At 72.6% G+C, this 56,538-nt stretch carries 49 protein-coding genes and 1 pseudogene (1 of these 50 running past the window's edge); 29 read left to right on the top strand and 21 right to left on the bottom strand.

Going from position 1 to position 56,538, the window contains the following annotated elements:
* The 9 genes from ACGFRF_RS21650 to ACGFRF_RS21610 form a co-directional block, all read left to right on the top strand.
* Window positions 1-755, top strand: partial view of a fibronectin type III domain-containing protein gene (locus ACGFRF_RS21650; RefSeq protein ID WP_393742243.1) — the final stretch only. Its footprint begins 1,333 nt before the window's first position; the window shows 755 of its 2,088 coding nt (coding positions 1,334-2,088); the start codon falls outside the window, past its left edge; its stop codon occupies window positions 753-755.
* A gap of 55 nt (window positions 756-810) precedes the next feature.
* On the top strand, window positions 811-1,836 hold the full coding sequence (locus ACGFRF_RS21645) for a carbohydrate ABC transporter permease (protein ID WP_393742241.1): 1,026 nt from the start codon (window positions 811-813) through the stop codon (window positions 1,834-1,836).
* An 11-nt stretch (window positions 1,837-1,847) separates the two neighbouring features.
* Window positions 1,848-2,786, top strand: coding sequence for a carbohydrate ABC transporter permease (locus ACGFRF_RS21640; protein ID WP_393742239.1), 939 nt, complete (start codon window positions 1,848-1,850; stop codon window positions 2,784-2,786).
* 58 nt (window positions 2,787-2,844) lie between these two features.
* Window positions 2,845-5,259, top strand: coding sequence for a glycoside hydrolase N-terminal domain-containing protein (locus tag ACGFRF_RS21635; RefSeq protein WP_393742237.1), 2,415 nt, complete (start codon window positions 2,845-2,847; stop codon window positions 5,257-5,259).
* The gene (locus ACGFRF_RS21630) at window positions 5,253-6,290 is read left to right on the top strand and encodes an acetylxylan esterase (RefSeq protein WP_393742236.1); all 1,038 of its coding nucleotides are present in this window, start codon (window positions 5,253-5,255) and stop codon (window positions 6,288-6,290) included. The genes ACGFRF_RS21635 and ACGFRF_RS21630 overlap by 7 nt, the downstream gene beginning before the upstream one ends.
* Window positions 6,287-7,648 carry an ABC transporter substrate-binding protein gene (locus ACGFRF_RS21625; protein WP_393742234.1) on the top strand — a complete coding sequence of 454 codons (1,362 nt, stop codon included), beginning with the start codon at window positions 6,287-6,289 and terminating at the stop codon, window positions 7,646-7,648. Before ACGFRF_RS21630 ends, ACGFRF_RS21625 begins: the two co-directional genes overlap by 4 nt.
* 90 nt (window positions 7,649-7,738) lie before the next feature.
* The gene (locus tag ACGFRF_RS21620) at window positions 7,739-9,952 is read left to right on the top strand and encodes an alpha-galactosidase (protein ID WP_393742232.1); all 2,214 of its coding nucleotides are present in this window, start codon (window positions 7,739-7,741) and stop codon (window positions 9,950-9,952) included.
* Between the two features lie 397 nt (window positions 9,953-10,349).
* Window positions 10,350-11,108: a GNAT family N-acetyltransferase gene (locus tag ACGFRF_RS21615; RefSeq protein ID WP_393742230.1), complete on the top strand. Its 759-nt coding sequence runs from the start codon at window positions 10,350-10,352 to the stop codon at window positions 11,106-11,108.
* Window positions 11,109-11,522: 414 nt separating this feature from the next.
* Window positions 11,523-12,296 (top strand): polysaccharide deacetylase family protein, encoded by a 774-nt coding sequence (locus ACGFRF_RS21610; protein WP_393742228.1) that lies wholly within the window; start codon window positions 11,523-11,525, stop codon window positions 12,294-12,296.
* A 91-nt stretch (window positions 12,297-12,387) separates the two neighbouring features.
* On the opposite strand, the gene ACGFRF_RS21605 is transcribed toward ACGFRF_RS21610, so the two are convergent.
* On the bottom strand, window positions 12,388-13,083 hold the full coding sequence (locus tag ACGFRF_RS21605; protein ID WP_393742226.1) for a hypothetical protein: 696 nt from the start codon (window positions 13,081-13,083) through the stop codon (window positions 12,388-12,390).
* A 110-nt stretch (window positions 13,084-13,193) separates the two neighbouring features.
* On the opposite strand from ACGFRF_RS21605, the gene ACGFRF_RS21600 reads away from it, so the two are divergent.
* Window positions 13,194-14,195, top strand: coding sequence for an aminoglycoside phosphotransferase family protein (locus ACGFRF_RS21600; protein ID WP_393742224.1), 1,002 nt, complete (start codon window positions 13,194-13,196; stop codon window positions 14,193-14,195).
* Between the two features lie 45 nt (window positions 14,196-14,240).
* On the opposite strand, the gene ACGFRF_RS21595 is transcribed toward ACGFRF_RS21600, so the two are convergent.
* The 3 genes from ACGFRF_RS21595 to ACGFRF_RS21585 all read right to left on the bottom strand — a co-directional run bounded on the left by ACGFRF_RS21595 (window position 14,241) and on the right by ACGFRF_RS21585 (window position 16,221).
* Entirely contained in the window at window positions 14,241-15,131 is an 891-nt protein-coding gene (locus ACGFRF_RS21595; protein WP_393742222.1) for an SDR family oxidoreductase, read from the bottom strand.
* Between the two features lie 136 nt (window positions 15,132-15,267).
* Window positions 15,268-15,450, bottom strand: a complete 183-nt coding sequence (locus ACGFRF_RS21590) for a hypothetical protein (RefSeq protein WP_393742220.1) — start codon at window positions 15,448-15,450, stop codon at window positions 15,268-15,270.
* 156 nt (window positions 15,451-15,606) lie between these two features.
* A complete protein-coding gene (locus ACGFRF_RS21585; protein WP_393742218.1) occupies window positions 15,607-16,221 on the bottom strand; it encodes a TetR/AcrR family transcriptional regulator in 615 nt (204 codons plus the stop codon).
* Between the two features lie 219 nt (window positions 16,222-16,440).
* Here ACGFRF_RS21585 and ACGFRF_RS21580 point away from each other — a divergent pair, with 219 nt between their 5' ends.
* The 4 genes from ACGFRF_RS21580 (at window position 16,441) to ACGFRF_RS21565 (ending at window position 20,877) form a co-directional block, all read left to right on the top strand.
* Complete coding sequence (locus ACGFRF_RS21580; RefSeq protein WP_393742216.1) at window positions 16,441-17,919, top strand: APC family permease; 1,479 nt, start codon at window positions 16,441-16,443, stop codon at window positions 17,917-17,919.
* A 35-nt stretch (window positions 17,920-17,954) separates the two neighbouring features.
* Entirely contained in the window at window positions 17,955-19,526 is a 1,572-nt protein-coding gene (locus tag ACGFRF_RS21575) for an amidohydrolase (RefSeq protein ID WP_393742214.1), read from the top strand.
* Between the two features lie 87 nt (window positions 19,527-19,613).
* Window positions 19,614-20,342, top strand: coding sequence for a hypothetical protein (locus ACGFRF_RS21570; protein ID WP_393742212.1), 729 nt, complete (start codon window positions 19,614-19,616; stop codon window positions 20,340-20,342).
* A 145-nt stretch (window positions 20,343-20,487) separates the two neighbouring features.
* Window positions 20,488-20,877: a VOC family protein gene (locus ACGFRF_RS21565; protein ID WP_393742210.1), complete on the top strand. Its 390-nt coding sequence runs from the start codon at window positions 20,488-20,490 to the stop codon at window positions 20,875-20,877.
* Between the two features lie 70 nt (window positions 20,878-20,947).
* On the opposite strand, the gene ACGFRF_RS21560 is transcribed toward ACGFRF_RS21565, so the two are convergent.
* Together ACGFRF_RS21560 and bla are read right to left on the bottom strand one after the other, a co-directional pair.
* Window positions 20,948-22,531 carry a carbohydrate-binding protein gene (locus ACGFRF_RS21560; protein WP_393742208.1) on the bottom strand — a complete coding sequence of 528 codons (1,584 nt, stop codon included), beginning with the start codon at window positions 22,529-22,531 and terminating at the stop codon, window positions 20,948-20,950.
* 135 nt (window positions 22,532-22,666) lie between these two features.
* Complete coding sequence (gene bla, locus ACGFRF_RS21555) at window positions 22,667-23,569, bottom strand: class A beta-lactamase (protein ID WP_393742680.1); 903 nt, start codon at window positions 23,567-23,569, stop codon at window positions 22,667-22,669.
* 171 nt (window positions 23,570-23,740) lie between these two features.
* On the opposite strand from bla, the gene ACGFRF_RS21550 reads away from it, so the two are divergent.
* Window positions 23,741-24,712 (top strand): LysR family transcriptional regulator, encoded by a 972-nt coding sequence (locus tag ACGFRF_RS21550; protein WP_393742206.1) that lies wholly within the window; start codon window positions 23,741-23,743, stop codon window positions 24,710-24,712.
* Window positions 24,709-25,644 (top strand): serine hydrolase, encoded by a 936-nt coding sequence (locus ACGFRF_RS21545; RefSeq protein ID WP_393742204.1) that lies wholly within the window; start codon window positions 24,709-24,711, stop codon window positions 25,642-25,644. Before ACGFRF_RS21550 ends, ACGFRF_RS21545 begins: the two co-directional genes overlap by 4 nt.
* Window positions 25,645-25,724: 80 nt before the next feature.
* Here ACGFRF_RS21545 and ACGFRF_RS21540 read toward each other — a convergent pair.
* The 3 genes and pseudogenes from ACGFRF_RS21540 to ACGFRF_RS21530 all read right to left on the bottom strand — a co-directional run.
* Window positions 25,725-25,856: pseudogene (locus ACGFRF_RS21540) on the bottom strand (winged helix-turn-helix transcriptional regulator); the annotation flags it as partial.
* A 67-nt stretch (window positions 25,857-25,923) separates the two neighbouring features.
* Complete coding sequence (locus tag ACGFRF_RS21535; RefSeq protein WP_393742202.1) at window positions 25,924-26,586, bottom strand: response regulator; 663 nt, start codon at window positions 26,584-26,586, stop codon at window positions 25,924-25,926.
* Window positions 26,583-27,779 (bottom strand): sensor histidine kinase, encoded by a 1,197-nt coding sequence (locus tag ACGFRF_RS21530; protein ID WP_393742678.1) that lies wholly within the window; start codon window positions 27,777-27,779, stop codon window positions 26,583-26,585. The genes ACGFRF_RS21535 and ACGFRF_RS21530 overlap by 4 nt, the downstream gene beginning before the upstream one ends.
* 205 nt (window positions 27,780-27,984) lie before the next feature.
* Here ACGFRF_RS21530 and ACGFRF_RS21525 point away from each other — a divergent pair, with 205 nt between their 5' ends.
* A complete protein-coding gene (locus ACGFRF_RS21525; RefSeq protein WP_393742200.1) occupies window positions 27,985-28,551 on the top strand; it encodes a heme-binding protein in 567 nt (188 codons plus the stop codon).
* A gap of 106 nt (window positions 28,552-28,657) precedes the next feature.
* Here the strand turns inward: ACGFRF_RS21525 and katG are convergent, their stop codons facing one another.
* From katG to ACGFRF_RS21510, 3 genes are all read right to left on the bottom strand, one after another.
* Window positions 28,658-30,880, bottom strand: a complete 2,223-nt coding sequence (katG, locus tag ACGFRF_RS21520) for a catalase/peroxidase HPI (RefSeq protein ID WP_393742198.1) — start codon at window positions 30,878-30,880, stop codon at window positions 28,658-28,660.
* Window positions 30,881-30,913: 33 nt separating this feature from the next.
* Entirely contained in the window at window positions 30,914-31,351 is a 438-nt protein-coding gene (locus ACGFRF_RS21515; RefSeq protein ID WP_393742196.1) for a Fur family transcriptional regulator, read from the bottom strand.
* Window positions 31,352-31,700: 349 nt separating this feature from the next.
* Complete coding sequence (locus tag ACGFRF_RS21510; RefSeq protein ID WP_393742194.1) at window positions 31,701-31,850, bottom strand: hypothetical protein; 150 nt, start codon at window positions 31,848-31,850, stop codon at window positions 31,701-31,703.
* 261 nt (window positions 31,851-32,111) lie between these two features.
* On the opposite strand from ACGFRF_RS21510, the gene ACGFRF_RS21505 reads away from it, so the two are divergent.
* The 4 genes from ACGFRF_RS21505 to ACGFRF_RS21490 all read left to right on the top strand — a co-directional run bounded on the left by ACGFRF_RS21505 (window position 32,112) and on the right by ACGFRF_RS21490 (window position 35,395).
* Window positions 32,112-33,005, top strand: coding sequence for a hypothetical protein (locus tag ACGFRF_RS21505; protein ID WP_393742192.1), 894 nt, complete (start codon window positions 32,112-32,114; stop codon window positions 33,003-33,005).
* 436 nt (window positions 33,006-33,441) lie between these two features.
* A complete protein-coding gene (locus ACGFRF_RS21500) occupies window positions 33,442-34,611 on the top strand; it encodes an acyltransferase family protein (protein WP_393742190.1) in 1,170 nt (389 codons plus the stop codon).
* 18 nt (window positions 34,612-34,629) lie between these two features.
* A complete protein-coding gene (locus tag ACGFRF_RS21495) occupies window positions 34,630-34,854 on the top strand; it encodes a hypothetical protein (RefSeq protein ID WP_393742188.1) in 225 nt (74 codons plus the stop codon).
* Window positions 34,855-34,915: 61 nt separating this feature from the next.
* Window positions 34,916-35,395 (top strand): SRPBCC family protein, encoded by a 480-nt coding sequence (locus ACGFRF_RS21490; protein ID WP_393742186.1) that lies wholly within the window; start codon window positions 34,916-34,918, stop codon window positions 35,393-35,395.
* A gap of 269 nt (window positions 35,396-35,664) precedes the next feature.
* On the opposite strand, the gene ACGFRF_RS21485 is transcribed toward ACGFRF_RS21490, so the two are convergent.
* Window positions 35,665-36,189, bottom strand: coding sequence for a MarR family winged helix-turn-helix transcriptional regulator (locus ACGFRF_RS21485; protein ID WP_393742184.1), 525 nt, complete (start codon window positions 36,187-36,189; stop codon window positions 35,665-35,667).
* 283 nt (window positions 36,190-36,472) lie between these two features.
* Between ACGFRF_RS21485 and ACGFRF_RS21480 the strand changes: the two genes are divergently transcribed.
* From ACGFRF_RS21480 to ACGFRF_RS21460, 5 genes are read left to right on the top strand one after another with little or no spacing between them, the layout of a single operon-like run.
* A complete protein-coding gene (locus ACGFRF_RS21480; protein ID WP_393742182.1) occupies window positions 36,473-37,366 on the top strand; it encodes an STAS domain-containing protein in 894 nt (297 codons plus the stop codon).
* Window positions 37,363-37,743, top strand: coding sequence for an STAS domain-containing protein (locus ACGFRF_RS21475; protein WP_393742180.1), 381 nt, complete (start codon window positions 37,363-37,365; stop codon window positions 37,741-37,743). Before ACGFRF_RS21480 ends, ACGFRF_RS21475 begins: the two co-directional genes overlap by 4 nt.
* Window positions 37,743-38,189, top strand: coding sequence for an anti-sigma regulatory factor (locus ACGFRF_RS21470; RefSeq protein WP_393742676.1), 447 nt, complete (start codon window positions 37,743-37,745; stop codon window positions 38,187-38,189). Before ACGFRF_RS21475 ends, ACGFRF_RS21470 begins: the two co-directional genes overlap by 1 nt.
* Window positions 38,186-39,247: a SpoIIE family protein phosphatase gene (locus tag ACGFRF_RS21465; RefSeq protein ID WP_393742179.1), complete on the top strand. Its 1,062-nt coding sequence runs from the start codon at window positions 38,186-38,188 to the stop codon at window positions 39,245-39,247. Before ACGFRF_RS21470 ends, ACGFRF_RS21465 begins: the two co-directional genes overlap by 4 nt.
* On the top strand, window positions 39,231-40,907 hold the full coding sequence (locus ACGFRF_RS21460) for a PP2C family protein-serine/threonine phosphatase (protein ID WP_393742177.1): 1,677 nt from the start codon (window positions 39,231-39,233) through the stop codon (window positions 40,905-40,907). The genes ACGFRF_RS21465 and ACGFRF_RS21460 overlap by 17 nt, the downstream gene beginning before the upstream one ends.
* A 48-nt stretch (window positions 40,908-40,955) precedes the next feature.
* Here the strand turns inward: ACGFRF_RS21460 and ACGFRF_RS21455 are convergent, their stop codons facing one another.
* The 3 genes from ACGFRF_RS21455 to ACGFRF_RS21445 all read right to left on the bottom strand — a co-directional run bounded on the left by ACGFRF_RS21455 (window position 40,956) and on the right by ACGFRF_RS21445 (window position 45,371).
* Window positions 40,956-41,075 carry a chaplin family protein gene (locus tag ACGFRF_RS21455; RefSeq protein ID WP_393742175.1) on the bottom strand — a complete coding sequence of 40 codons (120 nt, stop codon included), beginning with the start codon at window positions 41,073-41,075 and terminating at the stop codon, window positions 40,956-40,958.
* A 134-nt stretch (window positions 41,076-41,209) separates the two neighbouring features.
* The gene (locus ACGFRF_RS21450) at window positions 41,210-43,489 is read right to left on the bottom strand and encodes a catalase (protein ID WP_393742173.1); all 2,280 of its coding nucleotides are present in this window, start codon (window positions 43,487-43,489) and stop codon (window positions 41,210-41,212) included.
* Between the two features lie 418 nt (window positions 43,490-43,907).
* Window positions 43,908-45,371 (bottom strand): aminotransferase class I/II-fold pyridoxal phosphate-dependent enzyme, encoded by a 1,464-nt coding sequence (locus ACGFRF_RS21445; RefSeq protein WP_393742171.1) that lies wholly within the window; start codon window positions 45,369-45,371, stop codon window positions 43,908-43,910.
* A 142-nt stretch (window positions 45,372-45,513) separates the two neighbouring features.
* On the opposite strand from ACGFRF_RS21445, the gene ACGFRF_RS21440 reads away from it, so the two are divergent.
* Window positions 45,514-46,722 (top strand): amidohydrolase, encoded by a 1,209-nt coding sequence (locus ACGFRF_RS21440; protein WP_393742169.1) that lies wholly within the window; start codon window positions 45,514-45,516, stop codon window positions 46,720-46,722.
* A 15-nt stretch (window positions 46,723-46,737) separates the two neighbouring features.
* On the opposite strand, the gene ACGFRF_RS21435 is transcribed toward ACGFRF_RS21440, so the two are convergent.
* Window positions 46,738-47,085, bottom strand: coding sequence for an ANTAR domain-containing protein (locus tag ACGFRF_RS21435; RefSeq protein ID WP_393742167.1), 348 nt, complete (start codon window positions 47,083-47,085; stop codon window positions 46,738-46,740).
* Window positions 47,086-47,346: 261 nt separating this feature from the next.
* On the opposite strand from ACGFRF_RS21435, the gene ACGFRF_RS21430 reads away from it, so the two are divergent.
* The gene (locus tag ACGFRF_RS21430) at window positions 47,347-48,168 is read left to right on the top strand and encodes a helix-turn-helix transcriptional regulator (RefSeq protein WP_393742165.1); all 822 of its coding nucleotides are present in this window, start codon (window positions 47,347-47,349) and stop codon (window positions 48,166-48,168) included.
* A gap of 54 nt (window positions 48,169-48,222) precedes the next feature.
* Here ACGFRF_RS21430 and ACGFRF_RS21425 read toward each other — a convergent pair whose 3' ends face one another.
* From ACGFRF_RS21425 to ACGFRF_RS21410, 4 genes are all read right to left on the bottom strand, one after another.
* Entirely contained in the window at window positions 48,223-50,763 is a 2,541-nt protein-coding gene (locus ACGFRF_RS21425) for a discoidin domain-containing protein (protein WP_393742163.1), read from the bottom strand.
* 144 nt (window positions 50,764-50,907) lie between these two features.
* On the bottom strand, window positions 50,908-51,717 hold the full coding sequence (locus ACGFRF_RS21420; RefSeq protein ID WP_393742161.1) for an inositol monophosphatase family protein: 810 nt from the start codon (window positions 51,715-51,717) through the stop codon (window positions 50,908-50,910).
* A 112-nt stretch (window positions 51,718-51,829) separates the two neighbouring features.
* On the bottom strand, window positions 51,830-53,635 hold the full coding sequence (locus ACGFRF_RS21415) for an RICIN domain-containing protein (RefSeq protein ID WP_393742160.1): 1,806 nt from the start codon (window positions 53,633-53,635) through the stop codon (window positions 51,830-51,832).
* A gap of 135 nt (window positions 53,636-53,770) precedes the next feature.
* Window positions 53,771-54,955 (bottom strand): FAD-dependent oxidoreductase, encoded by a 1,185-nt coding sequence (locus tag ACGFRF_RS21410; protein WP_393742159.1) that lies wholly within the window; start codon window positions 54,953-54,955, stop codon window positions 53,771-53,773.
* A 250-nt stretch (window positions 54,956-55,205) separates the two neighbouring features.
* Between ACGFRF_RS21410 and ACGFRF_RS21405 the strand changes: the two genes are divergently transcribed.
* A complete protein-coding gene (locus ACGFRF_RS21405; protein ID WP_393742158.1) occupies window positions 55,206-56,213 on the top strand; it encodes a Ppx/GppA family phosphatase in 1,008 nt (335 codons plus the stop codon).
* Window positions 56,214-56,538: the final 325 nt, after the last annotated feature.

The following is a 56,538-nucleotide window of genomic DNA, read 5'->3' as shown; positions in this document are numbered from 1 at the left end:
TGTGGAGCCACAAGAACCTCGGCTCGGTGGGCGGTTCCTTCACCGACAACCTGCCGCCGCACGGCTCGCGCCTGCTGCGCGTCACCCCGAGCAGCACCGGCAGCCACCCCGGTGTCCCGCTCGCCGTGCACGGCACCGCGTCCACCGCCGGCAGTGTCTCGCTCGGCTGGGACCCGGTCGACACCGGTACGCAGACCACCGGTTACGACGTCTACGCGAACGGTTCGAAGGCGGCCACCGTCACCGGCACCTCCGCCACCCTGAAGGGTCTCGGCGCCGGCACCGGCTACTCCTTCACCGTGGTCGCCCACGACGCCAGGGGCCGCACGTCAGCGCCCAGCAAGGCGGTCACGGTCACGACGCCGGCGGCCGGCGGACCGGTCTCGTACGAGGCCGAGGCTTCCGGCAACACCCTCGGCGGCAACGCCTCCGTCTCGGACTGCTCCGCCTGCTCCGGAGGCAAGAAGGCCGGCAATCTCGGCGGCGGCGGATCCGTGGCGATCAACCACGTCACGGCGCCCAGGGACGGCACGTACCTGATGAAGCTCGACTACACCGACGGCTCCTCCGGCCGCACGATCGTCGTCACCGCGGGCGACAGGTCCTTCCAGCTGCCGTTGCCCGGAAGCAACGACAACAACTGGGGACAACCGCAGTCGATCACCGTGCCCGTGCCGTTGAAGGCGGGCGAGAACACGATCACCTTCGGCAACCCCTCGGACTACGCCTCCGACGTGGACCGGATCACCCTCTGACCGTCCGTCCCGCTCCTCCCAGCGTTCCGCCCGCCTGACACCCAAGGAGAGTGCCGTGGTGGTCACATCACAGGGCAACCCCGCGACGCCGGTCGCACCGGAGTCCGCCGCGGTGGCCACCACGGCCACCGGCGCCGGCCGGACCCCCCTCGTCCGCAAGGTCCGCGCCGCTCGCCGGCCGGGACGCTCCGCCCCGACCAGGTCGGCGGCGGCCCGCCGCCGGGATCTGCCGGTCGCACTGCTGCTGATCCTGCCCGCCGTGGCCGGCTTCGCGGCCTTCTCCGCCTACCCGACGCTCCGCGGCGTCTACCTGAGCTTCACCGAGTTCCACGTCCTCAGCCCGCCGCACTGGGTGGGACTGGCCAACTTCCACGAGATGTTCGGTGACGAGGTCTTCTGGCACTCCCTGCTCGTCACCGTCTACTTCGTCGCCCTGTCCGTGTCCTTCGGCACCGTGATCTCCCTGGTGACGGCGGTGGTACTGCACCGGGTGGCGCGGTCGTCCGTCCTGCGCGGCGTGATCCTGCTGCCGTTCCTGATCTCCAACGTCATCGCCGCCCTGGTCTGGCAGTGGATGCTCGACCCGCAACTCGGCGTGGTGAACATCCTCCTCAGGCACCTGACCGGGCACTCGATCCTCTTCTTCGGCAGCGGTGGATGGGCGATCCCTTCCCTCGCCGCCATCAGCGTCTGGAAGTGGATGGGCTACTACGCCCTGCTGATCTTCGCCGGGCTGCAGACCATCCCGGCGACGATCTATGAGGCCGGCCGGGTCGACGGCGCCGGCGAGCTGCAGATGTTCCGCACGCTGACGGTGCCTCTGCTGCGTCCGATCCTCGTCATGGTGGTCGTCCTGACGGTGATCAACTCGTTCCAGGTGTTCGACATCGTGCAGGTCACCACCAGGGGCGGACCGGCCAACGCCTCGAACGTGCTGCAGATGTACATCTACGACAAGGCGTTCCGGCAGTTCGACTTCGGTTACGCCGCCACCATGTCGCTGGCCCTGCTCGCCCTGCTCATCACGGTCACCTTCACCCAGCTGCGGCTCGCCCGTGCCAACGAATCCGACCTGAACTGAAGGAGGCCGTCATGGCTGTCACCCTCGCCCCTGGCCGGACGGCCACCGCGCGCCGGCCGGGCCGCAAGGACTCCCGCGGGGTCTCCCCCGGCAAGATCGCGGCGTGGATCTACCTCGGCGTCGTCGTCGTGGTCACTCTCTTCCCCTTCTACTGGATCCTGCGCACCGCGCTGTCGAACAACTACAAGCTGGCGACCGACCCTTCCTCACCGCTTCCGGTGGGCTTCACCTGGGGCGCGTTCGAGCGGGCCCTGGGCCTTGCCTCCACCGCGCAGGCACAGGCCCAGGGCGGTTCCGGCGCCTCCCTCGACATCGCGCTGTACCTGCGGAACTCGCTGGTCTACGCGTCCGTGCAGACGGTGCTGATCGTCCTGTTCTCCGCGGCCGCCGCCTACGCGTTCTCCCGGCTGCACTGGCGAGGCCGCAACCTGGTGTTCAACATCCTCATCACCGCGCTCATGGTGCCCGGCGTGTTCACGCTGCTGCCCAACTTCGTCCTCGTCAAAGACCTGGGGCTGTCCAACACCTTCGGCGGGCTGATCCTGCCCGGCGCGCTCTTCCAGGCGTTCACCCTGTTCTTCCTGCGGCAGTTCATGCTGGGCCTCAGCAGCGAGGTCGAGGAGGCCGCCATCCTCGACGGCGCCGGACCGCTGCGGATCTTCCTCCGGATCATCCTGCCGATGTCGTCCGCGCCGATCGCCACCGTGTCACTGCTGATGTTCGTCAACGCCTGGAACGACTACTTCTGGCCGCTGCTGATCACCAACGACCAGCAGGTCCAGCCCCTCACCCTCGCGCTCGGTGTCTTCAAGCAGTCCTCGCCGCAGGCCGCTCCCGACTGGGCGGGTCTGATGGCCGCGGCACTCATCGCGGCGCTGCCGATGCTGCTGCTCTTCATCGCCTTCGGCAAACGCGTCGTCAACTCGATCGGCTTCTCCGGCCTCAAGTGACCGGCGCTCCCCCTCGACCGCCCCACCTCGATCGCCCCCTCGATTGGACGGCACAGCCATGCATCCCAGCGACCTGGTGCTGAAGTGGCCCGCGCCCGCGGCCCGTTGGACCGAGGCCGCCCCCGTCGGCAACGGCCGGCTCGGCGCGATGGTCTTCGGTGGCGCCCATCGGGCCCGTATCCAGATCAACGACTCCACCGTGTGGTCCGGCACCCCCGGCGGCCCGGCCGCCGCGCTCGCCGCGGTCCGCGCGGGCGGCGCCGGCCCGCAGCGGCTCGAGGAGGTCCGCGCCGCACTCCGCTCCGGCGACCAGGACCGGGCCGAGGCACTGCTGATGGCCTTCGAGGGGCCCTACAGCCAGGAGTACCTGCCCTACGCCGACCTCCACCTGACCGTGGCCGGCGGCGAGGACGCCTCCTACCGCGGCCGCACCCTCGATCTCGACACCGCCGTGGCCGAGGAGCACTTCGAACTCGGCCGCACCACGGTCCGCCGCCGGGTCTGGGCCGACGCCGTCACCGGAACCCTGTGCACGGCACTGGACGCGGACGGCGGCACCGTGGACCTGTCCGTCGGCTTGTCCACTCCGCTGCGCGAGGCCCACCGCTCGACCACGCCGGACGGCCTCACCCTGGGGATCGAGATACCGGTGGACGGGGCACCCGCCCACGAACCCGGTGTCGCCGAGCCCCTGCGGTACGCCGACGGCCCCCTCGACGGCTACGACCCCTTCGGTGCCCTCGCCCTCGCCCTGCACACCGACGGGGAGGTGACCGGGGCTCACGACGGGCTGCACGTCACCGGCGCCTCCCACGTGCTGCTCACCCTCGCCAGCTCCACCAGCGCCGGCCGGCACTGGCGCGGCGAGGACGCCGTGGACCGCGCCACCCATCTGGCCGACGCCCGCCACACCGCCGCGCGCGCCGCCGCCCAGGGCGCCGACCGCCTGCTCAAGACGCACGAGGCCGACGTGCGCGGCCTGCTCGGCGGCACCGCGCTGCGGATCGGGCCACGCCGCAGCGGCACCTATGACGTCGTCCGCGACATCCTCGGCGGGGACGACGAACTCCTGACCGCCACCGTGCTGTTCCAGTTCGGCCGGTACCTGCTGGCCACCGCCTCCCGCCCGCGCACCGGCCCCCCTGCCAACCTCCAGGGCATCTGGAACGCCGACCTGCGCCCCGCCTGGTCGTCGAACTACACCGTCAACATCAACACCCAGATGAACTACTGGGGAGCCGAAGCGGCCGGCCTGAGCGCCTGCCACGAGCCGCTGTTCGACCTGCTCGACCACCTCGCGACCCAAGGCCGCCACGTGGCAAGGGAGTTGTACGGGGCCCGCGGCTGGACGGCGCACCACAACACCGACATGTGGGGCTGGGCGCTGCCGGTCGGCATGGGACACGGCAACCCCTCATGGGCGATCTGGATGATGGGCGGCGCCTGGCTGTCCCAGCACCTGTGGGACCACTACGACTTCACCCGCGACCTCGGCTTCCTGCGCGAACGGGCGTGGCCGCTGCTCAGCGGCTGCGCCGAGTTCCTCCTCGACTGGCTGGTCGACGACGGCACCGGATTCCTGGACACCCTTCCGTCCACCTCCCCGGAGAACCTCTTCCTCGACGGCGGCACCCCGAGGTCCCTGACCCGCTCCTCGACGATGGACATGGCGCTGATCCGAACCACCTTCGAACGGACGCTCGAGACCGCCGAGAGGCTGGGCCTGGACACTCCCCTGACCGACGAGATACGCGTCGCACTGCCCCGCCTGCGCCCGCTGCGGGTCTCGGCCGGCGGCCGGCTCCAGGAGTGGGCCGAGGACCTGCCCGAGGCCGACCCCCGCCACCGTCACCTCTCGCACCTGATCGCCGTGCACCCCCTCGGCCTCGTCGATCCCGACACCACCCCGGAACTGGCCGCCGCGGCGGGCAAGGTGCTGGATCGACGCGGTCCTGGGGCGATGGGCTGGTCCTGGGCGTGGAAGATCGCTCTGCGGGCCCGGCTGCGCGACGCCGAGAGCGCGCGCCGGCTTCTGCTGGAGGCCGGCCGCCCGCTCGACGGCGACCCGACGGCCGACGCCCCGGTCGACGGCTCCCGCTGGGGCGGACTGCTGCCGAACCTCTTCTCCGCCCACCCGCCCTTCCAGATCGACGGCAACTACGGCTTCATGGCGGCCCTCACCGAGATGGTGCTGCAGAGCCACACCGGCACCCTCGACCTGCTGCCCGCGCTGCCCGCGCAGTGGCCGGACGGTCAGGCCACGGACCTGCGCTGTCGCGGCGGCCTCGCCGTCGACTTCACCTGGAGCGACGGCGCCCCGACCACGGTCACCGTGCGCAGGCTCGCCGGTGACGCGGGCGAGCCCGTGCGGATCCGTCACGGCGACCGCGAGACCGAGGTGTGTCTCCCGGTCGGCGGCCAGGTCACCCTCGACGCGGGCCTGCGGCCGGGAGGGGGGCCGGTGCCGTGCTGACCGAGCAGGACGTCCCCGAGCTGTTCGCCTACCGCAGCGCCTACCGGGAGCCGGCCGACTTCGACGCCTTCTGGAGGTCCACCCTCGCCGAGGCCCGTGCCGAGCGGGAGCCCTCGCTCGAGCTGACGGGCGTCGCCACCGGCCTGGAGACGGTCGACGTCTTCGACGCCGTCTTCCCCGGCTTCGGCGGCCACCCGGTCCGCGGCTGGCTGCGGGTGCCCCGGCAGCGGACCGGGCCGCTTGCCGCCGTCGTCCAGTTCCACGGCTACGGCAGCGGGCGCGGTGCTCCCATCGACGACCTGCTGTGGGCGTCCGCGGGCTACGCCCATCTGCTGGTGGACGCCCGCGGTCAGGGGGCCGCCTGGGCGGGCGGCGGCGCAACGCCCGACCCGGTCGGCAGCGGCCCCGCCCACCCCGGCTTCCTCACGCGCGGCATCGAGGACAAGGACACCTACGTCTACCGGCGGGTGTTCACGGACGCCGTCCGCGCCGTCGAAGCGCTGCGCGGCCGCACCGACCTCGTCGACCCGGCCCGGATCGCCGTCGTCGGCCCCAGCCAGGGCGGCGGGATCGCCCTCGCGGTCGCCGGGCTCGTCCCGGACCTGACGGCCGCGCACTTCCAGGCCCCCTTCCTGTGCGACATCCGGCAGGCCACCCGGCTCACCGACGCCGACCCCTACGCCGAGATCGTCGGCTATCTGGGGGCCCGGCGGGACCGGGTGGAGCAGACCTTCGCCACACTCAGCTACTTCGACGGGCTCGCCTTCGCCCGCCGCGCGACCGCCCCGGCCTGGTTCTCCGCCGGGCTGCGCGACGAGGTGTGCCCGCCGGTCACCGCGATCGCCGCGTACCACGCCTACGCCGGTCCCAAGCAGCTGCGGCTGTGGGAGTTCAACGGCCATGACGCCGGCGGTCCCGAGGACCTGGCCATCGCCCTCGGCGCGTTCGGCGCGCTCCTCAAGACGTCGTCCCCACCCCAGGTGCTGCCGTCCCCCGCACCTCCCGCGTCATCCGGAAAGAAGGAAAGATGAGAAGAATCAAGGGAGTTCGCAAGGCCGTCGCCCTGGGTGCCACGCTCACCCTCGCCGCCGTGGTCTCCGCCTGCTCCTCCGGCTCCTCCTCCGCCGGCGGCTCCCATACCGTCAACTGGTGGACCTGGGACGACAAGCAGGCCGCCGCGTACAAGGTGTGCGCCACGGACTTCGAGAAGGCCAACCCCGGTGTCTCGGTGAAGATCACCCAATACAACGTGGCGGACTACTTCACCAAGCTGACCGCCGGGTTCGTGGCCGGCAACGCGCCCGACGCCTTCCAGAACAGCGTCCAGTTCTTCCAGGCGTACGCCTCACAGCACCAGTTGATGCCGCTCGACAGCTTCATCTCCAAGGACAAGTTCGACCTGTCCCGCTTCTCGGTCGGCGTGGACGCCTGGAAGTTCACCGACGGCAAGCAGTACGCCCTGCCCCTGGACTGGGCGGCGACCGGCATCTACTACAACGAGGAGACCCTGAAGAAGGCCGGGTACACCGAGAAGGACGTCGACTCGCTGAACTGGAACCCCGACGACGGCGGCACCCTGGGCAAGATGATCGCCCACCTGACCGTCGACACCAAGGGACGCCGCGGCGACCAGCCGGGCTTCGACAAGTCCCACGTCAAGACCTTCGGCTACGGGGAGGTCGCGGCCAAGGACTTCATCGGACAGACCACGTGGAGCCCGCTCGTCGACACCACGGGCTGGCGTCTGGGTGACAAGCCCACCTGGCCGACGGTGTTCAACTACAGCGACCCGCGGTTCGTGAAGACCATGGACTGGATCCGCTCGCTGACCAAGAAGGGGTACGCGCCCCGGCTCGGGGAGTTCACCGACAGCGTCAGCGATGTCGACCTGCTGTCCTCCGGCAAGGTCGCCATGGAGAGTGCCGGCTCGTGGGAGGCCGCGACCTTCGTGAAGATCCCCGGCATCGAGGTCGGTATCGCCCCCACCCCCTACGGACCCGACGGCAGGACCCGGGCCGTGCTGAGCAACTCCAACGGCAACAACATCTGGGCCGGCACCAAGAACCCCGACCTGGCCTGGAAGTGGGTCTCGTACATGGGCAGCGAGTCCTGCCAGTCCAAGGCCGCGCAGAGCGGCACCTTCTTCCCCTCGATCGCCGCCGCCATGGACGCCTCGGCGAAGGCGCTGGCCGCGAAGGGCGTCGATCTGTCCGTCTTCACGGACATGATGAAGAACAAGGTTCTCTACCCCTCGCCGGTCTACGGCAACGGAGCCGCCCTCCAGGACGCCCTGGAGCCCCTGTTCCAGGCGTACTTCGCCGGGCAGAAGGACGACTCCGTCTTCGCCGACATGCAGAGCAAGAGCAAGACGCTGCTCGCGAAGGACTGAACCACCCCACCCCGCTGTCTCAGTACGGCCGCCGGACCGGGCCCACGACCAGGGTCCCTCCGGCGGCCGGGCGATCCGAAAGGACTCTGCATGTCGGACACCACCGCGCGGATTTGCACCCTGCGCGCGGCAGGCACCGCTCTCGTCGTGGAACTCACCGAGCCGGTGCCCAGAGTCCTGCACTGGGGGGCCGACCTGGGCGACCTGTCGCAGGACGCGCAGGCGGCGCTCGCCCTGACCGCCGAACCCGCCGTACTCAACAACTCCGTCGACGTCCCCCGCCGTTTCACGATCTGGCCCACCGAAGCGGACGGCTGGTCCGGCACGCCGGCCCACGAGGGCCACCTGGCCGGCGCCTACACCGCGCCCCGGATGGAGTTGTCCGAGGTCTCGTACCACCCGCAGGACGAGGGCGGCGAGCTGTCGGTGCACCTCACCGACGCCGGAGCCGGGCTGGACGTCACCGTCACCTACCGGCTGGAGCCCTCCGGGGTGCTGGGCGTGCGGACCCGCCTCGCCCGCCGACCGGACGCCGACCCGGCACCGTACGATCTGGCCCAGGTCACGACGATGCTGCCGCTGCCCCGCCGGGCCACGGAGATCCTGGACTTCACCGGAAAGTGGAGCCGGGAACGCTCCCCGCAACGACGGCCGCTGGGCTTCGGCAGCTACGCACGGCAGGTACGACGGGGCAAGTCCGGCCACGACTCGCCCTACCTCGTGACGGTCGGCGTGCCCGGGTTCGGCTTCCGCACCGGGGAGGTGTGGAGCGCGCACGTCGCCTGGAGCGGCGACCAGCGGTACCTGGTCGAGCAGCTCCCGGAGGGCGCGGGCGTCCACGCCGGGGTGCTCGGCGGCGGCGAACTGCTGCGGGCCGGGGAGATCCGGCTCGCTCCCGGCGCGTCCTACACCACGCCCGTATGTCACTTCGCCTGGTCCGACCAGGGACTCGACGGGCTCGCCGACCGCTTCCACACCCTGTTGCGGGCCCGGCCCGGGCATCCGCGCCGCCCCCGCCCGGTGATCCTCAACAGCTGGGAGGCGGTGTACTTCGACCACGACCTGGACCGGCTGCTGCGGCTGGCCGACAGAGCCGCCGAGGTCGGTGTCGAGCGGTTCGTGCTGGACGACGGCTGGTTCCGCGGGCGCCGCTCGGACGAAGCCGGGCTGGGGGACTGGACCGTCGACCCCGGGGTGTGGCCCGACGGGCTGACCCCTCTGGTCGACCATGTGCGCTCGCTCGGCATGGAGTTCGGGCTGTGGGTCGAACCGGAGATGGTCAACCTCGACTCCGACCTGGCGCGGGAGCACCCCGACTGGGTACTCGGGCCCGCCCGCGGGACCGGCCCGTCCGCCCGTCACCAGCACGTACTGGACCTGTCCAACCCCGAGGTCCGGGACTATCTGCTGGGCTCACTGGACGCCCTGGTGGACACGTACGGCATCGCCTTCCTCAAGTGGGACCACAACCGGGACCTGCACGAGGCCGTGCACGGCACCGCCGACCGCCCGGTGGCGCACGCCCAGGTACACGCCCTCTACGGGCTGATCGACGCCCTCAAACAGCGTCATCCCGCGCTCGAGATCGAGAGCTGCGCCGCGGGCGGCGGGCGAGTGGACCTGGGCATCCTGGCCCGCACCGACCGGATCTGGGCGTCGGACTGCAATGACCCGGTGGAGCGCCAGGCCGTCCAGCGCTGGACCGCGCAACTGCTGCCGCCCGAACTGGTCGGCACCCACGTCGGCCCCGGCACCAGCCACACGACCGCCCGCGTCAGTTCCGACACACTGCGGCTGATCACCGCGCTGTTCGGGCACGCCGGCATCGAACAGGACCTCACCCGCTGCTCGCCCGAGGAACTCGCCCGACTCACCGCGTGGACCGCGCTCCACCGCGAACTGCGCCCCCTGCTCCACGCGGGCCGCACGGTCCGTGCCGACCTCGCCCAAGACGCGACGCTGCTGCACGGCGTCGTGGCGCACGACCGGTCGGCCGCGCTCTACTGCTGGACACGGGTGGCCACTTCACCCGAGGGCCAGTACGGGCGCGTACAACTGCCCGGCCTCGCCCCGGAGGCGACCTACCGGGTGCGGGTGCGCACCGAGCTGGGCCTGCCGTCCTTCCACCAGGTGTCCGGCCCCGCCTGGCTGCCCGCGGCGCTCGACGGCCGGCTGACCGTGCCCGGCACGGTCCTCACCGCCGCCGGCCTGCCCATGCCCACGCTCAACCCCGACCAGGCCCTGCTGCTCGAACTGCGCCGAACCGACGGAACGGAGCAGGCGGGAAAGGGTGGGCCGGGGTGATGCCCGGGTCGGTGGCGTGCGGGCTGCCGCAGCGCGGTCCGGTGCTTCGCCCGGCACCTCTCGGCGGAGCCGTCACGAAATCGGCCTGACCCGACGGACATCGGCGCCCGGCCACCAGCCGGGCGCCGCCTGTGAGAAGATCTGCGCAGCGGTACCCCACCGCCATTCTCATCACGAAGGAATGAAGCCCATGATTGCGGCGTCCCACAGCGGCCGCCGTCGGCACTGAGCCGTCTGCCCATCGGCAGCGTTCTCCGGTGCCTGACGTGTCTCCTCACGGCGGCCCGACGACGCGGTGTTCCGTACACCGCCACCTCGCTCACCGAGGTCGTTCCCGTATGCCCGGTCACGCCCGGCTCCAACGGCCCGTGGCCGCCTTCACCGTGAGGTCTTCATCGTGCACACCGATGTCCAGAGTTTTGCCGTCACCAACCTCCTGCGCCGCCCTCAGGCGCGCGAAGTCGGCGGCTTCGTCGTGGGGTTCGATCCCACGACGACCAGCCCGTACATCAACTACGCCACGCCTGTCCCCGGCGCCGAACCGACCGACCGGGACGTCACCGACCTGATCGCCGCGTTCCGCGAGCGCGGCCTCAAGCCCCGGCTGGAGTTCGCGCCGGACGCCGCGCCCGCCGTCGAACCCGTGCTGCGCCGGGCCGGGTTCGGCACGGAGGCGGTTCACGAGTACCTGGTCTGCACCCCCGGCACGCTGGCCGTGCCGGTCGGCCACGGCGCGGCGCTCCGCGTGGAGGCTCCGGCCACCGACGAGGACTACAGCGCCATCGACACCGCGCTCTCCGAGGCGTTCGGCGGTGAATGGGCCCCTTCCCCGGAAAGCGCCGCGCGGCTGCGGCACACCGAGGAGGGCGGCGGGGCCGTCCGGTTCGTCCGTGCTCCGGACGGCGGCTGCGCTGGTGGGGCCCTCTGCTCGGCACCCGCCGACGGCACCGCGGAACTGGCGGGTGTGGGCACCCTCCCGGCGTACCGCGGCCGGGGCATAGCCGCCGCTGTCACCGCCACGCTGGCCGAGACCATGTTCGGCCGCGGGGCACGGTCCGTATGGCTGGAGTACTCGGGCGAGGGTTCCCGCCGCGTGTACGAACGGGTCGGCTTCCGGCCCGGTGGCACGCGGCTGTACGTGTCCCTCGAAGGGTGACGGGCGCGCGCCTGTTCCCGGCACTCGCTCGGTGACCGGCGCGCAACCGCGCCGGTCACCCGACGGAGCACCGCCGGGCCGGCGGGGTCGCTTCTCCCCCGCCGGCCGGATTCTTGACGGCGCGTCGTATCTCGGCGTCGCGCAGGTCCAGGTGATGGCCGTCGCCCCGGTGTCCCGGCACGGTCCTAGCTACCGCCGCCGATCGTTACCCACGTTCGCCGGGGCCCTTCAGGCTCAGGTCGCCACGTCCGCTCGGTCACCGTGTTGTCGTACGCGAAGGTGCGCACGGCCCGCAGCTGTCGCGGAACCGGCGCGGAATTGTCCGTGATCGGTAACAGCGGGATCCCGTGGTCGTCTTCGGCCGTCCTGACAGGTGCACAGGGACCGATCGAGACGGCGAGAAGCGGGGCGGACATGGCGCGGCATGGCGGGCGGGGATGGTACGGCCGGGTGGTCGCGGCGGCGCTCGGGGTCACGGCGGTGGCGGCCGCCACCTCGGTGTGGACGGCGCAGGCCGGTCAGCCGGGCGGCGGTTCGGCCCGCCCGGGTGTCTCGGCGCGGCCCGCCGCGCCGAAGCCGGCGTCGGTGTCCGAGACCATCGCCCATTCCTCCGACCGGGGTGAGCACGCGGTCAACATCACCATCGACGACGGCCCGGACCCGGTGTGGACCCCGCAGGTGCTCCAACTGCTGCGGGACAACGGCGTGAAGGCGACGTTCTGCATGGTCGGCAGCCAGGCGCAGGCGCACCCGGACCTGGTCAAGCAGGTGGTGGCGGCCGGACACCGGCTGTGCGACCACACGATCTCGCACGACACCACCATGGACACCAAGTCCCAGGCCTACCAGTCGCAGCAGATCCTGGACGCCGAGCGGCAGATCACCGAGGCGTCCGGTGGGGTGCGCCCGATGTACTACCGGGCCCCGGGCGGCGCCTTCACCCCGTACAGCAGGCACCTGGCGGCCTCGCGCGGGATGCGGCCGCTGGGCTGGAACGTCGACTCCAAGGACTTCGAGCGGCCGGGCACCGACGCCATCGTCACCACCGTCAGGACCGAGCTGGCCAACGGGCCCACGATCCTCTTCCACGACGCGGGCGGCGACCGCTCCCAGACCGTGGCGGCGCTGCGCACCCTGCTGCCCTGGCTGAAGCAGCAGGGGTACTCCTTCGGTTTCCCGGTCCGCTGAACGGCAGCCGTCACCCTGTTCCTGTCCCCACGGCTGGTACACGCCCTTGTAGGGGCCCCAGCCGGTGGTGATCTTCGTGCGGCACGTCGGGTCAGCCGTGGATCTGGACTTCGACGCGGTGCCGCAGGTACGCGTCGGGGTGCGCCCGGGCGATCGCCACGGCGGTGCCGACGAGCGCGTGGAGATGTGACGGGTACGCCTTCGGGTGCAGCGGCAGCCCGGGCAGGATGCAGCGCCGGACGTCCAGGTGCTCGTTGGCGACGAACTCCCGCAGCGCGGCCTCGTGCCAGGCGGCGACGACATCGGCGGTGTCCTCGTCCCGGGCCCGCCCCCGCGGCTGCCGCCGCAGGGGCAGCGCCGTCCAGTACCAGGCCCGCGCCGCGCCGGCGCGCTCCTGGTCGGTGCCCGTGCGCAGCCGGTCGAGCAGGGCGAGCCGGACGCGTCGCCGACCGAAGGCGTACAGGGACGGTTCGACGAAGTGGCGGCTGAAGCTGGGGTTGGGGTCGAGGACCGCCGCCGTGAGGAGCGGGCCGAAGGCCTCCTCGGCCAGCCTCGGCCGCGCGGCGAGCGTCTTGCGCACGGCCGACCGGGCCGCCTGCTCCCCGGTCCACTCCGGGTGCTCGGCCCGCTCCCGGTCGACGTCGGCGCCGAGGAACCGGATCAGCTCGTCCAGGCAGGCGTGGAACGCGGCCCTTGCGTCCGCGGTGCGCCCCGGCAGCGGGACGAACTCCCGTACGCGTTCGGCCGGTTCCCGCCCTGCTGTGGCGCCGTCATCCTGGTGCACCATCCGCTCTCCCCCCCCGGTGTGCGGCCACGCTACGCCACCGGCGTCCCGCGAGCCGAGGGCCGTGCGGAAAATCGATGGCCGCTGAACTGCGACGATGCTGGGATGGCGGCATGGAGCGCGAACGTTCGACGATGGTGGACCGGGGTCAGTACCAGGACGCGGTGACTCCGTGGGAGCAGCAGTCCTGGCGCGCCTCGGCCCTCGGGTGGGTGGAGGAGCGGCTCGCCGCACACGGTCTGCGTGCGGCCGGCGACCTCGAGGTGCGGCTGCGGCCGTGGTCCGTGCTGGTGCGGGTGCCCGTGCAGGGGCCTGACGCGGTGTGGTTCAAGGCGAATCCGCCGGCCAGCGCCTTCGAGGGCCCGCTGACCGTCGCGCTGGCCGGCTGGGTGCCCGGGCATGTGCTGGAGCCCCTGGCCGTCGACGCCGGGCGCGGCTGGACGCTGCTGCCCGACGGGGGCGAACTGTTCCGCACCGTGCTCGCGCGGGAGCCGGTCGAGCCGGACACCTGGGAGGACCTGCTCCGCCGGTACGCGAGCATGCAGTACGCCCTGGTTCCGCACGCGGGCGCGATCGAGCGCCTGGGCGTCCCCTCCGCCCGGACCCTGGACCTGCCCGAGGTGTTCGACGAACTGCTCGCCGCGAACATCGCACTGCGTCCGGACGCCCGCGCCCGGCTCGACGGCCTGCGGCCCCGCGTCGCGGAGTGGGCCGCCGAACTCGCCTCCGCCGGGATCGAGGACACCCTCGACCACGCCGACCTGCACGACGGCCAGCTCTTCCATCCGGGACCGGGCCGGTTCACCTTCTTCGACTGGGGCGACGCCACCGTGTCGCACCCGTTCTGCAGCCTGCGGGTCCCCGCCGAGCGGGCGTGCGACCGATACGGGCCGCAGGTGCTGCCCCGGTTGCTCGACGCCTACCTGGAGCCCTGGACGGGCACCGGCCGCACGGCGGCGGACCTGCGCCGCGCGGCCCGTCTCGCCTGGCGCCTGAGCGCGCTGGGCCGCGCCGCCTCCTGGGGGCGCATGTTCCCCGACGCCTCCGGCGCCGAGCCGGGAGCCGAGCAGGGCGCCCAGTGGCTCCTCGAACTCTTCAACGAGCCACCGTTCTAGGGACTGGAGGAACTTGGTGCCCGGGTGGGCGGATACGGTCCGGTGTCAGGGCAGTGGGGTGCCGCCGGTGGCGTTGAGGATCTCCGCGGTGATGTAGCTCGCCTGCGGGGAGGCCAGGTAGACGTAGGCCGGGGCCAGTTCGGCGGGCTGGGCCGGGCGGCCGAGCGGGGCCTGCTTCCCGAACTCCTTCGTGTCCGGCATGGTCGCGGGGATGAGCGGTGTCCACACCGGTCCGGGCGCCACCGCGTTGACCCGGATGCCGCGCTCGGCGACCATCTGCGCGAGCCCCTGTGTGAAGGTGACGATGGCGCCCTTCGTCATCGCGTAGTCCAGCAGGTGCGGGCTGGGCTTGTACGCCTGCACCGACGTGGAGTTGATGACACAGCCGCCGGACGGAATGTGCGGCAGGGCGAACTTGGTCAGCCAGAACATGCCGTACAGGTTCGTCCGCATCACCCGGTCGAACTGCTCGGTGCTGATCGCCTCGATGCCGTCCGGCTGGGACATCTGATAGGCGGCGTTGTTCACGAGGACGTCGATGCGGCCGAACTCGGACACCGCCCGCTCGATCAGCGAACGGCAGTTGTCCTCGTCGCGGATGTCACAGGACACGGCGACCGCCTTGCGGCCCGCGTCCTCCACCAGCCGGGCCGTCTCGCGGGCCTCGTCCGCCTCGTCGGCGAGATGGGTGAAGAGCACATCGGCGCCCTCACGGGCGAAGGCGAGGGCCACCGCCCGTCCGATGCCGGAGTCCCCTCCCGTGATCACGGTCCTGCGGCCGTCCAGCCGGCCGGCGCCGCGGTAGGACTCCTCGCCGTGGTCGGGCGGCGGGTCCATCGGGCCGGTCCAGCCCGGATGCGGTTGGTCCTGGGAGGGGAAGTCAGGGCGGGCGTGCTGTGTGACCGGGTTCGGCCGGTCACCGTGCTGGTCCGTCATGGCGGCCTCCTGCGTCTCGGGCGGACAGGACAGCCGGCCGGGTTCCCGGATCACGTCCGCCCAAAAGCCATCGGGCTGCGGAAACCGTCCGTGGCGGGCACCTCAGGGGAGGTGCGGGCCCCGCCGTCGGCGCGCGTCAGGCCGTCGGCGCGTCGTGGCCCGTGGCGCGCATCCGGTCCCTGCGGGCGTTGTTGTAGATCCGCAGCAGATGCTTCGCCACGGCGCAGGGCGCGGCGTCGGCGTGGCACTGGCGGCACGTCCGCATGTGCTGCTCGTAGGTGAGGCGCGCGTTCTGATACGCGTCGTCGACAGAAGACATGGACATCTCCGGGCAGGGCGCGTCCTGGGACGGCACCGAGTTGACTGACTGGTACAACCGGAGACAAGGTCATCATGTTACTGGCGGTACTGGGAAACTCGTACGGACTCCAGCGGCCCCTCATGGCCGTGCGGTGGCGTCGGCCCGTCGCCGGGCTCACGCCAGCCGGTCCTCCCGCAGGGACCGCGCGTGGTTCATGAAGGCGGTCAGGCCCACCTCGAAGGCGCGGTCGGCCCGGCCGTCGGCCACCGCGGCGAGCGCCTCCGCGAGGTGCGGCGTGGGGATGTCGGCGGTCAGCTCCCACATGGTCTCCGGTGCGGCGAGGTCGAGGGCCGAGCCGAGCACCAGGTTCTCCAGCGCGATGACCAGCGGCATGATCTCGGCGCGGTCGAACCCGGCCGCGATCAGCAGGCTGACCGCCCGCTCGTACTGCTCCAGGACCCGGGGCGCTCGTACGGGTGACGTCATCAGCAGCGGAATGACCCGGGGGTGCGCGGCGAACGCGGCGCGGTAGGAGCGCGCCCAGGCTTCGACGGCCGCGTCCCACGGGGTCAGATCCAGGGTGGCCGCGTCGATCGCGGAGCAGACGCGCTCCCGCAGCAGTTCCACGATGCCGTCCCGGCCGTCCACGTGGTGGTACACGGACCCGGTCTGCGCGCCGAGCCGCCGGGCGATCTGCGGGACGCTGAAGTCGCCCGTCTCGTCGATCAGTTGCAGCGCCGTCGTCGTGATGCGCTCGCGATCGAGGAGCGGTGTGCGCGGCCGTCCCATGGTCAGCGTTCTCCCTGAGGTCTTCCCGGATGCCCAACGGCAGGTTACATTGCGGAAACCGAAAGCCTTTAGGTTTACGGCTCCGGGCGCCCGCCATCCCCTCGTGCGCCAGGGGACACCGGCCCGGTCCGCCCAACCGGCACCGCCCGCCGGCGCCCGCGAACCCGGCTGCCCCGCCACCGGGACCCCCTCCCCTCCGCCGCCAGAAGGGCTCCCCGTATGTCCGTGTCCACCTCCGAACTCCCGGAGGAGAGAGCGTCGTCCGCCGCGACCGGCCTCCGCTCCGATTCGCTCGGCACCGCCGACATCGCCTTCTTCGTCGTCTCCGCCGCCGCGCCCCTGACCGTCATGGCCGGCGTCGCTCCGCTCGCGATCCTGCTGGGCGGTATCGGAGCGCCCGTCGGCTATCTCCTGGCCGGCCTGACCCTCGCGGTCTTCGCGGTCGGCTTCACCACCATGAGCCGCCACGTCACCAGCGGCGGCGCCTTCTACGCCTTCATCACCCGGGGCCTCGGCCGCCCGGTCGGCATCGGTGCCGCCCTGCTGGCCCTGATCGGCTACAACGGCATGGAGATCGGCGTCTACGGCCTGCTCGCCACCACCACCCGCGACACCCTGCACTCGCTGTTCGGCACCGACGTGCCCTGGCTGCCCGTGTCCCTGGCCGGCCTGCTCCTCATCGGCTACGGCGGCTACCGCTCGATCGACTTCGGTGCCAAGGTGCTCGGCGTGCTGCTCGTCGCCGAGACCGGCATACTCGTCCTGCTCGCCGGCGGGGTCCTGCTGAAGGGCGGCGCGCACGGGCTGTCCCTCGCCTCGCTGGCCCCGGCGCACGTGTTCGTGCCCGGCACCGCGGCCGTCCTCGCCTTCGCGTTCGCGGCGTTCACCGGCTTCGAGTCCACCGTCATCTACCGCCGCGAGGCCCGCGACCCGGAGCGCACGGTCCCGCGCGCCACCTATGCGGCCGTCGCCTTCCTCGGCCTGTTCTACGCGTTCGTCGTCTGGATCGCCGTCCAGTCGTTCGGCGACGACCAGGTGGTACGGGCCGCGGGCAAGGACCCGGCCGGACTGTTCTTCACCGCGATCACCACGTATGTGGGCGGCTGGGCCGCCGACCTGATGCACGTCTTCATCGTCACCAGCGTCATCGCCTCCCTCCTCGCCTTCCACAACGCCATCAACCGCTACGCCCTCGCCCTGGCCGAGGAAGGCGTGCTGCCCCGTGCCCTCGGCCGGATCCACCCGCGGCACCGCTCCCCGTACGTCGCCGGCGTCGCCCAGACCGCCCTCGGCGCGGTGGTCGTCCTCGCGTTCTGGGCCGCACACGCCGATCCGTACCAGCAGCTGCTGCTGTGGGTGAACACCCCGGGAATGATCGGCCTGTTGCTGCTGCAGCTGCTCGCCGCGATCGCCGTGCCCTGCTACTTCCGCCGGGTGCCGCACACGGAGGGCCGCCTGCGCACGGTGGTGGCGCCGGTCGTCGCCGCCGTCCTGCTGGCGACGGCGATCGTGCTGGTGGCGGGGCACATCGACCTGTTCACCGGCGCGTCCCCGACGGTGAATGTGCTGCTCGTCGTCGTGGCCCCCGTCGTGTTCGCCCTCGGCCTTCCGCTGGCGTGGTGGCTGCGCCGGGCCCGCCCGGAGGTCTACGCCGGGTTCGCCACGGAACCCGCCGAGGCGCCCGCACCCGCCGAGTGACCCGAATACCCTTTCCCCCTAGAGGAGTTGCCCACATGCCCGCTGCCGACCTCATCCTCGCCGGCGCCCAGGTCCGCACGCTCGATCCCGCCCGTCCCACCGCCACCGCCGTCGCCCTGCGCGACGGTGTGATCGCCGCGGTCGGGGATGCGGACGACCTGCGGGACTGGCGCGGCCCCGGCACCGAGGTCGTCGATCTGCACGGCGCGCACCTCGTGCCCGGTCTGGTCGACTCCCACAGCCATCCGGTGTGGGGACTGGACATGGCGACGGGCACGGACCTGTCCGGCGTGACCGACCTGGCCGGGCTGCGCGCGGCGCTCGCCCGGGCCGAGCGCGTCGAGGGCTGGGTGGTCGGCTACGGCCTGGACCACAACGCGTTCGAGGGCCGCCCCGTCCATCACGAGCTGGTGGCGGACGTACTCGACGGCGCCCCGGCCTTCCTGCGCCTGTACGACGGGCACTCGGCCCTCGCCGACGCCGCCGCGCTGGCCGCGGCCGGGGTGACCGGACCGCGCGCCTTCGCCCAGCACGCGGAGGTGGTGTGCGACGCCGCCGGCCGACCCACCGGACATCTGGTCGAGCACGCCGCGATGGACCTGGTCGCGGACGTCGTGCCCCGGCCCTCGTACGCCGAACGGCGGGCCCGACTGGTGGAGTTGCTGTCCGCCATGGCCGCGACGGGGCTCACCGGGGCCCATGTGATGGACGGCGGGGACCTGGATCTGGTGGCGGCGGTGGCCCGGGAGACCGTGCTGCCGGTGCGGCTGCGGTTCGCCCCCTGGTGCATGCCGGGAGCCGACGGTGACGCCCTGCGGGAGCTGATCGAGCTGCAGGGCGACGGCGGGCGGCACTGGCTGGTCGGCGGGGTCAAGTTCTTCATGGACGGCACCGTCGAGGGCGGCACGGCCTGGCTGGAGCACCCCGACTGCCACGGCCGGGGAACGGCCGCTTTCTGGCCGGACCCGCGGGCGTACGCCGAGGCCGTCCGCACCCTGCACGCGGCCGGCGTCCGCACCGCCACGCACGCCATCGGGGACGCCGCCGTACGGCATGTCCTGGACACCGTCGCGTCCCTGGGACCCGGCGGGCGCGGGGCCCACCGGATCGAGCACATCGAGACCGCCCCCGATGAACTCCTGCTCCGTTTCGCGCAGTTGGGTGTCGCCGCCTCCTTGCAGCCGCCGCACACCGGTTACACCCGCGACGACGGCAGCGACGAGTGGTCCCGCCGGTTGGGCGCCGACCGGGCCGCCCGCGGCTGGCGGCTGCGGGACCTGCGGGAGGCCGGGGCGACAGTCGCGCTGGGCTCGGACTGGCCCATCGCGCACTACGACGTACGGGCCGTGCTGGCGACGGCACGCCGCCCCAAGGGCGCCGCGGCGCACCGGCCGGGCCTGACAGCGTTGCAGGCGCTGGAGGGCTGCACCAGCCACGCGGCCGCGGCCGCCGGCGAGTCGGCCGTCGCCGGCCGGGTCGCGCCGGGCCTCCGTGCGGACCTCACCGCGCTGTCCGTGGACCCGGTGCACGCCCCCGGCGACGAACTGACGGACGCGCCCGTCGCGTTGACGGTGACCGGAGGACACGTGGTGCACCGGGCCGTCTGACCCGACTGCCCGTGCGCGTCCCGGGTCCGGTGCGAGACGCCGAAGCCCGGAGCGAGGTGAGGCGACGGGGCACGACAGACTGGGCGGGTGAACGACCACCGCCCGGTCCACCGGGACCCCGCTCCGGAGTGGTACGGACGCCTGCGTGTCCGCACCACCGACGTCTCCCCCGCGCACTGGCTCACCGAACGCCGCCCCGGGGACGGCGACTTCGGCACGGTCGCGGGCGTCGCGGCGCCGGGCTTCGCCGCGTACGCGCGGATCCTGCACCCGGCCACCCTGGACGAGCGGCCCGTGCGCTGGTCGGCGGTGGCCGCCGCACAGGGGACCGGGGTGACGCCGGGCACGCGGTGGCACGAGGTCATCGGCATGGACCTCGACCATCGCAACGCCTCCGAGTACGGCCTGCCCGGCGTGTGGGACGAACACCCGTGGGAGGGCCCGACACCCCCCGCCGTCGCCGAGGCGCTCGTTCCCGTGCTGGCCCGGCACACCCGTACCCCGGAGCGCTGCTGGTTCGGGCTGTGGCACGGGTACGGGCGCTGGGACTTCGACGGGGTCCCGGTCTTCGAGACGCCCGGCCGGGACGAGGTGCTGCTCGCCGGCCCCCTGGCCGACGCGGTCTCTCCGGTGCGCCGGGACGAGTTCGCCGAGTTGCCCGACCTGTGGTGGCCCGAGGACCGCGCCTGGTGTCTGGGCGGCGACGTGGACCTGGTCAGCACCTACATCGGCGGCTCCCCGGCGCTGATCGCCGACCTGCTGGCCGCCCCGGAACTGGAGGCGCACCCCGTGGCCGCGGGCGACCCCGTCGGCTGAGCCCGACGGCCGCCGTCGCGCCTGCTTCCCGTGGATCTCCGTGGACGCGTTCTCGCGACCGTGGTTACGATCGGCGACGGCATCGCGTGCCGGTCACCGGCCGGGTGAGGCATGGAGGTGCCAGGACATGCCCTGGAGGCATTCCTTGTCAGTCGAGTTGAACCACACGATCGTCCATGCCCGGGACAACCGGGAGTCCGCCCAGTTCTTCGCGGAACTGCTGGGCCTGGACATCACCGCCGAGTGGGGCCCGTTCCTCGCGGTCGGCCTGAGCAACGGCGTCACGCTGGACTTCGCCACCGTCCCCGCCGGCAGCATCACCCCGCAGCACTACGCCTTCCTGGTCTCCGAGGAGGAGTTCGACGCGGCGTACGCGCGGATCGTGCAACGCGGCATCGAGCACTACGCCGACCCGCACCGGCGGCAGCCGGGCACGATCAACCACAACGACGGCGGCCGCGGCGTGTACTTCATGGATCCGTCGGGCCACGCGATGGAACTGATCACCGTGCCCTACGGCGGCCGGCCGGCGTAGGCGCCGCGCGGCGGCAGGCCGCAGCGGGACGCCACCGCACGTGGCGTCCCGCTGTTCGGCCGGGGGCCGCCTACGGTGTGACGACCTTGCCGCCGAAGGTCACGACGAGGTGGCCGTCCGCGGCGAAGGACCAGCCCAGGGCGCCGGAGTACGAGGAGCAGCGGGAGCCGTTCGTACCGGTCCAGAACTGGTTGGTGCCGTCGGCGTCGCCGACGGTCTTGTCGTTCGAGCCGCTGACGCCGAACCGGCACGAGGTGTTGTCGCGGTACACCGACGTGCCCTCGTCGAACGAGAAGTTGCGCTGGGCGTTGTCGACGCCGACGTTGCTCGAGACGGTGATTTTGCCCGGGTTGCTGTTGTAGGTGAACCCGTGCTTGCCGTTGTGGTAGGCGATGCTGTGCCGGACGACGTGGTCGACCGGGATGTCCTCGCCACCGAGCTTGTAACCGTTGCGGTCGCCGTTGGAGTTCACGGTGCCGTCGCTCAGTGTGCCGTTGTTGTGGGACAGGGAGTTCTCGATGGTCACCGGGCCGATGGCGCCGGTGTCGGTCTTGGTGTAGAGGTCCCAGCCGTCGTCGATGTTGTGGTGCGCGACGTCGTGGCGGAAGACGTTGCCGGTGCCGACGGTGAGCTTGGCCGCGAAGCCGTCGGCGTCCTCGCCGTCGGAGTCGGCGTTGTCGTGCGACTCGGAGCTGACGATCAGGTTGCCGGCCGGCCACTGGTCCTTCGGCGTGCTGGAGGCCATCCGCCCGAGTTGCAGGCCCGTGTCGCGGTTGTACGCCGTCACGGCACGCTCGATGACGTTGTTGCTGCCACCGACGTAGATCCCGTTGTCACCGGCGCGCTCGACGGTGAGGCCGTACAGGTGCCAGTACGAGGCGTTGAGCTGGATTCCCCGGTTCGTCGAACTCTCCGTCTGCGCCGAGAAGTTCAGCACAGGGGTCTCGCCCGGGTAGGCGGACAGGGTGGTACGGGCGCCGGAGGTGCCGTCGCTGCCCGCCGGGATGGTGATCGTCTGCGTGTACGCGTAGGTGCCGCCGCGCATGTAGATCGTCCCGCCGGGAGTGACGCGGCTGATGGCCGAGGGAAGCGTCGTCGGGTCCGACTGGGTGCCGGACGCGCTGTCGCGGCCGCTCGGCGACACGTACAGGACGGTGCCTGACGGCGGCGGCGTGGTGGTGTCACCGGCCACGTCGACGTCCAGGTAGTCCAGGTTCGGCAGCCCTTCGGAGGTGGTCGGGCCGAACCGGACGGTGTTGGTGCCGGCCTTGACCGGCACCGTGAGCGTCTTCGTCGCCCAGGTGTTCCAGGCACCGGTCGCCGGGAACGACACCGTCGTGACGGTGGAGCCGTTGACGACGACGCTCGCGGAGCGCGTGGTGGTCGTTCCGTTGGCGAAGCGGACACCCAGGGTCGCCGTGCCCGCGGCGGTGGCGTTCACGGTGAACTGGGCGTAGCCGCTGGTCGCGTTGGTGCCGTTGCAGAAGCCGCTGCCGGAGTAGCCGGCCCAGTCGGAGTCGATGGTGCCGGTGCAGACAGTGGCGGAACTCTCGGCCTCGTAGCGGGTGCCGGCGGCCTGGGCCGTGGTGCCGGACAGCGCGACGAGCGTGCCGGCGATCAGACCGGCGCACACGATGGCTGGTCTCAAGTGCATCGGCTTGTCTCCTACGTGTCAGGGTGAGAGAAGTGGGGAAAGCGCTTTCTCCGACGGCTCCTTGACGGTAGAGACATGCCATGACCACGTCAACGGTCGCGTACATGATTCATATTCAGATGGATGAATCTTGGGTCACTCGCCGGGCGCGAGCGTGCGCGCCACCACGCGCGCCGCCTCGGCCACGAGTGCCTCGTCCACCGGTGCGTCCTGGGTGTTCTTGGTCGACAGCACGGCCAGCACGACCGGCGTCCCCCGGGTCGTCCAGGCCACGCCGATGTCGTGCGCCGAGGCATAGGAGCCGGTCCCGGTCTTGTCCGCCAGGACCCAGTCCCGCGGCAGCCCGGCGCGGAACCGTGCTCCGCTGGTGGTGTTGCCCTTCAGCCACGTGAGAAGCTGCTCCCGGTCGGCGGTGTCCAGTGCCCGGCCGAGGGCCAGTCGCTCCAGGCTCCCGCCGACGGCCCGCGGGGTGGTGGTGTCGCGCGGGTCGCCCGGGATCGCGGTGTTCAGCTCGGGCTCCCACCGGTCGAGCCGGCTCACGTCGTCACCGAGCGACCGGAAGAAACGGGTCAGCCCCTCGGGCCCGCCGATCTGACGCAACAGCAGATTGCCGGCCGCGTTGTCGCTGTACTGGATCGCCGCGGCACACAGGCCGGCGACGGTCATACCGGTCCGCTGATTCTCCTCGGTCCGGGGCGAGTTGGGCAGGATGTCGTGCGGCGGATAGTGGATCACCCGGTGCAGCGGAGCACAGCCGCCGTGGTCGCGCAGGACCGCCGCCGCGGCGAACGCCTTGAACGTCGAACACATCGGGAACCGCTCACCCGCCCGATGCGACACGGTCCGCCCGGTGCGGACGTTCCGCGCGTACACGCCGAGCCGGGCGCCGTACCGCTGCTCAAGATCCGTCAGCTCCGCTCCGGCGGCGCGGGATCCGGTGTCCGGGGCCGCAGAGGCGGCGGCCGCGGAGACGGCGGAGGCGGCCACGGCTGTGGCGGTGCACGCGAGGCCCGCCTTGAGCAGGCCGCGTCGGGGCATCGGGGCGAAGCGATCGGGGCTGGTCATGGGCGCAGTCCTCCCAGGGAGTCCGCCGTCGGTCTCTTCACCGACGGCCCTTGGATCTTCGACGGGGACAGCGAAACAGCAGGACACCACTCATGTCCAAGAGTGAACTTTGAACGTCTCATGCTTTATTGGTATGACTGCTGGGTGGATCTCCTCGCACACCTCGAGGCGTACGTCGCGACCGCCGACGAAGCGAGCTTCTCCCGGGCGGCCGACCGGCTCGGGATCGCCCAGCCGCTGCTCAGCCGCCGCATCAAGACGCTGGAAGAGCACTTCGGTGGCTCGCTGTTCGACCGTTCGCGGCGGCAGGTCACCATCACGGAGCTGGGCGTGCTGCTGCTCCCGTACGCACGGGACGTGCTGGACCGGGCCCAGCGGCTGCGGCAGGCCGCCCGCTCGGCCCGGCGGTCGCGGGTACGTGCCGTCGGGGTGCCCGCGGACTGCGCCCCGGCGGCCCTGGCCCGCGCCATCCGTGCGGGCAGCGAACGCGGGATCACGCTCGGGATGCGCGAACTCCCGCCGGCGGCCAGGGTTTCCGGGCTGGCCGACGGTTCGCTCGCGTACGCGCTGCTGCGGGTGTCCCCGGAGCAGGCCGTGTTCCGGGTGCCGCTGGGGCTGGCGTCGGCGCCGGAGGGGCCGGGTCCACGGCCCGGCCGGCGTGCGGTCCACCTGGAGGAGCTGCGACCGAGACGGAGCCGCTCGCCCGAACCGCCGGACACCCCGCCCCTTCTCGTCCTGCCGGAGGACCAGGTGACCTGTCACGAGGACAGGTTGGGCAGGGCCGCGGCGCGCGCCGGGCTGCCCGGCGGCCGGATCCGGCCGGCCGGTCCGGCGGCCACCGCCCTCGCCGAGACATTGGCGGGACACGCCCTGCTGCTGTGCACAGAGCCCTTCGCCCGGCAGCACGGGGCACGGTGGGCACCGCTGGGCGACCGGTCCCTCCACCGGGGCTACGACGTGAGCGCACCCCCCGGCCGGCACGGCACGGCGGAGGTGCCGGACTGGCTGGCCGCGCTGCTCGGCTCGGCCGTAGGAGCCACGACCTCCCGTCCCGGCGCACCGCGGTCCGCAGACCGGGGCGACGACGTCCCGGCACGACTGGCGGCACGCGGATGACCACGGCACCGGCGCACCAGCCGGCGTACGTCGGCGACGACGGCGCCCACCTGGACGTCGCCGAGGCGATCGCCGCGGACTGGGCGGCCCTCGGCACGCACGGCTCCTTCCTCGCCCGGAACATCGACACCGGCGAACAACTCGGCTTCGACACCGCTGAGTTGATGCCGCTCGCCTCGGTGGTCAAGGTCCCCCTCGCCCTGGTCGTGCTGGACCGGATCGCGACGGGGGAACTCGACCCGGCGCTCCCGGTGACCGTCGACCCGGCCACCAGCAGCGTCGGCCCCACCGGGCTCGCGGCGTTCCGGCACCCGGCCACCGTGGCCGTGGGTGACCTGCTCCAGCTGATGCTGTCGGTGAGCGACAACGCCGCCGCGGACGCGCTGCTCGATCTGGTGCCGGTGGCGCAGATCGACGCGCGCCTGCGCGCCTGGGGCTGCACCGGCATCCGGGTGCGGCACCGGATGAACCACATGTACGAGTGCGCCGCCGGGGCTGCCGGCGACGACTTCTCCCTGGCCCTGGAACTGGCCGTCCGGGACGAAGGGACGGGCCGGCACACCATCGAGACCCTGGACCCGGCGTATGCCAACGCCGGTTCGGCCTCGGCGCTGGTCGCCCTGCTGGGGCGCGTGTGGTGCGACGAGGTCTCCGTCCCGTCGGCGACGGCGGAGCTGCGCCGCTTGATGGGGCTCCAGGTCTTCACGCATCGACTGGCCTGCGAACTGCGCGCGGACTCGCTGCGGTGGAGCGGCAAGACGGGCACGTTCCTGCATCTGCGGCACGAGATCGGCGTGGTCGAGGCGGATTCCGGCGACCGGGTGGCCATGGCCGCGCTCACCCGCGCGGACCGGCGGGCCGGTCAGGCGCCGGACATCGACCTCGCGATCGGGCTCGCGGGTCGCGAGGCGTTCGAGGCGCTGCGCCGCTGACGTGTGGGAAGCCGTCCGCGTCAGCGCCGTCGGAGGTGTGGCCGCCCGCGCCCGCAGGCGTGAGGTGGCGCCCGCGCCGGCAGGCGTTCGGCGACCTGGCGGCCACGCGGGGGCAGTTCGTGGTCCATCCGGGGCGGGTTCGTCGGCTGGGCCTCACGGTGCGCCGGTCCGTCGCGCTCCCGTGCGTGCAGGGTCTGGGACAGCGTCTTCTCGCGCGGCGGGGCCGCCTGTCGCATACGGCCCCGGTGCCGCTCGCGGGGCGCGCGGCGTTCGAACGGGTCAGTGCAGCAGACGTCGTTCCTTCGCCACGGCGACGGCGCCCGCGCGGTTGTCCACGCCGAGTTTGTCGTAGATGCGCCGCAGGTGGGTCTTGACCGTGGCCTCGCTGATGTAGAGGGCGCGGGCGATGGCGTGATTGGGCAGGCCCCGGGCGAGCTGGGCGAGGATGTCGCGTTCGCGTGGGGTGAGGGCCGGGCGCGGGTTGCGGAGCCGGGACAGGACGCGGTCGGCGACCGGGGGTGAGAGCGCCGGGCGGCCTTGGGCGGCCGCGTGGATCGCGGTGAAGAGGTCCTCGGCGCCTTCGGCCTTCAGCAGATAGCCGGTGGCGCCCGCCTCGATCGCCCGGGTGACGTCGGCGTCGGTGTCGTACGTGGTCAGGACCAGCACATGGGGGGCGGGGGTGGTGGTGCGCAATCGGCGGGTGGTCTCCACGCCGTCGATGCCCTCGCCCAGTTGGAGATCCATGAGGACGACGTCCGGGGCGGTCCTGCGGGCCAGTGCGAGGGCCTCCTCGCCGCTGCCCGCCTCGCCCACGACCTCGATGTCCGGGGCGCTGTGCAGGAGAGCCAGCAGCCCGGCGCGCACCACGGCGTGGTCGTCACACACCAGGATGCGGACCGGTGTGCGGCCGGGGACGCCGGGCGTACCGGGGACGTGGGTCATCGCGGCTCCAGCGGGACGGCCGCCGACAGGGCGGTGCCCTCGCCCGGTGCCGACTCGACGGTGAGGGTGCCGCCCAGCTGGCGCAGCCGGGCGCGGATGGCGGGCAGGCCGTGGCCGCGCCGGTCCTCCGGGGTGGCTTCGGGCGCGGCGGGAGTACGTGGGTCGAAGCCGCGGCCGTCGTCCGTGACGTCCAGGACGATCTGGTCGTCCAGGCAGGTCAGGGTGAGGGTGGCGGTGGTGGCGGCCGCGTGTTCGCGGACGTTGGCGAGGGCTCCCTGGGCGATGCGCAGCAGGGCCGACTCCACGGGCGCGGGGAGCGGGTCGTGCGGGGCGCCCTCCGTGTGGACGCGCACGGTGAGCGCGGGTGTCGTCTCGCGCTCGGCGACGGCGTGCAGCGCCCGGAGCAGGCCGCCGCCCTCCGCCAGGTCGGCCGGGGTCAGGTCGTGGACGAAGCGACGGGCCTCGGCGAGGCTGCGCTCGGCGATCGCCGCCGCCGTACGGACGTGGTCCCGGGCGGTGTCGGGCGCGGTGTCCCACAGGCGGTCGGCCGCCTGGAGCAGCATCCGCTGGCTGGACAGGCCCTGGGCGAGGGTGTCGTGGATCTCCCGGGCGAGCCGCTCACGTTCGGCCAGGGTGCCTTCGCGGCGCTCGGTGGCGGCGAGGTCGCGCCGGGTGCGGACCAGGTCGTCGATGAGCGCGTCCCGGCGGGCGGCCTGGCGTTGCATGACGACGAAGACGGTGGTGGCGACGGCGGCCACCGCGGGCGGTGCGAGCAGCACGTTGGGGTCCGGCCAGCCGGCCAGGCTGAGCTGGGCGGCCACCGCCAGCGCCGTCAGCAGCGCGACCAGCGGGATCGCGGCGCGCGGCGGGAGGGTGCGCAGACCGGTGTAGAACAGCGGGACCGCGCACCAGGCGAAGCTCGGGGCCAGGACGACCAGCAGCGCCCAGGCCGCGACGACCAGGCCGAGCCAGGTCAGCCGGCGTGGTGTGGGGCGGGTGCCGAGCGCGGGGCCGAGGACGTAGAGGACGGCCAGCAGCACGGAGAGAGCGATGATCCAGGGGGTGTGCGGTCCGTCCGCGTGCCGGGCCAGATAGCGGGCGAGGGATGCGGACAGCAGCACGAAGAACGCCGTGTGCATGACGACGGTGAGGGCGCGGGTGTCGTCGCGTGCGGCTTCGGGCACGGTTCCCATCTCCCTCATCGCCTCGCTGAACTGGGCGAACACTGTCCATTGTTCCCTGGTCCGGCGCAGCGGGGGTCATCCGATCGGATGACCCCGGGGACGACCGGTCCGGTGACGGGAGGCGGCGGGAAGCGGGTCGAGGATCGGAACGGGAGCGATTGCGCCCCAGCCCCGGCCCGTGGCCGGGCTCATCGCCACAGGAAGGTTGCTCGTCATGCCCACCCGTAGGAAGCCGTCCCGCCGCACCCGCGCCCTCGTCGGCGGTGCCGCCCTGGCCGTCGCCGGTGCGGGTGTCCTGGGTACGGTCGCCGCCAACGCCGCCGACTCGTCCGGCGCCGCCCCGGCCGCCGCCCCCGTCGCGGCCCGGAACGGCGACCTGGTCCAGAGCACACATCTCACCCTCGACGCCGCCACCGAGGCGGCACGGGCCGCGGTGGACGCCGCCGAGAAGGACGGCCGTCACGTGTCCGTGGCCGTCGTCGACCGCAACGGCAACACCCTGGTCACCCTGCGCGGGGACGGCGCCGGCCCGCAGTCGTACGCGTCCGCCGAACGCAAGGCGTTCACGGCGGTGTCGTGGAACGCGCCCACCTCCGAGCTGGCCGAGCGGCTGGAGCAGACGCCGAACCTGAAGGACATCCCGGGCACGCTGTTCCTCGGGGGCGGCACCCCGGTGACCGCCAAGGGCGCCCCGGTCGCGGGCATCGGCGTAGCGGGCGCCCCGTCGGGCGACCTGGACGAGAAGTACGCGCGGGCGGGAGCGGCGGCGCTCGGCCGCTGACCCGGCCGACCAGGCCGCTCGGTTCCGGCACGGCCGAACAGCAAAACGTCCGGGTCTGCCCCGCGGGGCGGACCCGGACGTCCTGTTCGGGTGGATCAGACGCGCGTCAGACGAGGTCGAACCGGTCCAGGTTCATGACCTTGTCCCACGCGGCGACGAAGTCCTTGACGAACTTCTCCTTCGCGTCGTCGCCGGCGTAGACCTCGGCGAGCGCACGCAGCTCGGAGTTGGAGCCGAAGACGAGGTCGGCACGGCTGCCGGCCCACTGCAGCTCGCCCGTGGCGGCGTCGCGGCCCTCGAACGTGGTCTGGTCCTCGGAGGTGGCCTTCCACGTCGTGCCCAGGTCGAGCAGGTTGACGAAGAAGTCGTTGGTGAGGACGCCGGGCGTCTTGGTGAGGACACCGAGCTGCGAACCCTGGTGGTTGGCGCCGAGGACGCGCAGGCCGCCGACCAGGACGGTCATCTCGGGGGCGCTCAGGGTGAGCAGGTTGGCCTTGTCGAGCAGCAGGTACTCGGCCGGCAGGCGGTTGCCCTTGCCGAGGTAGTTGCGGAAGCCGTCCGCGGTCGGCTCCAGCGCCTCGAAGGACTCGGCGTCGGTGTGCTCCTCCGTCGCGTCGACGCGGCCCGGGGTGAAGGGCACCTCCACCTCGAAGCCGCCCTCCTTGGCGGCCTTCTCCACGGCCGCGACACCACCGAGGACGATGAGGTCGGCCAGGGAGACCTTCTTGGCGCCGGAGGAGGCGTTGAAGTCCTGCTGGATGCCCTCCAGGGTGCGCAGGACCTGGGCGAGCTGGTCGGGGTCGTTGACCTCCCAGCCGCGCTGCGGCTGAAGGCGGATACGGGCGCCGTTGGCGCCGCCGCGCTTGTCGCTGCCACGGAAGGTGGAGGCGGACGCCCACGCGGTGGTGACCAGCTGGGACACGCTCAGACCCGAGTCGAGCAGCTTGGTCTTCAGCGTGGCGATGTCGGCGTCGTCGATGAGCTCGCCCTCGCGCTCCGGCAGCGGGTCCTGCCACAGCAGGGTCTCCTCCGGGACCTCCGGGCCGAGGTAGAGCGACTTCGGGCCCAGGTCGCGGTGGGTCAGCTTGTACCAGGCGCGGGCGAAGGCGTCCGCGAACTCCTGCGGGTTCTCGTAGAAGCGGCGGGAGATGGGCTCGTAGATCGGGTCGAAGCGCAGCGCGAGGTCGGTGGTGAGCATCTTCGGGCGGTGCTTCTTCGACGGGTCGTGCGCGTCCGGGACGATCTCCGGGGCGTCCTTGGCCACCCACTGGTGGGCGCCGGCCGGGCTCTGCTCCAGCTCGTACTCGAACTCGAAGAGGTTCTTGAAGAACCCGTTGCTCCACTGGGTCGGGGTCGCGGTCCAGGTGACCTCGAGGCCCGAGGTGATGGCGTCGGCGCCCTTGCCGGTGCCGTAGGTGCTCTTCCAGCCGAGGCCCTGCTCCTCGAAGCCGGCGGCCTCCGGGTCGGGGCCGACGTGGTCGGCGGGACCGGCGCCGTGGGTCTTGCCGAAGGTGTGACCGCCGGCGATCAGGGCGACGGTCTCCTCGTCGTTCATCGCCATGCGGCGGAACGTCTCACGGATGTCGCGGGCCGCGGCGAGCGGGTCCGGGTTGCCGTTCGGGCCCTCCGGGTTGACGTAGATGAGGCCCATCTGGACGGCGCCGAGCGGGTTTTCCAGCTCGCGGTCGCCGGTGTAGCGCTTGTCGTCGAGCCAGGTGGTCTCGGGACCCCAGTAGACGTCCTCCTCCGGCTCCCACACGTCCTCGCGTCCGCCGCCGAAGCCGAAGGTCTGGAAGCCCATCTGCTCCAGGGCGACGTTGCCCGTGAGGATCATCAGGTCGGCCCAGGAGATGCTCTGGCCGTACTTCTTCTTGACCGGCCACAGCAGACGGCGGGCCTTGTCCAGGTTGCCGTTGTCCGGCCAGCTGTTGAGCGGGGCGAAGCGCTGCTGCCCGGCGCCGGCGCCGCCGCGGCCGTCGCTGATGCGGTAGGTGCCCGCACTGTGCCAGGCCATGCGGATCATCAGCGGGCCGTAGTTGCCGAAGTCGGCGGGCCACCAGTCCTGCGAGGTGGTCAGCACCTCGGCGATGTCCTGCTTCACCGCCGCCAGGTCGAGCGCCTTGAACGCCTCGGCGTACTCGAAGTCCTCGTCGAGCGGGTTCGCCACGGCCGGGTTCTTGGCAAGGATCTTCACATTGAGCCGCTCCGGCCACCACTGGCGGTTGCCGCCGCCCTGGGTCGGATGCAGGGCGCGATCGTGGGCGACGGGGCAGCCGCCGCTTCCCTCCGCCTTCGCGTCTGTGACGATCGCGTCGTGGTTCTCAGTCATGGCAATCCTTCCGAACTGTGCGGAACTCGGTGCTCAGGAACTGCGGCCGGTGGAGCAGTCGGGGCAGGTGCCCCAATAGACGACCTCGGCCTCGTCGATGGCGAAACCCCGGTCGTCGGAGGCGGTCAGGCAGGGTGCGTCGCCGACCGCGCAGTCGACGTCGGCGACGGCACCGCACGACCGGCACACGATGTGGTGGTGGTTGTCGCCCACCCGTCCCTCGAACCGGGCCGGGTGGCCGGCCGGCTCGATGCGGCGCACGAGTCCCGCCGCGGTGAGGGCGTGGAGGGCCTCGTAGACGGCTTGCAGGGAGATGTGGCCTACGCGGTCGCGGACCCCGGAGGCGATCGCCTCGACGCCGAGGTGGTCGCCGTCCCGGACGGTCTCCAGCAGCGCGACGCGGGCCGCCGTCACGCGCAGGCCGACACCGCGCAGCTCCTCGGCGGTGGTCGGGGTCGGGGAGGCGGTCATGCAGGGGAACCTATCGCCATAAACACGAAGGGTTCAAGAAAACGAGTGATGCAATTTTGGCCGTTGTGCCGTCGCCCGATGTTTGCCCCGGCGTGGCTTTGTCCGCGATGGCGATGCGGAGGCGACCGGCGGTCGGCCGGCCTTCGCCGGCGGAGGCGGCGGGCCCAGACGGTCCGGCGGTGGCGGGGGCCGAGACAGTGCGGCGGTGGCGGAGGCCGAACGGTCGGTCGCTCGGTCGCTCGGTCGCGGGCATGCACGCATGATGTGTCCGGGGACCGCCCAGGCCCGCGCGCCGAGCCCGGACATCCTTCGAACGGGTGAGTCACCGTCACCCGCCGCGCCCGGCCGGTCAGCGGCCCGCCGCCGCGGAGCCGTAGTGGCGGGCCACCGCGTGGAAGGCCTGCTTCGGCTCCCCATGCCAGCCGGAGGCGGGGTCGAACGGGCGGTCCTCGATGGTCCTGGTGAGGGAGTAGCTCGCCACGTCATGGGGCTTCTGCATGCGGCCACCCTGCCGGGCCCCGGCTCCCCTCCGCCATCCGCCGACGGTCTACGGTGCGGGGCCGACGGTCTACGGTCGCGGAGCCCGAGGGTGGGAGTCCGGCACCGAAAGTCGCACCTCGCGCGGAGCAGCGCGGCCCGGCAGGACGGGGCAGCGCATCGACAGGGGACCACTCGGACGAACCACCACACAAGGCACATGAACCTTACTCCGTGCGAAACTTGGATCTCATCACCGGGGTGTCAGTCGAGAGGGACGCTGGTGGACCTGGACGCCGTCGCCGACGAGCTGTACGTGCTGCGGCCCGAGGAGTTCGTCGCCGCCCGTGACCAGCGCGCCCAGGACGCCCGCCGGTCCGGCGACCGGGCCCTCGCCAAGGAGATCGGCGCGTTGCGGCGGCCGAGCCTGGCCGCCTGGGTCAGCAACCTCCTGGTGCGCCGGCAGCCGGAGGAGGTCCAGCCGCTGGTCGGCCTCGGCGAGGAGTTGCGCCGCGCCCACCGCGAACTGGACGGCCCGCAACTACGACAGCTCGCCCGCCGGCAGAACGAGGTGATCGGCACCCTGGGCCGGCAGGCCCGGCGGCTGGCCGCGCAGGCCGGACACCCGGTCGGTGAGGGCGTCCAGCGTGAGGTGGAGGAGACCCTGCACGCCGTGCTCGCCGACCCGGAGGCAGCGCGGGAGTGGGCGGCGGGCCGGCTGGTGAAGCCGCTCCGGTCCACAGCCGGGTTCCCGACGGCCGACGAGACCGTACTGGAGCGCCGGCCCGCCGCACCCGCCGCCGAGCCGGGGAAGCCCGCCCGGGGCAAGGCGTCCCAGGGCCGGGCGGACCGCGCCGAGGACGAGGAGCGCCGCCGCCTGACGGCCGAGGCCCGCAAGGAGGCCCGTGACGCCGAGCGGGAACTGCGCGAGCGGGAGGAAGAGGCGGAGGCCGCCGCGGGTGAGGCCGAGGAGGCCGGCGCCCAGGTGGCCGAGCTGGAGGAACGCGTCCGTGAGCTGCGCGCGGAGCTGCGACGCGCCGAGGACGAGCAGCGGCAGGCCCGCACCGACGAGCAGGCGGCGCTTGAACGGGCACGACAGACCGACCGGGCCGTGCGCGAGGCCCGGCGCCGGGTGGCGGCGGCCACCGCACGACTGGACCGGGCGGCCGGCGGCTAGCGCCGAGGCCGGACCGGCCGGCACGACGGCGACCCCGGCAGGGCGCCGCGGCCTGACCGGCCCCCGATCGGGCGGTCGGCGGCCCGCCGGTCGTACCGCCCCTGACTCGGACCGGCGGCGGTCCGCTCGCCCCTTCGTGCGACCGGCTTGGCTCGACTACACGTTCCCCGGAGCCAGTTCGGCGTTGCCCCAGACGCTGGACGGGAAGGGCGCGCCCCGCTCGGGCGCGGGGGCGGCCCCGGCGGGCGGAGGCGGGCCGATCAACACCGTGGTCGTCGTCGCCCGTACGGGTGCACCGGGTCCGGCCGTCCGTGGCACAGGTGGGGCTCGGTCGTTCGGCAGCAGTGTGATGTTTGCCCTCTGAGGTGAGGGACCGGTGTGAACGGGCAACGTTCCCCCTCATGCCCCACGCGAACCCCCTGCGGCAGGTGATTCGATGATCACGGCGACGACCCGGGCGCTCCGGACGCCGTCCGCCGGAACCGACGACAGGAACGCCAGGCTCGCCTCACCCGCCGCCATGCCCTCCTTGCCGTCCCTCACCGGGCTGCGGTGGGTGGCGGCGCTGCTGGTCTTCGGACTGCACGTGAACAACTTCGGCTACTTCGGGGGCACCGGCGGCCGCCTCGCGTCCTGGGGATTCGGTGCCGGCGCCACCGGAGTGTCGTTCTTCTTCGTTTTGTCCGGATTCGTCCTGACCTGGTCGGCGCGGCCCGGCGACCGCGTCCTCGCGTTCTGGCGGCGGCGCGTGGCGCGCGTCTACCCGGTGCACCTGGCCACCCTGGCCGTCGCCCTGCTCATGGCGTACACGACGGCGCACCAGCCGCGGCCGACGCTGAAGCAGGCGGCGGCCAATGGGCTGTTGCTGCATGCCTGGTGGCACCCGTGGTGGCAGACGCTGAACCCGGTCAGCTGGTCCCTGGCCTGCGAAGCGTTCTTCTACGCGGCCTTCCCGCTGCTGATCCTGCTGCTGCGTCGGCTCGACGCGCGCGGATCGGTCGCGCTGGGCGGATCGTCGGTGGCGGCGGTCCTGTTGCTGGGCTGGTCGGACGCCCACCACTGGTGGACCTACTCGCTGTACTCCTTCCCCGCCGCCCGGCTGCCCGAGTTCGTGCTCGGCGCGGTCAGTGCGCGACTGGTGCTGCTCGGCCGGTGGCGCGGACCCGGTCTCGAGGCCTCGCTCGCCCTGGCCCTCATCGGCTACTTCTTCGTGCCGCAGGTCACGCCCGGCTACTCCGCAACCGTGTGCACGATCATCGGGTTCGGGCTGCTCATTCCGGCCGCGGCCGTCGCGGATCTGCACGGGCTGCCCTCGCTGTGGCGGCACCGGCGGCTCGTGCGGCTCGGGGAACTGTCCTTCGCCTTCTACATGATCCACCTGCTGGTGCTGCGGGCCGCCACCCCTGTGCTGGGTACGAAGCCGCACTTCGGTGTCCTGGCGGGGCTGGCCGTCACCACGGCCGCGTTCACCGTGTCGCTCGCGCTGTCCTGGGTGTTGTACGAGGCGGTGGAGTGCCCGGCGAGGCGGCTGCTGCTGCGGCGGCGCCGGGTCTCCTCACCGGAACAGGCACCGGCCCACCGCGAGGCTCCGGCGGCGCGGAACTGAGCCGGGCCCCTCGGGTACGTGCCGGACGGCGCCGCCGCGTGGTGGGACGGCTGCTACGCCGACCGGGACGAACCGGGGCCGTGCTTTCTGGCGGAACCGGACGAGGACCTGGTCCGCACGGGATCTTCTCGGACCCCGGAGGAGGTCGACCTGCGTGCCATGCGCCAAGTACCCGCCGGCTCCGCGCTGTTCGGCGAGCATTTCCTGCGGGCGGCGCTGTTCCTTCGCCCCGTCCAGGCATAGCCCGCGCCCAGACAGGAAACCCGGTCCTCTCACGCAGTCGACGGAACGAGAGGGATCACTCATGTCTCAGGTCGAGGAGTCCGTGCGGGTCGACGTGCCGGTGCGCACCGCCTACAACCAGTGGACCCAGTTCGAGACCTTCCCGGCATTCATGGAGGGCGTGGAGCGCATCGAGCAGCGCACCGACACCCTCACGCACTGGGTGACCGACATCGGCGGGGTGCGGCGGGAGTTCGACGCCGTGATCACCGAGCAGCGGCCCGACGAGCGGGTCGCGTGGACCACGGTGGACGGATCGGCACGGCAGGCCGGTGTGGTCACCTTCCACCGCATCGACGACTCCACCACCAAGGTGATGCTCCAGCTGGACTTCGAGCCGGAGGGCGTGACCGAGACGGTCGGCGACAAGCTCGGCCTGGTCAAGCGGCGCGTCTCGGGCGATCTGCACCGGTTCAAGAAGTTCATCGAGGAGCGCGGCGGCCAGGAGACCGGGGCGTGGCGCGGCGAGGTCGGCGGCCCGGAGGGCAGCGGCGTGTTCTGACCGGTCGCACTCCCGGGTGACGTCGGCAACAGTCAGGAGAGTCGTGCGTGATCCGGGGTACACGGCTCAGCGACACCGGCCCGGCGGCGGAAGCCGCCGGGCCGAGACCGCTTGATGCAACGAAGGAGCCGTGTCGACGTGCGCGGTAAAGAGACCGGAGTGTGCCGGCGGGCGGATGCCGACCCGTCCGCCGGCCCTCCACACCCACAGCCGTCCGCCCACCGCCTTTGCCGGTGGGCGGACGAGAGCGCGGTGGTGCGGACGGTGGCTCAGGCCGTTCGGCCTCCCCGGGTGTCCGGGTCCTCGGGCGTACCCGGCCGTGGGGACAGGACGGCGCCCGGGCCTGCGTCATGGGCCAGGATCCTGGGGGCCGCGGCGGCGCAGAACGTCTCCAGGCCCTCCAGCAGCGCTTCCCTCTTGGCCGAGGGCATGGCGGCCAGGACGGCCCGCACCTCGCCCTCCCCGCGGGCGCGCAGGTCGGCGAGGAAGGACCGGCCGCTGCCGCTCAGGCGCAGTCGCACCTCGCGCCGGTCGGCGGCGCCGGGTCGGCGCTCGAGGAATCCGGTGGTCTCCAGCCGGTCGCACAGCCGACTCGCGGACGGGGGTGTGGTGCCGAGGCTGTCGGCGAGCGTGCGCAGGTTGATGCCGTCGTGTTGTTCCAGCACGAGGAGCACGCGCACCTGCGAGGCGGGGGTCGTGGGGGCGCGTCCCGACAGCACTTCCAGCAGCTCCGCGGCGTCGGCGGTCACCCGGGGGGCCTCGTCGGACGGTGGACGGGCGCGGAAGGCGGCCACGGTCCCCCTCTCGCAGGCACTGAGCCGGTCGTCAGCGTACTAGGCGGCGCCGCGCCGGAGGGACCGCGGACCGTTCGTCCGCGTCGAGCCGGTCGTCCGCGTCGGGTGCCGTCCCGCCGGGACGCCCGGCACCCATGTGCGGGCCCGGGAGACGGAGTCGACGGGCGGGGAGCATGCCGCGGGGTTTGGCCGGGCCCAACCCGGCCGCTACTGTTGCCGGACGGCAATGATCGGCTCGGAGCCGGCCGACCGGCGGGCGGCGCCTGGCTGTGCGAGAGGAGACATGAGAGTGCCGAAGCAGGACGCGGCCGCATCGGCGCCGCAGGTGGTGAGTTCCTTCCTTGAGGAGCGCCGCGAACAGATCGCCCAGCGCTGGGCCGACGCCCCGCTGTTCCGCTCGATCTTCACCGTCTCCCGCGACGAGGCGGTCGAGGCGTGCAAGGCCGTGGTGGACGCCCTGTCCGAAGTGGCCGTCAGCGGACGGCTGGAGGACATCGCAGCGCCCGGATACGCCCCGGTGCGCGACCAGTTGGGGCGGATGACCCAGACGCGGGCGCGGAGCGGATCCACCGCGACGCAGATCGCCGACGAGGTGGCCGGACTGCGCGCCCCCGTGGTCGACTTGCTGCGCGAGGAGTTCGCCGACCCCGGCTCCCCGCAGGCCCGGGAGAGTCTGCTGGCGCTGACCCTGCTGATGGGCACGCTGCGCCTGGTGGTGATGGAGACGGCACTGGACGCGAACGCGGAGCTGATCGAGCGGCAGCGGCAGCAGTTGCTCGAAGTGGCCACCCCGGTCATCAAGCTGTGGGAGGGAACGGTCGCCGTACCGCTGATCGGCACGCTGGACAGTGCGCGCAGCCAGGTCGTCATGGAGTCGCTGCTGGAGGCCATCGTCGACCAGCGGGCCCGGTACGCCATCCTGGACATCACCGGTGTGCCCACGGTCGACTCGCTGGTCGCGCAGCACCTGATGAAGACGGTGGCGGCCGCGCGGCTGATGGGCGCCGAGTGCATCGTCTCCGGTATCCGCCCGGCCATCGCGCAGACCATCGTGCAGCTCGGCATCGACCTGGGCTCGGTGCTCACACGTGCCTCGCTCGCCGACGCGCTGGCCTACACGCTGAGCCGGCAGGGCATCGAGGTCTCCCGCCCGGACACGGGTGCGAGCGCCCGGTGAACCAGCCCACTCCCGGTCGGCCGGCCCAGATCCCGGTGCTCGCCCTGGGCGACGTGCTGCTCGTGTCGCTGCAGGGCGAACTGCACGACGGCATGGCCGAGCAGCTTCAGCACGACATCACCAGCCGTATCGCCACCAGCAGGGTGACCGGCGTGGTGATCGACATCTCCGGAGTGGACATCGTCGACTCGTTCCTCGGCCGGGTGCTCGCGGAGATCGCCTCCACGGCACGGCTGCTGGCGGCGCGTACGGTCCTGGCCGGGATGCGGCCCGCGGTGGCGATCACCCTGGTCGAGCTGGGGCTGACCCTGCCCGGGCTGGTCACCGCCCTGGACGTCGACCGTGCCATGGAACTGCTGTCCCAGAGGGGGACATGATGCAGACGTCCGGCCAGGCTTCCGCGACCAGCCTGCCCATCGGCTCGGACGCGGATCTGGCCTGGGTCCGGCAGCAGGTGCGGCAGTGCGCGGCGCAGCTCGGTTTCGGCCTGGTCCAGCAGACGAAGCTGGTCACGGCGGCGAGCGAACTGGCCCGCAACACCCTGGTGTACGGCGGCGGCGGCCGGGTGGAGATCACTCCGCTGGACAACGGCCGTACCCGGGGCCTGCGGATGTGCTTCATCGACCACGGTCCGGGCATCCGCGACCTGGAACTGGCCATGACGGACGGCTACACCACCGGGGGCGGCCTCGGGCTGGGGCTGAGCGGCGCCAAGCGGCTGGTGCACGAGTTCAGCGTGGACACCGAGCCCGGCCGGGGGACGACCGTCACGGCCGTCGCCTGGGTGACGCACATTCCCTCGTCGCGTCCGGGGGCCGGATGAGCCGGGTCTGGGAGATCCCGGTGCACGATTCCACGCGGGTCCGGGACGCCCGGATGGCCGCCCGGGAGGCGTGCGCCCGCGCGGAACTCGCGCCGCCGCGCACGGCGGTCGCGGAGCTGGTCGCCACCGAGCTGGCCACCAACCTGCTCAAGCACGCGGGCGGGGGCCGCATAGTGGTGAACCTCGTGGTGCCGCCGGCCGGCGGCCCGGGCACCTCGGTGCAGCTCTTCTCGCTCGACCAAGGGCCGGGCATCGCCGATGTGACCGCCGCGCTGCGGGACGGCTACACCACCGCGGACGTCTCCCTCGGCGCGGGCCTGGGCAGTTGCCGGCGGAGCGCGAACGCCTTCCACCTGTACAGCGCGCCGGGCCGTGGGACGGTGGCGGCGGCCCGGATCGACCCGGAGGCCGACAGGCGCGGGGCGCCGGCGGGCGACGTGCCCGCGGGCGGGATCACCCTCGCCCTCGCGCAGGCCGAGGACTGCGGGGACGCCTGGAGCTGGGTGCGCTCCGGGGGGCTGCTGACGCTGCTGCTCGCCGACGGCCTCGGGCACGGTCTCAAGGCCGCGCACGCGGCCGGCGCCGCGGTGGCGGAGCTGCGCCGCGCCGCACATCTGCCGCCCGTGGACATCCTGCGCCGGCTGCACACCGCGCTGCGGCCCACCCGGGGCGCGGCGGTGACGGTGGCCCAGGTGGACACGGAGCGGGCGGAACTCAGCTTCGCCGGGATCGGCAACATCGGCGCCCGGTTGTGCACCGGGGACACCTGGACGTCCCTCGTCTCCCATCCGGGGATCGTCGGGGCGTACTTCCCGGCGCACGTCCCCGTGCGCAGGATGCCGTGGCGCCGGGACAGCCTCCTCGTCGTGCACAGTGACGGGCTGCCCAGCCGCTGGACCCCACCGCAGGACCCCCACCTGCTCGGCCACGACCCGTCGGTGGTGGCCGCGACGATCCTGCGGGACGCCGGCAGCCCCGCCCGCCCCGTACGCGACGACACCAGCGTGGCCGTACTGGCCCCCGACCGCCGGACCAGCGCCCATGACAGCCGCCTCTGACACCTGGACCATCGCCTCCGCCGCCGACGCGGCCCGCGCCCGTGCCCTGCTGGCGCGGCTCACGGCGGACGCCGGTGTGCCCTCGCTCGACCGTGCCCGCTTCCTCACCGCGCTCGGCGTCCGGTTGCGCCGCTGCCTGGACGCGGGCCGCACGGAACTGACCCTGACCGCCCGCGCGGACGGGCAACTGGAGATCTCCCTGACCGGAACCGAGCCGTGGCGGCACACGCTCGTCTGCCCCTCCCCCGTGGCCGGTCCACTGCCCGACCCGGCCGACCTGGACGACGCCCGGCTGGCCGAGGCGCTGCTGGCCACCGACGAGGACGCGGCCGCCGTCCTGGCGAGCCTGGAGGAGACGGAGGAGCTGGTCCGCTTCCACCTGGAGGAGCTGCACCAGACCAACCAGGGCGTACTGGCGCTGCACGGTGAGCTGGAGGCGGCCGCGGTGGCGCAGCGGGAACTCCTCGACGCCGAGCGGGCCGCGCGCGCCGAGGCCGAGAACGCCCGCCGGCTGCTGACCTTCCTGGCCAATGCCAGCGCCGCCCTCAACGCCTCCCTCGACCACGAGGACATCCTGCGCCGGATCCCCGAGCTACTGGTCCCGGAGTTCGCCCGGCAGGTGGACATCTGGCTGGTGGACGACGAACGGACACCGCCGGGCGGGCGGGCGGCGGCCACGGTGACGGCGGCACGCACCGGACGCCCGCAGCACGCCGGCTCCCATCCCGGTGAACTCCCCGGAGTGGACGACCTGCCGGCCTCCGCGCTGTCCCCGGACCGGCCGCTGCTGTGCCTGCCGCTCGGTGCCCGCACCGTGCAGGGTGTGCTGACGCTGGCCGCGCCCGGTGACCGTTTCGACCCGGACACCACCGTGATGCTGCTGGAGGTGGCCCGTCGGGCGGGCATCGCGCTCGACAACGCCCGCCAGTACGAACAGCACCGGGACGTCGCCGAGGCCCTGCAGCGCGCCCAGCTCACCGATCTGCCCACCACCCCGGGCCTCGCGCTGGCCGCCCGCTATCTGCCGGCCACGCACGGTCTGAACATCGGCGGCGACTGGTACGACGCCTTCCCCCAGCCGGACGGCAGTGTCCTGGCGGTGATAGGGGACGTCACCGGACACGGACTGCGGGCCGCGGTGATCATGGGTCAGTTGCGCACCGCCCTGCGCGCGTACGCCGTCGAGGGCAACGGGCCCGCCCGGATCCTGACCCTGCTGCACCGTATGCTGCGCCACCAGCAGCCGGAGTTGTACGCGACCTGTGCGATCGCCCGGTTCACGCCCGGTGCGCCCGGTGTGGTCCTGGCGGCCGCCGGGCATCCGCCGGCGCTGACCCGGGGCCCCGGCGGCGAGGTGCGGGTGCTGGAGGCCAAGCCGGGGATCATGCTGGGTGTTCCGGTGCCGTACGAGTACGAGGAGCACATCGTGGAGCTGCCGGTGGGCTCCACCCTCGCGCTCTACACCGACGGTCTGGTGGAACGGCGGTCGGCCGGGATCGACGCGGGCATCGACCGGCTCGCGCAGGCCATGGAGGCTCTCGGCGCGGCGGACCTGGAGGACCTGGACACGGCGGCCGACTCGCTGCTGAAGCCGATGCTGCACGACTCGGAACACGACGACGACATCTGCCTGTTGCTGTGCCGCACGACGACGTCCTGAACAGCGGTGCGCCGACCCTCCCGGGAGAGGGCCGGCGCACGGGTTCCGTCACTGGCTGACGCAGGTGTCGGCAGCGGCCGGCTTCAGCACTCCGACGACGTCGATGCCGTTGCCGCACGCGTTGACCGGGATGTCTTCTGCCGCACTGCTGCGTAGGGACGCGGTCACAACCGCCGCACGCGCCGTTCGCCTCTTCGGCTACTCCTTCCGAATGCCGACCGGTGCGTCCGTCCGCCGTGCCGGGACCGTGCGCAAGGGCGGGGGCCGCCGAGGCGGCCCGGCCCTTGTGCCGAGGGAGCCGGTCAGGCGGCGGACGGGAAGCGTTCCCAGACCCGGTGGGCGCCGAGCAGTCGGGTGAGCTGCTGCAGTACGCCGGTGGCGTCGTCGGCGGTGACCACACCCGGGGTGTCGAGCGGGATGCCGACCGCTTCCAGCGCGGTCTCGCCGCCCTTGACCGCGCCGATGGCCTTGCCGTGCCGGAACGCCTCCGCCAGCAGCAGTCCGACCCGGGGGTCGGGGGTGGCCTGCTGGGTCGCGGGCAGACCGGCCTTGGCGTCGCGGGCACCGTAGGCGTCGGCGCCGATCCCGGGCGTGCCGGCCACCAGGAGGGCGTCGAACTCGACGGAGCGTGCGGTGGCGTAGGTCCGCTGGACGGTGAGGGCGTCGGTGCCCGCGCCGAGGGTGCCGCCGGCCGGTGCGACGATGAGCGGGACCATGCCGCTGTCCAGCACCTGCCGGCGCACGGTTCGTACGCCGTCGAGGTCGCCGTCGGGTCCGGTGACGATGCCGATGATCCGGCCGTCGGTGGGCCAGGTGTTGCCGACCTGGGAGAGGGCCGGGCTCGGCTCGACGTCGGCCAGGGGCACGGTGGGCTCGGGGGCGGGCAGGCCGAGGCCCGCGGCGACGCCCGCGCACAGCTCCGGGTCGATGTTCGCAAGAACCTGCAGAGCCCGTTCCCGGATGGCCTGTTCGTAGCACTTGCCGAGTTCGAAGGTGTAGGCGCCGATGATGTGCTCACGCTCCACCGGGCTCATGCTGAGCCAGAACCGGCGCGGCTGGCTGAAGTGGTCGTCGAACGACTCGGGCGCCTCGCGGACCTTCGTCGCCTCCGGGACGCGGACGGGTGTCTCGATGTACGCGCCCACGTCCGCGCCCGCGGTGAACGGGCAGCCGCCGTCCAGGGAGTTGGGGCGGTAGGGTGCCACGCCCCGGTGCACCGCCGTCTGGTGCATGCCGTCGCGCAGCATGTCGTTGACCGGGGCGTGCGGCCGGTTGATGGGCAGCTGCGGGAAGTTGGGGCCGCCCAGGCGGGTGATCTGGGTGTCCAGGTAGGAGAAGAGCCGGCCGGCGAGCAGCGGGTCGTCGGTGATGTCGATGCCGGGGACGAGGTGGCCGACGTGGAAGGCGACCTGTTCGGTCTCGGCGAAGAAGTTCGACGGGTTGCGGTTGAGGGTGAGCAGCCCGATGGGCTGCACCGGGGCGAGTTCCTCGGGGACGATGTTCGTCGGGTCCAGCAGGTCGATGCCCTCGAAGGTCTGGTCGGGGGTGTCGGGGAAGGTCTGGATGCCGAACTCCCACTCCGGGTAGGCGCCCGCCTCGATGGCGTCGGCGAGGTCCCTGCGGTGGAAGTCGGGGTCGACGCCGTTGATGATCTGCGCCTCCTCCCAGACCAGCGAGTGCACGCCGAGCTTCGGCTTCCAGTGGAACTTCACCAGGGTCGTCTCGCCGGCGGCGTTGACCAGGCGGAAGGTGTGGACGCCGAAGCCCTCCATCGTGCGGAAGGAGCGCGGGATGCCCCGGTCGGACATGTTCCACAGCGTGTGGTGGGTGGCCTCGGTGTGCAGGGTGACGAAGTCCCAGAAGGTGTCGTGGGCGCTCTGGGCCTGCGGGATCTCCCGGTCCGGGTGTGGTTTGCCGGCGTGGATGACGTCCGGGAACTTGATCGCGTCCTGGATGAAGAACACCGGGATGTTGTTGCCGACCAGGTCGAAGACGCCCTCGCTGGTGTAGAACTTGGTCGCGAAGCCCCGGGTGTCGCGGACGGTGTCGGAGGAGCCGCGGGAGCCCAGCACGGTGGAGAAGCGCACGAAGACGGGTGTCTCGACGTCCTCGGCGAGGAAGGCCGCCTTCGTCACGTTCGCCGCCGTGCCGTAGCTGCGGAACACGCCGTGCGCTCCGGCGCCGCGGGCGTGGACCACGCGCTCGGGGATGCGTTCGTGGTCGAAGTGCATGACCTTCTCGCGCAGATGGTGGTCCTGCAGGAGGACCGGGCCGCGGGGCCCTGCCTTGAGCGAGTGGTCGGTGTCGTACAGCCGCGTGCCCTGGGCGTTGGTGAGATAACTGCCGCTCTGCGCCATCCGTGCCTGGTCGGCGCCGGTCGGCTGCCCGGTCGGCGAGACGGTGTCCGGGCCGCTCTGGTCGGGCTTGGGGGGCAGCGGCTCACGGGCCTCGGTCGGCTCGGCGACCGACGGCGACTCGGGGCCCGGCTTTCCGGGGATGCCCTCCTCCGGTCCGGTGTACTCGCCCTGGAAGGCGCCCGCCACCTTGTCCGCCGCTCGCTTGAGAGGGTTGGTTTCGCTCATCAGTTCCATTTCCTTCGCTGGTCACGGGGGCGGGCCCGCCCCGGGGGCGAGAAATCCGGCACACGGTGGCCACGCCCGGGGCATGCGGCCGACAGCATGAAAATCAGGAGAAACCCGATGGAAGGGGTCGACATGGCCCTCGTACCGAGGTCCCCGGGCCGGGGCGTCCGAAACCGGGAATCGCGGGGATGTCCCGGTCGGGGTGAAGTCGGGCCGTCTCTCATCGAGTTGCCGGGACGGCTGGCCCGCCGGACACACTGGTCCGGACCCGGAGACCGCCGGACAGGGCCAAGGGCCCCCTGCCGACGTGTCTTCGCCAGAAGGGCCGGCTTCTTGACCCGGGGCGGGCGAGCACCTGGCCGCCCGCATACGCCACCCTAGGCGCCGGTCAGGGCCCGCGCAGTTCGGGATGGGCCGGTCACGTGCGTGCCACGACCCGCAGGGTCTTCAGGGAGGAGTCCGCCGCGTCCGCGATGAGGAAGCCGTGCTCCATACCGCTGCGCAGGTAGTCGACGATCTCCGCCGTGATCACCTCGCCCGGCGCCACGACCGGTACGCCCGGCGGGTAGGGGCTGATCATCTCGGCGGCGATCCGCCCGACGGCCCGTTCGGCGGGCACCTGTTCGGCGGGCCCGAAGAAGGCGTCGCGGGGCAGGACCGCCTGTTCCGGTTCGAGCGCGCGCGGCTCGGGCAACCGGACGGCGGGCCGCCGTTCGATGGAGTCGGCACGCTCCACGAGCGTACGCACGGACTCCACGAGGAGCTTCTCGGTCTCGTCGTCGTCGGAGTGGGTGATGGAGGCGCTGATCCGGCAGGTGTCGGAGCCGCCCACGTCGATGTGGCAGTTGGCGCGCAGCCACTCGGCCGCCTGCATACCGCTGATGCCGAGACCGCGTACGTCGACGACGATCTTGAGCGGGTCGAACTCCGCGGCCAGCCCCTCGTCGATGATCTCCCCGCCCATCACCCGCAGCCCCGCCAGCTCCCGCAGCTGGGCCCGGACGCGCTCGGCGCGGTGCAGGGCCGCGTCCAGGAGTCCGTGTCCCTGCTCCACCATCTGCCGCCGCCAGCCGTCGAGGGCCGCGTACACCAGGCCGGAGGCGCTGGTGGTGCCGAGCAGGTCCTCGCGCTGCTTGAGCACGGCGGGCGAGACCCGGTCGTGCTGGAGGTGGAAGACCGAACTCTGTTCGATGGCGCCGCCCATCTTGTGGACGCTGGTGACGACCAGGTCGGCGTCCGCGTCCATTCCCCAGACGGGCAGATCCGGATGGAAGGGCAGATGAGCGCCCCACGCCTCGTCCACGATGAGCGGCACGTCGAAGGCGTGGCAGGCGTCGGCCACTTTGCGGATGTCCGCGCAGGTGCCCCAGTCGGTGGGCGTGATCAGCAGCATGCCCTTGGCGTCCGGGTGCTCCCGCAGCCGGTCGCGTACGTCGTCGGGCTCGGGCGGGTGGGCCATGTGCCGTTCGGCGTCGAACTTGGGATGGACCCAGATCGGCTCCACGCCGTTGATGATGACGGCCGCGATGACCGACTTGTGCGCGTTGCGGGACAGCAGCAGCTTCTCCCCCGGGCCGGCGACCGAGCACATCGCCGTCTTCACCGACAGGGAACTGCCGCAGGTCGAGAAGAACGCGTGCTCGGCGCCGACAGCGTCGGCCATCAGCTCCTGCGCCTGCTCCAGCACCCCCTGGGACTGGCGCCGGTCGTCGAGCCCGTTCAGGGTGAGCACGTCCGAGCGGAAGACGTCCAGGCCAAGGATCTCGGCGACCCGGGGATCGGTCCCGCGCCCCTGCTTGTGTCCGGGTGGCCCGTACACCACGTCTCCTCGTCGCCGGAACTCCTGCAGAGCCTCCAGGACGGGTACGCGTGAGTGATCCATGGCTGTCCTCCTGAGCCGATCGGTGCCGCACGGATCGTGTTGCACCTGCCGCGCGCTCCAAACACGAGGGCCGGTGTCAGGACCCCGTTCGGGTGGAACCCGGCTCGGCACGGAAGGAACCCGCCGAACCGCAGGAGGCCTCGTGTCGCAGTACCCTCTCGCCCGGGAGGAGGCCGGGCTGGTCCGGGCTGAGGTCGCGCTGGTCAGGCAGGAGGTCGCGCGGCGTGCCGACGCGTTGTGGGCCGTGGCCTCGGCCCTGCACGCGGACCCGGAGACCGCGTTCGCCGAGCACCGGGCCGCGGCGCTGCTGACGGACGAGCTGGAGCGCGCGGGCTTCGAGGTGCGGCGGGAGGTGGCCGGTCTGCCCACCGCGTTCACGGCGCGCGCGGGCCGGGGGCGGCCCGTCGTCGCCTTTCCCCTGGAGTACGACGCCCTGCCCGGCCTGGGGCACGCCTGCGGGCACAACCTGATCGCGGCGGCGGGGCTGGGGGCCGCCCTGGTCGCGGACGCCGTGCTGGACGCGAGCGAGGGAACGGTACTGGCGGTGGGTACGCCCGCCGAGGAGGGCGGCGGCGGCAAGGCTCTGGAGGTGGCGGCCGGGGTCTTCGACGGCGTGGACGCCGCCCTGATGTTCCACCCCGGGGTGTACGACTGGGTACGGGCGCCGCTGACCGCGCAGGAGCAGTACCGGGTCGGTTTCCGGGGCCGGGCCGCGCACCCGACGGGCAGTCCGACCGAGGGCATCGACGCGCTCGCGGCGCTGATCGAACTGTTCAACGTGGTCTCGGCACTCGGCCGACGGCTGCCGGAGGGCTCCCATGTCCAGGGCATCATCACCCACGGCGGCACGGCCACGAACATCGTGCCGGAGTACGCCGAGGGCCGCTTCGGACTGCGCGCGCTCACCACCGCCGCCCTGGACGACCTGGCGGCACAACTGCGCACCGCCGCCGAGGGAGTCGCCCTGGCGACCGGCACGACCGTCGCGATGGACCGGGCGAGCGTGCGGTACGAGCACTTCCGCGACAGCGAGGTGCTCTCCGGGCGGTTCGCCGGGCATCTGGACCGCGCCGGGATCACCCTCACCCCGCCCGCTCCGGGCGTCTACCTGGGCTCGTCCGACATCGGCAACGTCAGCGGCCGGGTGCCCGCCATCCACCCCTTCGTGGCGATCATGGGCGCGGAAGGCTCCGATCACACACCGCAGTTCGCCGAGGCGGCGGCCTCCGAGCGCGGCCGCCGTGTCCTCCTGGCCGTCGTGGAGGCACTGGCGTGCACGGCCGTGGACGTACTGCGGGACGCGGATCTGCGGCGCCGCGCGTGGGACGACCTGCGCCGCACCGAGGGCTGACTCCCGCGTCACGGTTCAGCCCAGCCGGCCGCACGGCACCTCCGGCCCGTCCGTCCGCCCGTCGGCGTCGTTCTCGCGCTCGTGCTCCACGGCGGCTGTCAGCGCCTGGCGGATCGTCTCGGGCAGTCGGCCGCGGGCCGGCCACTGCACCAGGCAGCGCGCCACCTCCCGCAGCTTGATGTTGGTGTGCTGCGAGATGTGTTTCAGGACCCCCCAACCCTGTTCGGGGCTGAGGCCGCCGACGGTGATGACCACGCCGATCGCCTGGCCGACGAGCGCGTGCGACACCACGGCCTGCCGCAGGTGGGTCACCCATTCCTGCAGTGCCCTCAGCCGGTCCGCCCGCTCGTCGCTTCCGATCATGTCGTTCACCTTGCGCAGCACGGCACGGCGGCGACAGCCGACAGGCGAACAACTTCCCAGGTCACCGTGCAGAAAACGAAAAACCCCAGATGAGCGGGCACATGGCGGGAGCGTTCGGGGGGCAATGGGGGTCCATGGAAACGCTCACCTTCGACAGCGACGACCTGGAGGTCACCGAGGACTTCCTCAGCCGTGCCTACGCCAGGATGCGTATCGGCAGCGGTACGCCCGGCGCGGATACGGCGTGTCGCCATCCCCTCGGTGAGCATCGACGAACTGGCGCTGGACTTCGAGTTGAGCTACTCGGTGACGCCGCTGGGCAGAATCTGCCTGTACGTCGTCCACGAGGGTGCGGTACGGGACCACCGCGTCCAAGGCGTCGAGGACGCCTTCGGGCCGGGTGACACGGTCCTGTCGGCCCCGCCGGACCTGCCGTACTCGGGCCGGATCCACCACGCCCGCCACACCATCACGATGCTGGACCCGGCGCTGCTCGCCCAGGTGGCCGCCGGCCCGGACGACGCGCGGCCGGTGCGGCTGACCGGTCACCGGCCGCGTTCGGCGGCGGCGGCCCGCCACCTCGGCCGCACCATCGGCCATCTACGGGACGCGGTGCTGTCCGATCCGGAGACCGCGGACCAGCCGCTCATCGCCGCCACGGCGGCCCAGCACCTGGCGGCGAGCGTCCTGGCCACTTTCCCCAGCACGGCGCTGCCGGAGCCGACCGCGGCCGACCGCAACGACCCGCATCCGGCGTTGCTGCGGCGCGCGCTGGCCTACATCGACGACCACGCCGACCGCCCGATCACGATCGCCGACATCGCCGGGGCGGCCCATGTGACGGTGCGCGCCCTGCAGTACGCCTTCCGTCGGCACCTGGACACGACGCCGCTCGCGCATCTGCGCCGGGTACGGCTGGCGCACGCCCATCACGACCTGGTGACCGCCGATCCCGGTACCGGGGCCACGGTCACGGCGATCGCGGCCCGCTGGGGCTTCCACCACCCGGGCCGCTTCGCGACCCTGTACCGGCACACCTACCTGCGGGCCCCGCACGAGAGCCTGGCCGACGACCGAGGATGACGCAAGGACGCGTCCCGGGACGGAGCTGGCTTCCGTCCCGGGACGCGGCGCTGGTCACGGGAAGGACGTCACCTTGGAGGGGACGGTGCTGGTCCCCGAGGTGGGGGCGCCGGTGCTGTTGACGACGTGGGCGTACTGGCCCATGCCGCCGAGGGAGATCACCAGCAGGTCGTGCATCCTGATGCCGGGGGTCGTCGGCACCTGGAAGCCGTGGGCCTGGACGATCGACGGATCGGCCGTGTAGTTGCAGTAGCTGCCCAGTCCCCACGCCTCATGGGTGGTGACGGAGTCGGCGACCTTGTAGGCCGCGTAGCCGGTGATGCCGTCGTGGGTGATGGCGGCGGCGTTCGGGGCGTCGTACGCCTTCTCGTTCTGGAAGAAGATCGTCCGGCCTCGTTCCCCGCTCCAGTACACGTCGTACTTGTTGAAGTGTTCGACGAACAGGCCGGTGGCGAGGACGTCGTCGCCGTTCACGCGCAGGCCGTAGTCGGCGCGGTTGGTGTCCCAGCCGACGCCGCTGCCGTGGTCGGCGCGCCAGATCCAGGTGTGGTCGATGACGACGTCGTCGCTGTTGACCACCACGGAGTTGGTGGCGAGGCCGGGCCCGGCGCCGCCGATGCGGATGAACACGTCCTGCATGGTGGTCGGGTTGGCGGAGTGGTCGGCGTCGGCGCCGGGGGTGCCGATGCGCAGCAGTGTGTCGGAGTTGACCGGACCCGCGTCGATGAGGAAGCCGGCGAGCCTGACGCCGTCGACGTCGGCCACGTGCAGGGCGTCGACGCCGTTGTCCGGGACCAGGGTGGCGAGGCCGAGCCCGAGCACGACGGTGTCCGCGCGGGTGACGTCGATGGTCTGGTCGAGGTGGTAGACGCCGGGTGTGAAGAGGAGGTTGAGGCCCTGGGCGAGGGCGGCGTTGATGGTGGCCGCGGTCGCGCCCGGCTTCACGACGTAGAACTGGTCGAGCGGGAGGGACGTGCCCGCGTTCGCCGGCCAGGAGACGCCTCGGGCGTTCGTGCGCTTGGCCGGTACGAACACCTTGTAGGCGGAGCCGTCCAGGTAGAGGAAGGGCTTCTCGCGGGAGACGGGGGTGGTGTCCAGCGTGGTGTAGGGGCCGCTGTCGAAGTTGGTCGCCGGTGCGCCCTGGACGCCGGAGAAGGTCATGTTCCACACCCCGTTGGTCCAGCCGCCGACCGAGCTGTCCCGGGTGTACCACTGCTGCTGGGAGTACGGGCCCACCGAACCGTCTATCTTCGAGTCCGCGATGTAGCCGCCGGAGGCCCAGCCGTAGCCGTTCGGGGCCAGGTTGAGGCCGCCTTGGACGTGGATGCGGCGGAAGGGTGCCGCCTGGGCCACCGCCCAGCGGTCGGTGCCGTTGGACGGCTTGATGGCGAGGTTCTCCGCCGAACGCCAGAAGTTCTGGGTGGCGTTGCCGTTGAACCAGCCCGCGTCGACGGTGACGTCACCGTTGATCTGGGTGTCGTCGGGGTTCAGGCCCAGGCCGGAGATCGAGGTGTAGAAGCCGATCTGGGCGTTGATGCCGTTGTAGGTGCCCGGCTTGAGCAGGAACTGGTAGCGGCCGGTACCGAACTGGCTCGACTCCTGCCGGGCGAAGACGTCGTCGAACTTCTGCTGGAGGTTCGGGGTGGAGGGGTCGACGACGATGACGTTGGGGCCGAGGTCGCCACCGCCCTCGACGGGCGGGACCCCGGTGGATCCGGTGTGCACGGCGACCTCCCACAGGGAGTAGCCGTAGCCGGTGCCGCGTGCGGTGCCGTAGATCCGCACGTACCGGCCGGAGCCGCTGACGTCGTAGGACGCCGTGCCGCCGCTCGCGCCGGTGACGCTCTTCAGGGTGCTCCAGCTCTGCCCGTCGGAGGAGGTCTGGATCTGGAAGTCCTTGCCGTACGCGGTCTCCCAGCTCAGGTCCACCTTGCACAGGTCCTTGACGGAGCCCAGGTCGACCTGCAGCCACTGCGGGTCGGCGGCCTGGCTGGACCAGCGGGTCGAGGTGCTGCCGTCGAAGGCGGCGGAGGCGGGGGTTCCGGCGTTCTCGGTGGAGGAGGCCGAAGCGGGCTTGCCCTGGGCGGCGTTGGCCGTACCGCAGGTGGGCTGGGTGCCGCCCGAACTGCCGAACACCTGGAACTCCCAGAGGGAGTAGCCGTACTGGGTCGCGCGGTGCACGCCGAGCAGGCGCACGTAGCGGCCCTGTCCGGACACGTCGAGCGTGTCGACGCCTCCGTCGCCGCCGGTGACGGACTTCAGGTCGGTCCAGGTGGCGCCGTCCTGCGAGATCTGGACCTTGTAGTCCTTGCCGTAGGCGGCCTCCCAGTTCAGGACCACCTGGGTGACCGAGGCGGTGGCGCCGAGGTCCACCCGGATCCACTGGTCGTCGGTGGCGGCGGAGGACCAGCGGGTTCCGGTGTTCCCGTCGACGGCGCCGGCGGCGGTGGTGCCGGCGTTCTCCTCGGAGGACGCGGTGGCCGTCTTCCCCTGGGACAAGGGGGTTCCGGCGGCGACGGCGGTCGCGTGGGTGAGGGGCAGGGTGATCAGCGCGGCCATGGCGGCCAGCGCGACCCCCAGGGGTCTCAGTCTCATGCGGTGTGCTCTCATGCGGCGGCTCCATGCGGCTGAGGGGGACCGGAAAGCGGGCCCCACGGCTTAGTTCATGTTTTGATTTAAGTGGTGAACCAAGCCGGCCACAAGCCTTCGGAAACCAAATAGTTCGACAACCGCGCCGGCTCAGCGGTGCGTCCGGGACGTCACCAGCGCCAGCAGCGCGGCATGTGTCTCCGCGTCGGCCGCGGCGATGAGCCCGCCCGCACCGGTGTGGACGGCCTCTCCGTACAGGCCCGTCACCGTGCAGCCCGCCGCCCGGCACAGGGCGATCCCGGCCGCGAAGTGCACGCTGTCGCGCAGGTCTCCGTCGGTCACATAGGCGGCCCTGCGCCCGGCGGCGACCCAGGCGAGGGCGAGGGTGCTGGAGACCACCCTGGGCCGGAACCGCTCGGCGAAGCCGGGGTCGGCCAGCAGGCGCGCGGCCCGGAAACCGGGCGCGTTCGGGAACGGCGGGTCCAGGTTGACGTCCACCAGCGCGGACCCCGCCGAGGGCGTCAGGTCCTCGTCGGCGCCGTCCCCGCGGACCCCGGCCCGCGCGCCGTCGGTCCAGAACACCTCGCCGCTGAACGGGTCGGCGGTCGCCGCGGCCGTGACCTGCGCGCCCACGCGCAGCGCGACGTTCACGCCGACGAGCATGGTGTGCACGGCGTAGTTGAGGGTGCCGCACAGCGGGTCGACCAGCCAGCTGCGACGGGCGTCGGCGGCGCCGGTACGTCCGCTCTCCTCTCCCGTCACCGCGTCCTCGGGACGGGCCTCGCGCAGCACGTGGAGGATGGCCCGCTCGGCGGCGAGGTCCGCCTCCGTCGCGAAGTCACCGGCGGACTTCTCGTAGCGCTCCAGCCGCTTGCCGTACAGGTCACGCACCACCGCCGCGCCGGCCCGGGCCGCCGTCACGGCCAGCCGGGCGTCGGATTCCCCGTTGGTGATCGACATGCGCGCAGGATAGGCGGAAGCGGCCGAACGCGTCATGGAGTCGCCGGAGCCCGCACAGGCCGGAGTGCCTGTGCGGGCGCGCGTGCTCGCGGTCACGAGTGCCCGTGTGGGGCTACGCCCCGGTCGGGGTGAGGGACAGGGTCTGCTCGGCCGCGGTGCGGCCGCCACCGACGGGACGTCCGCTCCTGTCCGTCCAGGTGCGCAGCGGTGTGGTCTCGGCGAGCCGGCCGGACGTTCCGGAGAGGCCGAGCACAAGGCCGCTGTAGCGGTTGACCAGACGGTAGGTGCCGTCACCGGAGGAGGCAGGGATCACGAACCACTGCTGTCCGACGGTGGGCCCGCCGGCCCGTGCCGCGGTGACGGTGGGCCCGGCGCCCCAGGCGCGGCCGGCGGTGCCGGTGGAGTCGACGCCCAGCAGGCGGCCGCCGGCGGCGTTGGCCAGGGTGAAGGCGCCGTCGCCGGTCGGGGCGAAGATCCAGGACTCCCGGCCGGAACCGGTGGGCCTCGTGACCGAGGTGGTGGTGGAGCCCTTGGAGGCCTGGGCGAGGTACCGGCCCGCGCCACTGGCGATCCGGTAGCGGCGGCCGGTGTCCATGGGCGGGGCCGCGGGCGTGGAGGAGCCAAGGGTGATGTCGACGTACTCGCCCGAGGCGTCGTGGGAGCAGCCGAAGGAGCAGTAGGAACGGAAGGTCTTGCCGACGATCGTGGAGCCGGTGCGGTTGGCGCGGTCCAGGAACCAGCGGTACCAGGAGGCGTTCGTGTAGCCGCCGGTGTCGCCGATGAGGTGCCACTTCTGGGTGGTCAGGTCGTCGGTGGCGTACAGGTGCTGCGGTGCGTCGCCGCTCTGGTCGACGGCCTGCGGGGTGCCGATGTACAGGCCGAGATGGGCGTCGTAGGCGATGTTCATGACGAACAGCGGCGACGTCGGGGGCATCTTCCCGGCCGCGATCTGCTCGGCGGCGGTGCCGGTGTTGCCCGGGTCGTACTCCGCGGAGGCGGGGGTGTAGCCGGTGGGGTGGCCGGCGTCGACCGGGACGATGTTGCTCTCCCGTCCGGCGGTGCCGGGCTGGGACCAGGCGCCGTCGTACCACTTGCGCCAGGAGCCGGGCGCCATCTTCGCGGAGAGGGGGGCGCGGGCCACATGCTCGTAGAACGCCTTCCAGCCGCCGCTCTTGTCGACGATCCGCGAGCCGTAGAAGACGTAGAAGTATCCGGAGGCGGTGTCGACGAACAGGCGCTGGTCGCCGTCGCCGTAGGAGTACGTCCGGTTCGGGAAGGCCGTCGTGTCACCGCGCTCGGTGCTGTACGGGGACGTGATCACATGGTCTTTCACGGTCCAGGTGCGGCCCTGGTCGGTGGAGACGGCGTAGTCGATGGCGTCGTAGTGCAGTCCGTCGCCGAACGGCTGCGGGGTGAACTCGTTGTGCACCAGGCCGTACCAGTCGCCGGTGTCGGGGTCGACCCACACCCCGGACAGGTCGCAGTAGTTCTTCTGCGCGTAGCCGGAGCCGCTCGGGGCGTACGTCGCCTCCCTGCCGGTGGGGCTGTTGTTGCAGCGCCAGGTGGTGTCGTCGTTGCGGTCGGCGGGGTCGGCCGGGTTCACCGCCTCACTGAGCCTCTTGTCGTAGGTGGCGGTGTCGAAGTCCTTGCCGGTGTAGAAGTCCCAGACGCGCGGGTCTCCGGCGCCGTAGAGCGCGGCGGACTGCTGGTAGTGGAAGGTGCCGTCCTTGTCGATGTACGGGGTGGCGGGGGTGTCCGTGGGGTGGCTGAACGGTACCGGGCTCCCCACGGTCACGGTGTACGTGGCACCGGCGGGGGACGTGGCCGACGCCGGGGACGTGGCCGACGCCGGGGACGCTGTGCCACCGCCCAGGACCAGGGCGGCGGTCGCGGCCAGGGCGCCGCCTGCTCTGCTCAAGAGTCGCACGGGTGCTCCTTGTTGCCGAAGGGCCGGTTGCACGGAACGATCCGGCCCCGGCGGTTTCCCCGGCAATGGACTCCAGTGCTCCGCCACTTGCACTTTCGCGAGCGGGCCTTCGCGGGAGCGGGGCGCTCAGTGCTGCTCGGGCGGGTCGGCGGACAGGGCCGTCTCCCAGGCGAGGTGGCGGACGAGCGCCTCGTCCGGTGCCACGGGACGGGCCGTGCCGGCAGCCGGACGGGACGGGCTGCGACTGCCACGGGAGATGCCGCCGCTGACGGTGATGTTGTGCTCCGCCCGTGGGCGGCGGTGCCGCTCGTACGCGGCGAACGCGCTCTCCGGGTCGGGCAGATCGCGCAGTGCCTTGGCAAGGACGACGGCATCCTCCAGTGCCATGGAGGCTCCCTGGCCGGTGGCCGGGGAGGCCGCGTGGGCCGCGTCGCCGATGAGCAGGATGCGTCCGGACCGCCAGGGGACGCCGAGGGGCAGTTCGGCTGCGTTGGTGACCAGGAGCGCGTCGTCGCAGGCGGCGACGAGGCCCGCGGCGGGTGTGGAGTCCTCGCGCAGCAGCGGCAGCAACTGCGCGCGCAGCGCGGCGGACGGCCCTGTGGGGGCGCCCGCGGGCAGCGGGTCAGCGCCGACGCGGGCGAACCAGTACGTCTCCCCCGCCGGGGACACCGCGTATCCGAAGGCTGCCGCGCTGCCCCGCACCATGGTGATGGTGCCGGCCGGATCGGCTTCCGGTGCGGTGGCGGTGTAGCCGTAGAAGACGCGCTGGCCCGCGTAGGTGGGCCGTACTCCGGGCGCGATGAGCCGGCGGACGGTCGAGTTGAGCCCGTCGGCGCCGATGAGCAGGTCCCCGGTGGCGCTGCTGCCGTCGGCGAAGCGGGCGGTGATGCCGTCGGGGCCGTCCGTCACGGACTCCAGCCGGGCGCCGTGGCGCAGCGGGATGCCGCGCTGTGCCGCCTCTGCCTGCAGGGCCGCGTTCAGTTCGCCGCGGCGCAGGCAGCGGTAGCGCAGGGCGGGGTCGGCGGCCTCGCCGAGCGGTGCGTGCCCGACCTCGGTGCCCTGGCTGTCGAGCAGCCGCAGGGAAGTCAGCGGAAAACCGATGGCCGTGACGGCGTCCGTGGCGTCGAGCTGCGCCAGTGCGCGCATGCCGTTGCTTGCCAGGGTCAGGAACGCGCCGATGTCCTCGGCCGTGAACGGGTGTGCCTCGAACACGGTGACGTCGTGCCCGGCCTTGTGCAGGCCCAGCGCGGTCGCGGTACCCGCGATGCCGCCGCCGATCACCAGTACCTTCGTCGCGTCCGTTCTGGTCACGTGCCGCTCCCCGTGCCGACAGTGGTCATGACCATCTAACGGGCAGCGCGGGCCGTACGGGGGCTCGGGGGCCGAGATCCGGACAGGCTGGAGTGCGGGTGCTCGACGGCAGCCCGGCCGTGCGCCTTTGCGCCGCCGGTCGCACCGGGCTACCGCGCGAGCCGGTCCTGGGGCGTGCGCCGGGGGCCCTGTGCTCCGGCACGCCCCCCGTGCGAAGGGTCGCCGCCGGTGAAGTGGGTACTTCCCGGCCATGCGGGTGAGCGTGGTGGACGCGGGGTCGAGAACGGTCCGGTTGGTGATCGCCGATGTGGAGGGCGGCGTGCCGTTGCCGGTGCACACCGTCAAGTGGAAGCTGCGCCTGTCCGAACATGTCGGTCCGGACGGCACCATCGCCGACGAGGCGGTGGAGCGGTTGGTCAAGGCGGTGGCCGCGGCGGGCGCCACGGCCCGGACATGGCATGCGGCGGGTCCGCTGGCCTTCGCGACCGCGGTGGTCCGCGGCGCCCCCAACCGGCAGGACGTGCTGCAGCGGGTGGCGTCCGGAACGGGGATCCGCATGTGCACGCTGCCGGGTGAGACCGAGGCCGAGCTGACCTTCCTCGCCGCCCGCCGCTGGCTGGGCTGGAGAGCGGGGCCCCTGGCGCTGCTCGACATCGGCGGCGGCTCGCTGGAGGTGGCCTTCGGCCGGGGCCGGCTGCCCGACTTCGCCGCCTCCCTGCCGCTCGGCGCGAGCCGGCTGACCCGGGAGTACCTGGGCGTCCAGGACCCGCCCGGACCGGTCGAGCTGAAGGAGCTGCGCCGCCGGATCCGGCACGAACTGCGGGACGTGGCGTCGCGGATCCGCTGGGAGCGACCGCGCACCGCCGCCGTCAGCTCCCGTACGTTCCAGCAACTGGCGCGGTTGTGCGGGGCCACGCCCGGGCGGTACGGGCCGTTCGTGGACCGCGGGTTGACCTGCCGGGAACTGCGCGGGGCGGTGACCACCCTCGCCGCGCTGCCCGCCGCCGAGCGCGCCCAGTTGCCCGGCATCTCCGCGCCTCGCTCGGCCCAGAGCCTGGCCGGTGCCGTCGTCGGACACACGGCGCTGAAACTCATGGGTCTGCGCCGGGCCGTGGTCTGCCCGTGGGCGATCCGCGAGGGTGTCCTCCTGCGCTACATCGAGGACGGCGCCGACTGGTGGACGGACGTCGCCGGGACCGACGGCCCCGCGGCGCCGTCCCCCACGACGACCCTGCGCATAGCGACCCCGTCCGCGTAGCCGGAACCAGGGGCCGTGACCCGGCCCACGACCGAAGCACCGCCCCCGCCCCACCGCGCGGGCACGACCGATCGCCTACCGCCCCGGCTCACCGTCCGGAACAACGCCCGGCCTGCCGCCCTGGCACGCCGGTTCAGCGTCCGGCACAACACCGGCCTGCCCCTGCGGCACCGCGACCCCGCCCCACCGCGCGGACACGACCGATCGCCTACCGCCCCGCCCCACCGTCCGGGCACGACCGATCGCCTACCGCCCCGGCTCACCGTCCGGAACAACGCCCGGCCTGCCGCCCTGGCACGCCGGTTCAGCGTCCGGCACAACACCG

The organism is Streptomyces sp. NPDC048521, from assembly GCF_043199855.1.
Lineage (GTDB): Bacteria > Actinomycetota > Actinomycetes > Streptomycetales > Streptomycetaceae > Streptomyces.
This window is presented reverse-complemented; position numbering and strand designations above follow the sequence as displayed.

What these genes read in the sequence shown, in the direction of transcription:
- ACGFRF_RS21595 (WP_393742222.1), bottom strand. Translation starts at nt 15,131, where the DNA reads ATGACGGACCAGCACGGTGACCGGCCGAACCCGGTCACACAGCACGCC.
- ACGFRF_RS21575 (WP_393742214.1), top strand. Translation starts at nt 17,955, where the DNA reads ATGCCCGCTGCCGACCTCATCCTCGCCGGCGCCCAGGTCCGCACGCTC.
- ACGFRF_RS21515 (WP_393742196.1), bottom strand. Translation starts at nt 31,351, where the DNA reads ATGACCGCCTCCCCGACCCCGACCACCGCCGAGGAGCTGCGCGGTGTC.
- ACGFRF_RS21585 (WP_393742218.1), bottom strand. Translation starts at nt 16,221, where the DNA reads ATGGGACGGCCGCGCACACCGCTCCTCGATCGCGAGCGCATCACGACG.
- ACGFRF_RS21510 (WP_393742194.1), bottom strand. Translation starts at nt 31,850, where the DNA reads ATGCAGAAGCCCCATGACGTGGCGAGCTACTCCCTCACCAGGACCATC.
- ACGFRF_RS21530 (WP_393742678.1), bottom strand. Translation starts at nt 27,779, where the DNA reads ATGGGAACCGTGCCCGAAGCCGCACGCGACGACACCCGCGCCCTCACC.
- ACGFRF_RS21625 (WP_393742234.1), top strand. Translation starts at nt 6,287, where the DNA reads ATGAGAAGAATCAAGGGAGTTCGCAAGGCCGTCGCCCTGGGTGCCACG.
- bla (WP_393742680.1), bottom strand. Translation starts at nt 23,569, where the DNA reads ATGCCCCGACGCGGCCTGCTCAAGGCGGGCCTCGCGTGCACCGCCACA.
- ACGFRF_RS21465 (WP_393742179.1), top strand. Translation starts at nt 38,186, where the DNA reads ATGAGCCGGGTCTGGGAGATCCCGGTGCACGATTCCACGCGGGTCCGG.
- ACGFRF_RS21605 (WP_393742226.1), bottom strand. Translation starts at nt 13,083, where the DNA reads ATGGTGCACCAGGATGACGGCGCCACAGCAGGGCGGGAACCGGCCGAA.
- ACGFRF_RS21420 (WP_393742161.1), bottom strand. Translation starts at nt 51,717, where the DNA reads ATGTCGATCACCAACGGGGAATCCGACGCCCGGCTGGCCGTGACGGCG.
- ACGFRF_RS21425 (WP_393742163.1), bottom strand. Translation starts at nt 50,763, where the DNA reads ATGAGACTGAGACCCCTGGGGGTCGCGCTGGCCGCCATGGCCGCGCTG.
- ACGFRF_RS21580 (WP_393742216.1), top strand. Translation starts at nt 16,441, where the DNA reads ATGTCCGTGTCCACCTCCGAACTCCCGGAGGAGAGAGCGTCGTCCGCC.
- ACGFRF_RS21545 (WP_393742204.1), top strand. Translation starts at nt 24,709, where the DNA reads ATGACCACGGCACCGGCGCACCAGCCGGCGTACGTCGGCGACGACGGC.
- ACGFRF_RS21435 (WP_393742167.1), bottom strand. Translation starts at nt 47,085, where the DNA reads ATGATCGGAAGCGACGAGCGGGCGGACCGGCTGAGGGCACTGCAGGAA.
- ACGFRF_RS21635 (WP_393742237.1), top strand. Translation starts at nt 2,845, where the DNA reads ATGCATCCCAGCGACCTGGTGCTGAAGTGGCCCGCGCCCGCGGCCCGT.
- ACGFRF_RS21560 (WP_393742208.1), bottom strand. Translation starts at nt 22,531, where the DNA reads ATGCACTTGAGACCAGCCATCGTGTGCGCCGGTCTGATCGCCGGCACG.
- ACGFRF_RS21500 (WP_393742190.1), top strand. Translation starts at nt 33,442, where the DNA reads ATGATCACGGCGACGACCCGGGCGCTCCGGACGCCGTCCGCCGGAACC.
- ACGFRF_RS21460 (WP_393742177.1), top strand. Translation starts at nt 39,231, where the DNA reads ATGACAGCCGCCTCTGACACCTGGACCATCGCCTCCGCCGCCGACGCG.
- ACGFRF_RS21535 (WP_393742202.1), bottom strand. Translation starts at nt 26,586, where the DNA reads ATGACCCACGTCCCCGGTACGCCCGGCGTCCCCGGCCGCACACCGGTC.
- ACGFRF_RS21445 (WP_393742171.1), bottom strand. Translation starts at nt 45,371, where the DNA reads ATGGATCACTCACGCGTACCCGTCCTGGAGGCTCTGCAGGAGTTCCGG.
- ACGFRF_RS21620 (WP_393742232.1), top strand. Translation starts at nt 7,739, where the DNA reads ATGTCGGACACCACCGCGCGGATTTGCACCCTGCGCGCGGCAGGCACC.
- katG (WP_393742198.1), bottom strand. Translation starts at nt 30,880, where the DNA reads ATGACTGAGAACCACGACGCGATCGTCACAGACGCGAAGGCGGAGGGA.
- ACGFRF_RS21600 (WP_393742224.1), top strand. Translation starts at nt 13,194, where the DNA reads ATGGAGCGCGAACGTTCGACGATGGTGGACCGGGGTCAGTACCAGGAC.
- ACGFRF_RS21480 (WP_393742182.1), top strand. Translation starts at nt 36,473, where the DNA reads ATGAGAGTGCCGAAGCAGGACGCGGCCGCATCGGCGCCGCAGGTGGTG.
- ACGFRF_RS21590 (WP_393742220.1), bottom strand. Translation starts at nt 15,450, where the DNA reads ATGTCTTCTGTCGACGACGCGTATCAGAACGCGCGCCTCACCTACGAG.
- ACGFRF_RS21470 (WP_393742676.1), top strand. Translation starts at nt 37,743, where the DNA reads ATGCAGACGTCCGGCCAGGCTTCCGCGACCAGCCTGCCCATCGGCTCG.
- ACGFRF_RS21450 (WP_393742173.1), bottom strand. Translation starts at nt 43,489, where the DNA reads ATGAGCGAAACCAACCCTCTCAAGCGAGCGGCGGACAAGGTGGCGGGC.
- ACGFRF_RS21525 (WP_393742200.1), top strand. Translation starts at nt 27,985, where the DNA reads ATGCCCACCCGTAGGAAGCCGTCCCGCCGCACCCGCGCCCTCGTCGGC.
- ACGFRF_RS21640 (WP_393742239.1), top strand. Translation starts at nt 1,848, where the DNA reads ATGGCTGTCACCCTCGCCCCTGGCCGGACGGCCACCGCGCGCCGGCCG.
- ACGFRF_RS21610 (WP_393742228.1), top strand. Translation starts at nt 11,523, where the DNA reads ATGGCGCGGCATGGCGGGCGGGGATGGTACGGCCGGGTGGTCGCGGCG.
- ACGFRF_RS21490 (WP_393742186.1), top strand. Translation starts at nt 34,916, where the DNA reads ATGTCTCAGGTCGAGGAGTCCGTGCGGGTCGACGTGCCGGTGCGCACC.
- ACGFRF_RS21405 (WP_393742158.1), top strand. Translation starts at nt 55,206, where the DNA reads ATGCGGGTGAGCGTGGTGGACGCGGGGTCGAGAACGGTCCGGTTGGTG.